This window comes from Tenuifilum sp., from assembly GCF_037481895.1.
Classification (GTDB): domain Bacteria; phylum Bacteroidota; class Bacteroidia; order Bacteroidales; family Tenuifilaceae; genus Tenuifilum; species Tenuifilum osseticum.
Map to the genome: position 1 here is coordinate 1 of NZ_JBBFKU010000020.1, position 57,671 is coordinate 57,671.

Sequence of the window (57,671 nt, forward strand, 5' to 3'; positions counted from 1 at the left end):
TATGGGACTGGAAAGGTTGTTCGTTGCTCGTGGAACTATTGCCTTGTTGAGTGTTAGCAAAACATCTCATTTGGCGGGTCAGAGATCCTTCGCTCCCCGCTAGGGCGGGACAGGCCGCTCAGGATGACAAGTGGAGTTGACAGTTGAAAGTTGTTAGTTGATGGTGAAAACACTAAACACTACCCCTCCTAAACTGCACACTGTACACTGCACACTATTGAATTGATCCTTCGCTACGCTTAGGATGACAAAAGGAGGGTCTGTTTCGTTAGCTAAACGACATTGAATCATTTTGCATAATTTTTTCCCGATTTAATACAATACCTTATATATATATACGTTTTGATGTTGAAACCATTCAACCAATTTGCCTATGGTAAATATCTACGCAGTGAAAAATAATAATGTTGATAGTAAATCCAGGAACCGTTCATCCCGAAAAGACGTTGAAGGATTTAATGTACAGGAGCAAAGTAACATTGAAAGGTATTTTACTGATTACGTTGGAAAACTCGAAAGGGCAACACCACCAGCACCCGAAAAACAATTCTATCAACTTTTAGCAAAAATTAAAGATTAAGGCCGAAAAAAAATCGGCCTTTTTTATTGACTTTTATATAATTCTGTAATATATTTGTAATATCATTTTAATATCACTTTAATAATATCAGTTATGGAAAAAGAATTTCATCCCAAATCGGGCTACCTGATGCTGGTGGCTTGGTTTATTCTGGTTGCAGCAACCATTAGCCTGTTGATTACAACAGAATCGCCATGGTATGCTCTTGGCTTTTTGCCAATAGTGCTGATTATGCCTGGGTTTATAGTGGTAAACCCAAACGAATCGGCAGTGCTGATACTTTTTGGGAAGTACATGGGCACCATAAAGCGTAACGGTTTTTTCTGGACAAACCCATTCTATCTGAAAAAACGAATATCGCTTAGGGCACGCAACTTTAACAGTGAGCCCATTAAGGTTAACGACAAAGTTGGTAACCCCATAATGATTGGATTGGTGCTTGTTTGGCGCGTAAAGGATACATACAAAGCCTCATTTGAGGTTGATGAGTATGAGCATTTTGTGGTAGTGCAGAGCGATGCTGCACTCCGTAAGCTGGCAGGAATGTTCCCCTACGACAACTTTGAACACGAGGAGGAAGAAATTACCCTACGAGCAGGCGGAGAGGTTGTTAACCATAAACTTGAGACCGAGCTAATTGAAAGGCTAAACATAGCGGGCATTCAGGTGATTGAGGCCAGAATTAACTATATAGCTTACGCATCGGAGATTGCAGGGGCAATGCTTCGCCGCCAGCAAGCAACGGCAGTAGTGGCAGCCCGAAGCAAAATTGTTGAGGGTGCTGTAGGAATGGTTCAAATGGCGCTTGACCAGCTATCGCAGAAACAAATTGTTGACCTTGACGAGGAGAAGAAAGCAGCAATGGTTAGCAACCTGATGGTTGTGCTATGCTCCGATGAATCGGCTAGGCCAGTTGTAAATGCGGGAACACTTCACCAGTAATAAACCATGGGCCAAAAGAAAACATTTGTGTTACGGATCGATCCCGAAAAGTTTGCTGCCCTAGAAAAATGGGCGGCAGACGAATTTCGTAGCACCAATGGGCAAATAGAATGGATTATTGACCAAGCACTAAGGAAAGCCGGAAGGCTTAAAAAATCAACCTTAAAAGAAAAGGGGAACCAAAGCAATGAAAACCAAGAAGGTTAGAGCCAAGCAACCATGCCCAAAATGTGGCTGTAAAGACTTTGAAATGGGCGAAGTTTTTATGGCTGGGAGTGTTGCCACTAAACTTTTTAACATTCAGAATCGAAAATTTACAACCTTTACCTGTGTAAGCTGCAAATACACGGAATTTTTTCAGGTTCCGATGAGTAAAGCACTTAATGTGCTCGACTTATTTGTGGGATAAGGTTATACGCCATTGATTAGGTTTGCGGTATGGCAGGCTACAACGCCTGCCGTTTCCGTTCGTAACCTTGATGTGCTTAGGCTTACACCCGTGAACCCACTATTAAGCGCAAGGTTTATTTCGGCTGGCGTGAAATCGCCTTCGGGGCCAATGAGGACAAGAACACTCCTACCCCTATGGATAACCTGCTGAAATGGAGTCAAATCCCAGCTATTACAATGCGCTATTGCTTTTAAATCGGCTTGGTGCGTATATTTAACGAAGTCCCTTAACGGTTGAATACTATTAATTATTGGCAGGTAGGCCTTTACCGATTGCTTCATGGCTGAAATCATAATTTTTTGCAACCTTTCAACCTTAATATCTTTACGCTCCGACCTCTCGCAAAGGAGAGGGGTAATGGTATCAACACCAATCTCGGTGGCCTTTTCCAAAAACCATTCAAACCTTTCTATGTTCTTAGTTGGGGCAATGGCGATATGCAGATTGAATGGCCTTTTACCGTACTCATGCTGAGTTGAAACAATTTGAACTAAGCATCGCTTGGGGTTTTCATCGGCAATCCTTGCTGTATGCAGATTTCCGCAACCATCGGTAAGGTAAAGTTGGTCGCCTTGCTGCATCCTTAGCACCCGAATACAATGTTTGGACTCATCCTCAGGTAACCTATACTCATCGCCTTCAATTTGTGGGGCATAAAATATCTGCATGGGATTAGAGATTCAAGATTTCAGATTTCAAATTTCAGATTTCAGATTCAAGATTCAAGATTCAAGATTTGAGATTAATGAACTCAATTGTTTTTGTCAAGTTAAACATAACAAAAAATCGTATAAAACCTTTAATAGTTAAATTGCCTTCTGCAAAGGGTATACAGATTGATAAAAAACATAAATAGAACAAGTGCTAGATTATTTAATCAGCGTTGATGCAAATTTACAATTTAGACCGAAGTTTTTAATTTTGAGTCGGCGATTTTCAGAATAAAAGATGAAAGCAATTGGCATCCTATCGGATACACACGGATTTTGGGACAAAGGGCTTACCGATTTTTTTGAAACATGCGATGAGATTTGGCATGCAGGTGATATTGGATCGCTTGAGCTGGCCGATAATTTGGCAAAGCTTAAACCCTTGCGTGCTGTTCATGGCAACATTGACGATTACAAAACCCGACTGGTTTATCCAGAAAAACAACTGTTTACAACAGAAAATGTTAACATACTGATTACCCATATTGCGGGTACACCAGGACATTATGATCAAAAAGTTCTGGAAATCCTTAAGGGAAACAAGGTAAACATCTTAGTATGTGGTCACAGCCACATACTGCGTGTTAAGTATGATAAGCAATGGGATATGCTATACATAAATCCGGGTGCGGCTGGAAACAGTGGCTTCCATCAGGTAAAAACAGCGATTAGACTAAAAATTGATGGTTCTAATATTTTTGATCTGGAGATTTGGGAAAAAAAGAGGGGCTTTTAATCTTCTTCTTTGCCTTCCTTATTTGGTTTGTCGTCATCGGAATCAACCGGAATATCGGACTTAATACCAAAGGCTAACTCCTTGTAGCGGAGCTGAGCTCTGTTTAGTTCACGTTTTGATCCAATCATATACCTATAGCCCATCATTCCTTTTGATGGTTTTACCCTGCGCTCACTCGATTTTTGGGAGGCAATAGGGTTATAAAATTCAGGATTGGTTGCACTGACAAACATTACCCCATTGGCATAGTAGAACGAGTAATACTCGTTGTCGCCAATATGGATGTAAAGGATTAACCTATCGTTAAAGCGTCCCTTGTAGTACTCAATGAACCCATTCACAAAACGGTTTACCTGGATATTACCAATAGTACCCACTCCAATTTTCCCAACTGACACAAAAGATTTATTCTGAGGATCCCACCTCAACTTTACATCGGAAAGTGTAATGGTACTCTCCAGGCTTTTGGGCATCTGTGTGAATGAACCAAAAAGCGAAAGCTGATTTAATGCCTCGGGCAACTCCTTAGGTGTGAGCCAATCGTAAAGCATTTTACGATAAAGCTTACGGCTTAAATCAACCTTATCGAGAGTAATGGCGCCACTTAGCTGAGCAGCCATGGCCTCAAGGGCCTTTTGGTTGAAATGAAAGTTCAACCTGATAATTGCATCGATTGTAGCCTCGTTTTTCTCCAGTTTATGTATTACACTACCGTAAACCTGCGAGGTAACATGGCCTAACTTTAGGGGTAACCTCACGTTACCTTCACCAAAAGCCCAGCAGTAGTCCTTTTGGAGGCTAACACTATTCCCAGAAGAATCGGGATTATCTAACTTGTATAGGGGTGCAATGGTAAACCGGCGGTTTTTATTGTTGAACTCCATGAATCCGGTTGCTGTTACCAGCGATGAATCCTCCCAGAATTTACGACTGCGCAAAAGACCACCATATAATTTTAAAGAATCCTCGGCAATGGCAGTTCCGCTTATTAAGCGATGGAGGTTCATGTTGCGAGGATCAGTACCAATTGGGATTAAAACCCGCTTGGGGTTGATTTGCGATTCAAATCGTACCCACTGGCCAATAGTTCCGGGGCAGTTGTAAATTGGTTTTGCCCCACCCTTAAAGAAAAGGAACTTTTCAGGAGCACTAAGGCTAACGCCTCCAATGTAAGCAAAGTTTGAACTTAACCTAAAACTATCGGGCTCTGTTAGGGTACCCTCGGCATAGGTATTCATATTGTTATCAGAGTAAACCTTTGGAAAGTAGATGGTTTGGATTGAATCGCGTTCATCAACGTAATCGTAGTATGCTGAACCACCGTAGCTTTTCCGTCCGTTAATCTTGATCTCAGCGTCATGCAATACATGGTAGGCCGTTGTATTGTTAGCCCTCACCTTTGCATTTGAGAACTTATACATACGGTTGGGAACATCTACCTCAACCCTTTTATTTTTTGGGAAAACCGTGGCATCGGCAGTTACAATATACTTAACACTATCGGCAACCAAATGTATTCTATCAGTATTATATACAGCCTTTGGTGCGAAGAAGTAAAGTGAATCCTCGGCCGGCTTGGTACTGAAAAACAGATTTCCACGGGGAATGCTGTCCCTGTCAATCATGTTACTAACCCTAAACTTTCCGGCCAAAACATCTTCCTGAGCCATTAATGTTTCAAAGTAAACCTTGTATCCTTTGAGATCCCACTTAAAACGATCGTGATAGCTGCTATACCTTAAAGCATCGAGCGAGGCATAAATGCTTTTGTCAACCCGGCTGAACTCGCCAAGCATGTTTGCAAAATTTATAGTAGCCTTAACCTTTGTGGTTTCAAGGGCAACGCTATCAGAATTAGTTTTATAAATAGTTAGCGTTGACTCGTTAGTGGCTAACGCATTAGAGGAGTACTCGAATAGCGATGAGGAGAGTTTACCATTTGGAACATTCAGCAAACCTGCTCCAGTAAGGCCTAAAGGTTGAAGCAGAAGGTTTCCACTAAAAGTTGCTAAGCTATCGTACATCACAAAGGGTTTTTCACCTTTGGATATAAACATTTTATCAGCCTTAGGTAGCCATTTGATGCTATGTTTATTGCCTTTGACATTTGGGAACTCAATGCCAGTTTCCCTTTTTGCAATGGAAAAGCCCGTTGACACCGTAACCATTGAATCGGGGAAAAGAAGCATTTTATCGGACTGTGTAGTTGAGGTAATATAATCAATACTACCATTTACAAAAAGCCCCTGATTGCTCAGGTCGATTTTATTGAAAACCCTCCCCTTACCTTTATAGACAGCCATGCCCTCGGAAGGAGTAGTAGTGATAAAACCAAGGGAGTTATCGGGACGTATACGGAGAGTTTCCTCAATGGGGGCGAGAATATTACCGGAGTACAGAATTCCTTTGAAATTCATGTCGGCCTTTTCAAAGTTGTCCATGTTTTGGTAAACAAAAGGCTGAATTTCAAAGTAAAAGGAATCACGTTTATAAATTCCCCCGTATATATAAGAAGCATCGTAGTAAACGTATGACTTGCTGGTACAGTTGAATATGGGGTACTGCGGGTTGTACTCCCTACCCGACTTATTGTAGGGTTTATCAATAAGTATATCGCCTGAGATTATGTGGAGTGCATTGGCAACTCCCTGCAATATCCTTCGACCGTAGTTATCGCGGTAATCGGTTTGGTAATCAATAATCAGCGAATCAACTTTATTCAACTCAACTTTAAACTGCGAATAGTCAAACCTGAATGCCTTACCGTAAAAGGTAAATAAACCAGCCCTAACGCTACCTCCAAACTCAAAATTCCTGTTTTTCTGGAAGGTAATACTTTTCTTGTATGGGGAAATAAATACGTTTTGCGAATCGCTTACAGAAATATAGTTTACCCCCTCAATGGCAAGATTTAAGTTATTTAAATCGAGGCGAGCATTGGGCTGTGTACCAGGAGTAGTGGATTGAAACCTGATGACATCAAAATCGGTTCGGCCAAAACGGGCCATTACATTATACTTTAGCTTATCGGTTATGGTAACCTCGTCGGTTTCAAAATTGTAAAGCACATACCCTAACTTGGCTAAGCGCATCATGGCTATTTTAACGTCCTCGGGAGCCCTGCGCACATGCACAGCCAAATCGGATGCCAAAAAAGTGTTACTTTTAATCCTACGAGTATAGTTCCAAACGGTAAGCACAGGATGGAACTCGCTGGCATCCATCATGCTATCGAACAGGTCTTGATTGAAAAAGTTCTCCGACTCAAACTCAGCCTTTGATATTGAAGCGCCCAAGCTGCTACCAAAGGTAATTTCATCCTTTTCAATATTCCATGTTAGATGGTTTGACCAAAGGTTGATTTTGTGGTACGAGCTGTAGAAAGGACTTTGAGTGGTTAGTTTATCGGTTGGATTTACCATTACAGTTCTTGTAGGATTATGGTATGCAAACGATAAACCGTTATGGTAAATCGAGTCTTTATCAATGTAAAAAACAACCTTGGCTTTATCCGAGCTTAAGTGCGACTGCTCAATTAAAACCATTCGCCCCTCGGCCACCATAAAGGGTTTTCCCTTTCGGTGAATTGTTACCTTAGCCAAACTACCATCGGGGCCAATTCCAACTAGTTTGGAACCGTTAATACGGAAATTACCTGAATAGTCAACATCCTTAAAGATATTCTTAACCTCAAACCATTTCTGGTAGGGGTTAAACTCAGGGTAATCAACTATTCCCGACTGGTATATTGGTGTAACCTTATCCACTATTCTGCCAAGAATAGGTTTCTTGAAGTACTCAGGATAATTTAGCAATACAGAATCGGCTGTATATTCACTTTGCCTTAACTCAATTCTGTACCTATTGAGTGCCACAAAAATTTTTGATTCGTCGAATTTTGAACGAATCCATGTAACCTTACCGTTTTTCCCCTCCCACGACTGCTTAATTATATCCAGATTACCCGATGTTCCTCTTATAAAAATACTATCGGTGCGGTTGTTCCTGCAAATCAGGTTGATATTCTGGAATCTAACCAGCAAATCATTATTTTTTAAGGTGAAGTTATACGAATTTGCAGGTAATACCTTCCATGTGTGGGAAGTATTTATGGAAATAAACGAACTATCAATAAGCGAACCAGAAAAACGAATCAATGTTCGGAGATTATCGGATTTAATAAATCCATCAGCCAATGCCATATTTAAGTAGCTGAACCATGTTTCGAACTGATTTTTTGCATACTGGTTGCGGTAAAAACATGCTATGAGCTTTACATAGCTTAATATATAAGACTTATCGTCGGGCAAAACTTCGAGAATCTGATTGGCCGTAACAATAATTGCCTCTTTTTTTGATATTTCGATAGTATCGGAAAGCCAAAATGCCGGGAATCCCTTTAAAAAAACCTCTTCCTGCTCCTTCACTTTATCGCTTACAAGCGAATTGAGTTCCGCCGGGAAAAGGGGTACCTGGCCGGAAAACTTCTTGTCCTGGCTAATGAACACTGCATACAGAAGGCTAAATGCGGTAAGCAGCAGCGCAATTATCAGTATTCTTCTATATGCATAAGGTTTATTAGCCATATAAAAGCCGATACATAATAAAAACTACTTATGGAAGGCAACCATAGCCCAATTATCCCTATAATTAACCTCACTAAACGATAGGCCTAACCTTTCGGCAGCATTCCTGAGCGTTTCAACATCATCCCTTAAAATGCCACTCATGAAAATACTTCCACCACTATTAAGGCTGTTAACGTATGCAGCCATATCGGCTAAAAGGATATTAAGGTTGATATTGGCAAGTATCAAATCAAATGATCTTCCTTTGAGCAGCTCTGCATCGCCCAAATAGGCAGTGATGCGTTTGCAGCTATTATTGTCAATGTTTTCCAGGGTGTTGCGGTAAGCCCATTCATCGTTATCGATAGCCACAACGTTTTGCGCACCGCGCATTTCGGCAAGAATGGCAAGCACACCGGTTCCACAACCCATGTCGAGAACGGTAAGCCCCTCAACCTGATGGTTGAGAAGCGCCTCAATCATCAAGTGTGTGGTTTGATGGTGACCCGTTCCAAACGACATCTTTGGGTCGATTAAAATCTCGTAATCGGTTTTTGGGGTATCGGTATGGAACGATGCCTTTACCAAACATCGGTTATCGACAATGATTGGCTCAAAATTCGACTCCCACACCTCGTTCCAATTCTTGTCGGCAATACTGTTCAGCTCATAATCAATTCTAACACCCTCAGGCAGCTCAATAAGGCCAATAAAATCGACCGGTAATTTTTTTAGAGTTGCAGTATTAATGTATGCCAGCAATTCGGGTTCATTTTCCATGAAGCTCTCAAAGCCCAACTCGGCAAGTTGGGCAATGAGAATTTCAGCTGTTTCGGCTGTGTATGGTTTGATCCTTATTTTGAGTTCGGTGTAACCCATCCTAGAACGATTTTGCAATAGCAATAAAGTCAGCTGCAACCAATGAGGCGCCCCCAATTAATCCGCCATCAACATCGGGTTTAGCAAAAATTTCAGCGGCATTGGACGGTTTACAGCTACCTCCGTAAAGGATGCTAATAGAGTCAGCAATTTGAGAGCCATACTTGCCAGCAAGCAGTTTACGGATGTAGGCATGCATTTCCTGTGCCTGTTCGGCAGTGGCAGTTCTACCAGTGCCAATTGCCCAAACGGGTTCGTAAGCAATAACAACCTGCTTAATGCTTTGCTCATCGAGCGCAAATAGCGATTCCTCAACCTGTTGCTTAACAACCTGAAAATGTTGATTGGCTTCGCGTTCATCCAGTTTTTCGCCACAGCAAAAAATGGGCATCAGATTACTTGAAAGGGCTTGCTGAATCTTATCGTAAAGCTGGGAATTGGTTTCACCAAAGTATTCGCGCCTCTCTGAATGTCCGATAATTACATACTCAACTCCCATAGCGCCAAGCATAGCAGCTGACACCTCGCCGGTGTAAGCACCCGATTGCCAACGTGCACAATTCTGGGCTCCCACTGCAACACGGGTTCCGCTGGCTAGTTTTGTTACCTCGTTCAGGTGAGTGAATGGTGGGATTACTACCAGCTCAACACCGCTTGAAACCTCAGCTGATTTTGCTATAACATCCTTGGCAAGAGCCAAACCTTCGGAAGGCAATGTATTCATCTTCCAGTTCCCAGCAACAATTTTTCTTCTCATCGCAATCGATTTAAATTAAGTATAATCATTCAAGCATTAATTAACCTTTCGCTATCAAATTTACAACAAAATTCCGATACATCAGCCGATTCTGACCCTTGGGTCAAGAATACCATAAAGTATATCGACCAATAGGTTTACAATGCTAAAAATTACAGCAACCGTAAGAACGCAGCCAATAACAAGGGGCACATCGTAACTATTAAGCGCGTTTACCATAACATAACCAAGTCCTTTCCAGCTAAAGATATACTCAACAAAAACAACACCAGCCATCATTGAGGCAAACCAACCCGAAATGGATGTTACAACAGGGTTCAGGGAATTACGGAGAGCATGTTTAAAAATCACCTTCCTATTCGGCAATCCCTTTGCTTTGGCTGTTCTGATATAGTCCTGGCTTAATGTTTCCAGCAAGGAACTGCGCATTAGCTGGGTGATTATGCCAAGTGGACGTAAGCCAAGAGTTAATGCAGGCAAAATAATGTTTTGCCATTTAAGATGAATTCCTTCCCCGAAATCATCAACCTCCCAAAGATTACCGGTAAGGTTTAGTCCTGTATACTTGCCAAGCACTATGGCAAAAAGCCAACCTATGAGTATGGCAGCAAAGAATGATGGCAAAGCCATACCTAGCGCAGAATTAACAAGCAGCAACCTATCCCAAACACTATCCTTGTAAACTGCGGCAGTTATTCCCATTGCAATTCCAACAATTGTTGCAAAGACTATTGCTACCAGCGCAAGATAGAATGTATTGGGCAGAGTTGAAATAACAACTGTGGAAACAGGTTGTCGACTTTGGTATGAACGACGAAGGTATGGCTGTTTTGCTACCAATACCCTATTCGATGCCATTTTCCCAAGCACTAAGGGTTTCCCATAAATAAGTGTGTCGAGGTAAATGGAACTTTTACTATTACTTGGATTATGCACCGATAGCGGCGAAATGTCGTTTAAATACTTTAAATACTGCTTCCAAACCGGTAGGTCGAGGCCTAAATCGGTACGTGCTGCCTTTACCGATAGCGAATCGGTTCGTTGGCCAAGAACCATGCGAGCGGGATCGCCAGGAATAAGGTTGAAAAGAATGAAAACCAAACTGGCAACGCCAAAAATCACCAGAAACGTGTAAAACAATTTTCGAACAAGGTATAGGAACATTTACTTCAAATGTTAATCGAACCTTTTAGCCTCTTCCCAAATCTCGTTCATCTCATCAAGGGTCATATCCTTAAGCGAGCGTCCCATCTGGATGGTTTGTTGCTCAAGATAGGCGAATCTTTTCATAAACTTTCGGTTTGTTCGTTCCAGCGCGGTTTCGGGGTCAACCCCATAAAGCCTAGCGGCATTCACCACGGAGAAAAGTAAATCGCCAAATTCTTTCTCAATGTCATCGGTGGAATTGGTTACCTCAACCTCATGCCTGAGCTCATTGAGTTCTTCCTGAACCTTATCCCAGACCTGGGAACGCTCATCCCAATCGAACCCAACGGCACGTACTTTTTCCTGAATTCGATTGGCTTTTATGAGCGCAGGTAAAGCCGTTGGAACCCCTGAAAGAACAGTTTTATTGCCATCCTTCTCCTTAATTTTAAGCTGCTCCCAGTTCTCAACAACCTGACTCGCATCGTTAACCTTAACATTGCCGTAAATATGAGGATGACGATATATAAGCTTGTCGCACAGCGAGTTTATAACATCAACAATATCAAACCTGTTATCCTCCTCTGCAATTTTCGAGTAGAAAACAATATGCAGCAGCAAATCGCCGAGCTCCTTTCGGATTAGATTGTAATCCTTTTCCAGAATTCCCTCGGAAAGTTCATAGGTTTCCTCAATGGTTAATGGGCGGATTGATTCAAATGTTTGTTCCCTATCCCAGGGACATTTGGCGCGCAAGTCGTCCATGATTCCGATTAATCTTTGAAAAGCCTCGCTTGCAAGTTGTTTTCTATCACCTTCATTCATCACCGTAAAATTTTATCGTCGTAAAAACGAACCATTATATTTGAGCCAACTGAGAGGTTGTACATTTGAGCGGCAAACCCTTCGCGGACTGCTATCTCAAGCAAACCCAAGGAGTTGAAAAGCGCAAGCAAATCGCCCTTTTCAACATCCTTGTATGAATTACTTAACTTGTTTATTCCATGCGAGAACCGATGAACATATATGGAGTACTTTCTGGACTTCCGAATTGCTTCGAAATCGTCGCGAGTGATGTTGGTTATTGCATTAAAGTAGGAATCAATATATATAACGCTTCCTGTAATCCCATCGTTTTCAGGGACGGGTAGGATTGGCGTAAACCGCTTAATACCCGATGCTTCAATGGCAAAATCGGTTTGGCCATTATCGGAAAGTAGTGCCTCCAAAGCCAGGGTTACCGAATCCATTGAACCAAAACTACGGGTGTCATCAACAGGAATTGCATGTACCACTTCGGGCAAAACATCAGCAATTAACGAAATGGTTCCGTTATCAGGTGTAATAAAGTAATGGCCCTGGTATTCAAAAAAAAGCATGCGCATGTTGTCCGAGGTATCGCTATTCACCATACAAATATGAATTGACCCTTTAGGGAAATGGCTAAAGGAATGCTTTATCAGAAATGCCGCATGCATGTAATTATATGTAGGTACTTTATGGCTCAACTCCACCACCTTCAAGTTGGGCGAAATGGAATAAAGCTTTCCGCAGAGCATCCCAAGGTAGTAATCCTGGTTGCCCCAATCGGTGGTAAGAGTTACAAAACGGGTATTGTTTGCTTCCATTTAAGAAACCAAAAATCAATACAAAAGTAAACCAGAAAATTAATAATTTCTGCATTTAGCCTGCTAAACTTACTAACCATTTAGCTGTTAGTATTTTTTGATATCTTACGGTTACAAACACAAAAATTTGGCTGGTTTTAGATTATCTTTGCATACATAACCCAACAGGTATTGATGGCAGCAGGCGAGAGAATTATCATTATTGAAGGGATTGACCCCTTGGTGCTATATGGGGTTAACAATACCCGCTTCGACTTAATAACCAAGCACTACCCAAAGCTAAAAATCATCGGAAGAGGGAACACTATTAAGGCTGTTGGCGATGAGCAGCTAATAGAGGACTTGGATCAGAAAGTTCATGCCATGATTGACTTTCACATCAAGTATGGGTACTTAAGTGAAACCAATATCAAAGATATCCTGCAAAACAACCCTGAATCAATTGAAAAGGCGGAAGAGGACATAACCGATGTGCTGGTTTACGGCAACCATGGTAAAATTGTAAAGGCTCGAACGGTAAATCAGCGCAAACTTGTGGAGATGTATGAAAGTAACGACCTGATTTTTGCCATTGGTCCGGCTGGATCGGGGAAAACATATACAGCCATTGCCCTTGCGGTAAGGGCACTACGCAACAAGGAGGTAAAACGCATAATATTGACCCGCCCAGCCGTTGAAGCTGGGGAGCGCTTGGGCTTTTTACCTGGCGATATGAAAGAAAAGCTTGACCCATACCTGCAACCCCTTTACGATGCCCTACACGATATGATTCCCCCAAAGAAACTCCAGGAATTTATGGAAGATGGTACTGTTCAGATTGCCCCACTTGCTTACATGCGCGGCCGTACGCTCGACAATGCCTTTGTAATACTTGACGAAGCTCAAAACACCACTCTTAGCCAACTAAAAATGTTTCTTACCCGTATGGGAAGCAACGCAAAGTTCATTGTAACAGGCGATATTACACAAATTGACCTACCAAACAAGGATGACTCAGGCTTGGTTAAAGCAATCAAACTCCTGGAGGGAATAAAAGATATTGCAATAATATACTTTGATACCCGCGACATTATTCGCCATAAGCTGGTAAAATACATAGTAAACGCATTTGAGGAGGCCAAGGGTAAAACCGATATTCAAACCGATGCGAAAAGTGATGATAATTAAACCAAATAAAACAAAAAAGATGAAAGCAATCACCCGCACCGATTTCAAGTTTCCTGGACAGGTTTCAGTGTACCATGGGAAAGTACGCGATGTGTACAACATCAACAACCAGTTTCTTGTGATGGTAGTAACTGACAGGATCTCGGCCTTTGATGTAATCCTTCCCAAAGGGATACCATACAAGGGTCAAGTCCTCAACCAGATTGCCAACAAGTTTCTTGACGCAACAGCCGATATTGTTCCTAACTGGAAAATAGCCTCGCCCGATCCTATGGTAACAGTTGGACACTTCTGCGAACCCTTCAAGGTTGAAATGGTGGTGCGCGGCTATCTGACAGGTCATGCTTGGCGTGAGTACAAATCCGGCAAGCGCTCACTTTGCGGCGTTCCCCTACCCGAAGGCATGAAGGAGCATCAAAAATTCCCGAAACCTATTATCACTCCCACCACCAAAGCCGAAGAGGGGCACGATGAGGACATTTCACGCGAAGAGATAATTGCGAAAGGCTTAGTGAGCGAAGCCGATTACAACCTTCTAGAAAAATATACCCTGGCACTGTTCGAACGGGGAACCCAGATTGCTGAGAAAATGGGTCTTATTTTGGTTGACACCAAGTATGAGTTTGGCAAAAAGGATGGGAAAATATACCTGATTGATGAAATCCATACGCCTGACTCGTCGCGGTACTTCTACCTTGATGGCTACAAGGAACGGTTTGAGAAAGGCGAGGAGCAACGTCAACTCTCAAAGGAATTTGTTCGTGAATGGCTCATGGCCAATGGTTTCCAAGGTAAGGAGGGGCAAACCGTACCCGAAATGACCCCTGAATTTATTGAGCAGGTATCAAACCGCTACATTGAGCTGTACGAGAAAATTACTGGCGACAGGTTCCAAAAGGCTCACAGCGACGAGGATATTCTGAATAGGATTGAGAAAAACGTTAAGGCTTTCTTACAAAACATGTAGTATTGAACAAGAATAAGAATGGCTACCAAAATGGTAGCCATTCTTGTATAGTAATTTTTGGTTTTGATTTTCTCGAAGAGCAGTTACAGTATAGGCCCAGCAGCAACCAATCGTTGACCCCACTCGTTATCAGTAAAGGTCTTAAAGTTTTCGATAAATTTTTGGGCAAGATTTCGGGCAGCTGCATCCCAATCCTCAGGATTCGACCAGTGGTTACGTGGGTTTAAAAGCTTGGAATCGACACCAGGCAATGCCTTAGGTATTTGAAGGTTAAAAATTGGAAGAATGTCGAACTCAGCGTTATCGAGGCTACCATCCAGAATTGCATTGATAATGGCACGGGTTGAGGGCAAATCAATTCTACGCCCAACACCATAAGCTCCACCAATCCAGCCGGTGTTTACAAGGTAAGCCTTAGAGTTGTGTTGCTGCATCTTTTTAACAAGCTCCCGAGCATAAACTGTAGGATGTAACATCAGAAAGGCCTGTCCAAAACAGCTACTAAAGGTTGGCTGTGGCTCAAGCACTCCCCTCTCAGTTCCTGCCAGCTTTGCAGTAAAGCCACTTAAAAAGTGGTACTGGGTTTGGTTAGGAGTTAGCTTTGAAACCGGGGGTAAAACACCAAACGCATCGGCGGTTAGGAATATTACATTCTTTGCATGTCCCGCACGCGAAATGGGTTTAACAATATTCTTAATATGGTAAATTGGGTATGATACTCGCGTATTCTCAGTTTTACGTTTTGAATGGAAATCGATATTGCCCTCGGCATCCACATCGAGGTTCTCAAGAAGAGCATCGCGCCGGATGGCTGCAAAGATATCGGGTTCTTTCTGTGGGTCTAGGTCGATGCACTTGGCGTAGCAACCTCCCTCAAAGTTAAAAACACCCGAATCGTCCCAGCCATGCTCATCGTCGCCTATAAGGGCTCGATTAGGGTCAGCCGAAAGGGTAGTTTTTCCTGTGCCTGACAGCCCAAAGAAAATTGCCACATCGCCTGCCTTGCCAACATTGGCGCTGCAATGCATCGATGCAATACCCTTAAGGGGTAGGTAAAAGTTCATTACGGAAAAGATACCCTTTTTCATCTCTCCACCATACCATGTGCCGCCAATCAGGGCCATTCGCTCAGTAAGATGAAAAGCCACAAATACCTCGCTGTTCAGGTTTTGTTCCTTCCAGTATGGATTGGTGGTTTTGGATGCAACAAGCACAACAAAGTCGGGGTTAAAGTTTTTGAGTTCCTCATCGGAAGGTCGAATAAACATATTTTTAACAAAATGTGCCTGCCAGGCAACCTCCATGATAAAGCGAACGCTCAGTCGGGTATCCTCATTAGCCCCAGCGTAAGCATCAACCACGTATAGCTTTTTGCCATTAAGCTGCTTAACGCTTACCTCCTTGAGCTTTTCCCATACTTCTTGTGATATGGGCTTATTATCGGAACCCTTTTTGCCAGGCTCAGCCCACCAAACGTCATTTTCGGTATTTGGCTCTCGAACCACATACTTATCTTTGGGTGAACGGCCTGTAAATATGCCAGTGTCAACATTCACTGCTCCAAGTTTGGTTACAATACCTCGCTCATAACCCTCAAGATTTGGGTCGGTTTCATGATCATAAAGTAAATCGTACGATGGATTATAGTACAACTCCCTAACGGAATTAATACCGTACTGCGATAAGTCAATCATTTCCACAATTTTTTAAGAATAAACAATTGAGAATTATAAGCAAATGTAAATATTTTAGTTTATGCAAACGATTTTTTCAGCATGTTTTGTATCATATTGTTACTTTTAAGGGGAATAATGTAGATAATCGTACACCCATTAAATCCCCATAAAGATTAATCGATATGCTTGCAATGCTTATCGGTAGTTTGGGGTTCTATATGTATAGTGGCATCAATGCCAAGCTCCAAGTGTATGGCATCTTCAATTAATGAAATAATTCTATGGGCCTGTTCTATGGTCATTTGATTGGGCAGCCTAACATGAAAGGTAAGCTCTTGATGCATTACATAGTTATGGATATGGAAGTGATGGGGCTCCATTCTATCATATCCCTGCCTTGAGACAATCTCCATTACTTTTTGAACAAGATCATCGGATGGTACCTCACCAAGAATTACCACTGCGCTATCGGTAATCACCTTAATACCTGAGTAAAGAATGAGCAGGGCAACAATGATACTCAAAACCCCGTCGATCCACCAAAAGTACTTGCCTACAAAAATACCCACAAGCACAATGACCGATGAAAGGGCATCGCTGCGGTGATGCCAACCATCGGCTGTAACTGAAATTGAGCCTGTGCGTTTACCTATGATGAAAGCTACCTGTGCTAGTCCTTCCTTTGCAACTATTGATACCACAGTTGCTACAATTGCCAGAGTTCCATAGCTGGTACTCACCCTATCCCTGATTTTTGCAATGCCTTCCATGGCAAAGTAAAAGGCCACAAAAGCAAGTAGTGCACCAATAAGCAAAGAAACCACTAACTCCGAACGTCCATGTCCAAAAGGATGATCCTTATCGGCAGGCTTTTGCGAATATTTAATGCCAAGCAGCAAAACAATTGAGCTGATTGAATCGGAAAGGGTATGCCAGGCATCGGCGATAAGCGCTAACGATCCTGTAACCACCCCAGCCCAGTACTTTAGTACAAAAAGCAAAGTGTTGATTAAGATAGAGAGCCAACCCTCAAAATTAACCAGGCGGGTATTTCCGGAATTAAACCGATAATTCATGATAAAATTTAATGTAAAGCCATTAATAGCAGCTGCATGTGATTGTAAAATCGGGGGCATACCTTACTATGAACTGATTTGAATTAAGCGTATACCCCTCTTTACTAGTATTGAGTTTGAAGTTAGTTTGAAGCGTTCTTAACCTGTAATTTGGCAGACAGGGAGTAAAACCAGGACCAAACTCCTTGAGTGCACTAATAAAGTAAAATGCTACATCGTAACCTAAAAACGAGAACTGTGTTGGCTCCGACCGGAATTGCACCCTGTATTTCTCAACAAAAGTTTTTACATCACTTTGAGTGTAGTCGACAAAAAATGGTGAGAATACATGAGTATTCAATGCAAAAAGGTAATCGGGCGGTAGGTTTTTAAGTTTACGCCAACGCGATGGGCCATATACCTCAGTGTTGAGGTTATAGTACGATTTTACAGCATATAAGCTCCCAAGTATCTCGGCTACAAATGGTTCATCGTCGGAGGGCACAATTACAATGTTTACGGTATCGCGTTTTAGCATCTTCAGCAACCTTTCCTGAACATCAACCGATTTGTAGGCAGCAGTTTTATGATTGTACCGAGAAATGGGAATAGCTGCGTTTGTGAAGTTTTGGGTTAGAAGTGAATCGAAATGCTTTAAGCTGGGCGAATACCAAATGGTTGAGTCATAAATCACCAGGTAGTTCTTACTGGGATCAACCTTCAAGTTCTTCACAAATATTTCCAGCTGGTTTTGAAGGGTTTGGCTAACCGAAATAATATTCTGCTTATCAGCCAACCCCTCTTTATTGCTGTAAATGGGCGATACAAAGTTGATATTATTTTTGGCGGCAAATTGAGCTATAGGCTTAACCTCATCGAACATGTAAGGTCCAACTACTAATTCAGATCGTGCAAAATCAGAACTATTCAGAATTTTAAAAACCTCCTGTGGTGAGCGCTTTGTGTCACGCACGTTTAGGTTTACCGAGATGCCCAACTTTTTAAGAGTATCTAGGGCTAACAGGAAACCTTCGTAGAATTCAAGCGAAACCTGTGTTATTTGAGTTAACTGCCCTGTGGGGTCCTGAACATCTTTTGGGTCAACATCATCAACTATGGCCTGAGTCTGGCTGCCGGATTGAGTAAAGGGAAGTAGTAGAGAAACATTAAACGGATGACCATCGTAGGTGTAGCTATTACTGCAGGGCGATGCTTTCTCCTGCCCATCGGTATCAACCTTGGCTTCAACAGCCTCAGGAACAGGTACCGATTTGGGTTTTGGTATCCGAAGGGTTGTTCCAAGTTTTAAACCATCCTTAATTAAATCGTAGTTATAATACTCAATCTCCTTGGGTGAAACACCGTATTTCCTAGAAATTGCGAATAACCCTTCGCGAGGCTGCACCTCGTGCAAAATAAACTCAACCGAATCAACGGCGGGTTGCTGCTCAATATCGCTTATCTGCTTTTTTGGAATGCGAAGGGTTTGACTTAGCTTTAACCCTTCCCTTGCTTCAGGGTTCAACCGTAGTATATCATCCATACTCACATTGTACATCCTTGAAATGCCAAAAAGGGTTTCCTTGCGTTTAACAATGTGGTAGATATAATCCTCGTCAGTTTGGGTTTCCTTCACTTTAGCCGGTATTTTTAGAGCTTGTCCCACCTTTAACCCTGCGTATATATCGGGGTTGTTTATCGCAATGTCGGACTGGCTTACGCCGTAAGCCTTACTGATAGAGTATAGCGTTTCACCCTGCTGGACTATATGAACAAAGTACGTTTTCCCGTCGACACGTACCTTGTCCTTTGATATTTTTACCTCTACTTCCTGCGAAAACAAAATGTAGGAAAACGATACCAGAGTTAGGAGTGCAAGTATTCTTTTAATCATTGCAAGTAGTTTTATGAAACTGTTATTCCGAAATGGGTCCGAATACAAAGTACAAAAATACACAAATCAATCAATTCAAACCCTATGCCTAATGCTGTTTTAAAACGAAGAAAGTAAAAATTGATACATAAAAAACATTAAGCTACGCATATTTTTGTTAAAATTGCAGTAAAATAGCCTAAATGGATTCAACTGATACACAATACATCTTTGCGATTGCTTTGCATAGGCACAGGGAATTGGGTTTGGTGGCAGGAGCTTATCTTATCAGTCCAATCAGCGATGATACCTATAAAATTGAAAAGAATGTTATTGTCGATTCAGCCGTTATTCATTCCGACAGGATTACAACCGACCAATCGGAAATAATACGCAGCATTCAGGAAATATCAGAAAAAAGCCTTTTGAAGCTATTTGGACGCGATGCGAAAACATTCAACGAACTTTTACAAAAAGTTCAAAGCGACGAAAACCTAAACAGCTACATCAGGAACTACATTGACCGAAGAATTTGTAAGGCCGTTGAAAAAGCTGCATCGGCCAATATCCCGATATACATCAGAGAGCGGAACGCCAATAACATTTACAAGGAAAAGCAATTAACCTACCATACCGATGTTGCATCGCCCATATTCAGGTTCGAACTTGATGAGCTTGGCATGAAGTATTCCCTGAAGATTCAACATCAAACTTCCATTTTAACTTTATTGCCCGGTGTGTTTGAATTGCTTACGGTTGAACCATGCTTAATTCGGGTTGCAAATGGCATATATAAGGTTGAAGGTATTGATGGCCGAAAGTTTGTACCCTACATGACCAAGCAATTTGTTACAATACCCCAACAATCGGTACAAAAGTATATGGAAACCTTTGTGCTGAAAGCTGTTAGAAGCAACCAGGTAGAAGCCGTGGGATTTGAAATCAACGAACAAAAAAACAGGCCTAAACCCATACTCACGCTCGATGAGCGCCTATCAGGCGGAGCCTGCCTTACCCTTAGCTTTCAGTATGGGAATAAGGTTATTTCGGCAAACACGCCTGCTGTTAATGAGGTAAAGCTATCGTTCCGCAATAACTCATACACGTTTACCCGGCTTACCCGCAACCCCGAGAAGGAAGAAAAAATCAAACAACAGCTTATTAAAACCTGGCGCCTAACAAAGGTGGGAGAAAACGAGTACTTTCCCGGCAAACCCGAAAATGGCGAGTTTGACCACTACCAGGTGATAGAATGGCTGAACACCAACTATAAGCTGTTACAGGACGAAGGTTTTGAGATTCATCAAAAGTTTAGGCAAACAAACTACTACCTAAGTGGCTTTGACCTTAATTTGAGGCTTACCGAAAGTATCGATTGGTTCGACCTTTACGGCATGGTTCGCATTGGCGAATTTGAAATCCCCTTTGTTTACTTCCGCAAGCATATAGTCAAGAACATTCGCGAGTTCACCCTTCCCAACGGTCAGGTTTTCATTTTACCCGATGAGTGGTTTGCCAAGTACAGAACCATCCTTATGCTTGGCAAGGAGGAAGGCGAAAGCATTAAGCTGTCCAAAACATCGGCAGCAATTATTGCCGGCAGTAGTCTAGAAACCCAGAGTATTTCAAGTTTCGCTGAAAAACTAAAAAATATTAACACCAAAGGGGTAACCCTACCCCATAGCCTTCAGGCAAAACTACGCGAATACCAAATCCTTGGTTTTGCCTGGCTAAAAACCTTGGTTGAAAATGGTTTGAATGGCTGCCTTGCCGACGACATGGGCCTTGGAAAAACATTACAAACCATTACACTTTTACTATCGGAACTTGAGGCCAACGATTTTAAAACCGGACAGGATCACTGTTCGCTGGTTGTTGCTCCCACGTCAATAATTTACAACTGGCAAAAGGAGTTCGAAAAGTTTGCGCCACAGGTTAAAGTTGGTATTTACCATGGAACCCAACGCGACAAGAGCCACAAAATATTTCAGCAAAACCATGTTGTGATAACTTCATACGGCACCATACGGAACGACATTGACCTTTTCAAGGACTTTGCATTCCGATACGTGGTGTTGGACGAGAGCCAAACCATTAAAAACCCTGCATCTAAAATATACAGATGCGTTCTGTTGCTTAAGACAAAGAAGAGTTTGTGCCTTAGCGGAACACCCATTGAGAATAACCTATTTGACCTATGGTCACAAATGAACTTCCTAAACCGCGGGATGCTCGGCGGCCTTAAGGTATTCCGTGAGGAATTTGCCATTCCCATTGAGCGCAAGAATGACGCCGAAAAGCAGAAACAGCTTAAAAAGCTCATTGAACCCCTGATAATGCGCCGCACCAAGGAGCAGGTTGCCAAGGAGTTACCACCCCTAACCGAGCAAATCATCTACTGTGAGATGACCGACGAGCAGGGCAAAGCCTATGAGGCGGAGAAATCAAAAGCCCGCAGGTTGATACTTGACTCCCTGGAACAGAGTAAACCGGAATCGTCAACCATCAATGTTCTTTCAGCGCTCACCCGTTTGCGTCAGCTGGCCAACCACCCGGCCATGCTCGATGAATACTCAAACCTGTCGTCGGGTAAATTTGAGGAGGTTACGCAAATGATTGAAAGTGTTATTGCTGAAAACCATAAGATACTCATATTCTCATCGTTTGTTAAACACCTGGCACAGGTTGAAACCTACTTACAAAACAACGGTATAGGTTACGAAATGCTAACCGGTTCAACAACCGATAGAAGCGATGTAGTGGAAGAGTTCCAGAACAATCCTGAAAAGAAAATCTTTTTGATTTCGCTTAAAGCCGGCGGTGTTGGACTAAACCTAACCGCTGCCGATTACATTTTTATTCTTGACCCATGGTGGAATCCTGCCGCCGAGATGCAGGCAGCATCGCGCGCACATCGAATTGGGCAAACCAGGAGTGTGTTTGTTTACCGTTTTATTACACGAAACACGGTAGAGGAGAAAATTGTAAAGCTGCAAGCCCACAAGGAAAACCTTGCCCACGAATTTGTCAACTCCAATAATCCGATGATACTCCTTAACAAGGAGCAGCTTATTAGCCTTGTTGAGTAGGGAAATGTCCCTATCCAAATTATTTAAATCAACCTGCATTGCGGTTAAAAAATATTAATCGTAATCTAAAGCATATATTATTATCAATTATTAATCAATCACTTACAAAATTTGAAATTTAAAAATCGATATAAATAGATATTCTTTCGCCATCAAAGTTTGTATCTTTGCAGCATGGAAACTATGCTCAAAATTGCCGTAATTCTTGCGGCATACCTTTTTGGCTCAATACCTACATCGGTTTGGGTAGGGAAAATTTTTTACGGGATCGATGTTAGGGAGCATGGCAGTGGTAATGCCGGTGCAACAAACACCATCAGGGTGCTTGGTCTGATTCCTGGAATATCGGTCTTTATAGTCGATGTTCTTAAAGGTTACCTAGCAGTTCGTCTGCTATATCTAACCGATTTCTATATCCCTAAAACTGGAATGTTTATCAACTTTCAGCTGTTTTTGGGAATTGCAGCATTGCTTGGCCATATATTTCCCATTTTTGCTCAGTTTCGTGGGGGAAAGGGTGTGGCAGTGCTATCGGGTGTGGTTTTTGCCCTTCACCCCTACGCCACTTTGATAGTATTTGGAATTTGGATAGTATCGGTGCTAATCACCCGATACGTTTCGTTAAGTTCCATGATTGCAGGCTTTTCGTTCCCACTGGTTCTGATTTTTGTTTACCGTACCACTAACCCATCGCTAATTACTTTTGCCTTTATACTGGCAATCCTAATGCTATTCACCCATCAAAAGAATATCGAGCGTCTGGTAAAAGGCGAAGAATCAAAGTTTTCATTAAAGAAAAAGGGTAAAACCAATCAGGTTAACCCCAAACAATAACTCAACAATTGTTGTTTTTATTAAACAAGCCCAACCACGCATGAATGTGGTATGAAATATTTTTATAATTTTGCAAGTCATTTTGAATTGATATTCTACTGTTATGATTAAAATAACTTTTCCTGATGGGAACGTGCGGGAATACCCCAAAGGTGTTACCGGACTTGAAATAGCCAAAAGCATTTCGGAGCGTTTAGCAGCCGATGTTTTATCGGTATCGGTTAATGGTGAAGTGTGGGACCTTACCCGTGGCATTGAAACCGATGCCACCGTTAAGCTACACAAGTGGGACGACCCAGAGGGAAAACATGCCTTTTGGCACTCATCGGCACACCTTATGGCCGAGGCCGTTGAAGCGCTTTACCCCGGCGTTAAGTTGGGAATAGGCCCAAGCATTGAGAATGGGTTTTACTACGATATCGATTTTAACGGACACACCATATCGGAAGAGGATTTACCTAAGATTGAGCAAAAAATGATGGAGTTTGCCCAGCAAAAGCAGCCCATCGTTCGCAGGGAGGTTTCAAAAGCCGAAGCGCTTAAGACCTACCAGGAAAAGGGCGATCCTTACAAGGTGGAACTTATATCGGATCTACAGGATGGGACCATATCGTTCTACACCCAGGGCGAATTTACTGATCTTTGCCGTGGTCCACACCTTCCGAATACAGGCTATATTAAAGCCATTAAGTTGCTCAGCATTGCAGGCGCATACTGGCGTGGCGATGAAAAAAATAAAATGCTTACCCGCATTTACGGTATCACATTCCCCCAAAAGAAACAACTCGACGAGTACCTGACCTTGCTTGAGGAAGCAAAAAAACGCGACCACCGTAAAATTGGTAAGGATTTAGAACTATTTATGTTCTCGCCCAGTGTTGGCCCTGGTTTACCATTATGGTTACCCAAGGGTGCTCAACTTCGCGAGCGCTTAGAGATGTTCCTTAAACGCGTTCAAAAGAAATACGGGTATGAACAGGTAATTACCCCGCACATTGGCCAAAAAGAGCTTTACGAAACATCGGGCCACTGGGCAAAATACGGGAAGGATAGTTTCCGTCCCATAACTACTCCACAGGAAGGTGAGGAATTCCTTCTTAAACCCATGAACTGCCCCCATCACTGTGAAATTTACAAATCCAAACCGCGCTCATACAAAGATCTCCCGCTTAGGCTGGCTGAGTTCGGAACAGTTTACCGTTACGAACAGAGCGGTGAATTGCACGGCCTAACCCGTGTTCGTGGATTTACCCAGGACGATGCACATATTTTCTGTAGGCCCGACCAGCTCAAGGAAGAGTTTGTAAAGGTTATCGATATTGTTCTATACATCTTTAAAACTCTCGATTTTAAAGATTACACCGCACAGATATCGCTACGCGACCCGAACAATAAAGAGAAATACATAGGCTCTGACGAGAATTGGGAAAAGGCTGAAAAGGCTATAGTTGAAGCGGCAGCAGAACGAGGCCTAAAAACCGTAACCGAACTTGGTGAGGCTGCATTCTATGGTCCAAAACTCGACTTCATGGTTCGCGATGCTATTGGCCGCAAGTGGCAGCTGGGCACCATCCAGGTTGACTACAACCTACCCGAGCGCTTCCAGCTGGAGTACATTGGCGCTGACGATAAGCGTTACCGCCCCATTATGATACACCGTGCACCCTTTGGGTCGATGGAACGCTTTGTTGCCGTACTTATTGAGCATACAGGCGGTAAATTCCCGCTATGGCTAACACCCGAACAGGTTGTAGTGCTACCCATTAGCGAAAAATTTAACGATTATGCAAAAAGTGTTTCAAAATTCCTAAATAATTACGATATTCGCAGCCTGGTTGACGACCGCAACGAGAAGATAGGTAAAAAGATAAGGGACAACGAGTTACGCCGAATCCCTTACCTTTTAATTGTTGGCGAAAAGGAACAGGAAGCCAACCTTGTTGCTGTTCGTGTTCAAGGCGAAGGCGATAAAGGCCAAATGAAACTTGAAGAGTTTGTAAACCATATAAAGGCTGAAATTGATAATCAGCTAAAGGAAATTTAGTATTAACTAAACGTTAGGAGGGCAAAACTATAGCAGCACCTAATATCAACAAAAAGTCGGATATCGACACTTACCCGATAAACGAAGAAATTCGGGCTAAGACCGTTCGACTGGTTGGCGAAAACATTGAGAATCCGGGCATTTACCCCATTAGCCAGGCACGTCAAATGGCCGAGGAGATGGAGTTAGACTTGGTAATGATTTCTGATAAGGCCGATCCTCCGGTTTGTAAAATACTGGACTATCAGAAGTTCCTTTACCAGCTCAAGAAGAAGCAAAAGGAAATTAAGGCTAACGCTCAAAAAATTGTGGTTAAGGAAATTAGGTTTGGGCCCAATACCGATGATCACGATTACAACTTCAAGTTGAAGCATGCCATCAATTTCCTTCAGGAAGGTGCTAAGGTGAAAGCCTACGTGTTCTTTAAGGGACGTTCCATTCTTTTCAAAGAGCAAGGCGAAATACTACTTTTGCGTTTTGCCCAAGACCTTGAGGAGTATGGCAAAGTGGAGCAGTTGCCCCAGCTTGAGGGGAAACGAATGATTATGATAGTATCCCCAAAAGGCACAAAAAAGAAATAACAAACCATTAGTAATCAAATAAATACAGTGTAGAATGCCAAAAACAAAGACTCATTCTGGTTCAAAAAAGCGTTTTGCTTTAACCGGAACAGGTAAGATTAAAAGAAAACACGCCTACAAGAGTCACATTTTGACTAAAAAGGAAACCAAGCAAAAGAGGAATTTAACTCACGTTGCTTTGGTTGACAAGGCCGATGAAGGGCATGTTAAGGCAATGCTTGGCTTGAAGTAGTTTTGTTTTCTTTTAGTTTGTGTGTTAGTTTACTTTAATGTTTAACAGAATGAATTAGCCACTAAGAGTTCAAAAACGTTGAACCGCTAATCATTCAAAAATCGTAAAAAAATGCCACGTTCAGTAAATGCAGTAGCATCGCGCAAGCGCAGAAAAAAAATTCTTAAACAGACGAAGGGAAATTTCCTTGCGCGTCGTAATGTTTGGACGGTTGCAAAGAACACCTTGGAAAAAGGTTTGACCTATGCTTACCGCGACCGTAAGAAGAAAAAGATTGAATTCCGTGCCCTATGGATTCAGCGTATTAACGCTGCGGTTCGTGAGTATGGTATGACCTACTCCGAATTCATGGGCAAAATCAACCAGAAAGGGATTGCTATTAACCGCAAGGTTTTGGCTGATTTGGCCATGAACCACCCTGAGGCTTTTAAAGCTATTGTTGATTCTGTAAAGTAATCAGTAAAACAGAATAAGGTTAAAGGGGCTAAATGCCCCTTTTTTTGTTAATTTTGATTAACTTGCTGCTGTTTATATCATTTCTCGTCATCTTTTAATAAATTGCAGGCAAAAATAAGGTGTTTAACAAAATGCTAAGAATTGCATTAATTGGCTACGGAAAAATGGGGCATGAGGTTGAGGCTATTGCCCTTGAGCGTGGGCATACCATTGTCCTGAGAATTGACAAGGATAACATCAATGACCTTAACACTGAAAACCTAAAAAAATCCGATGTTGCCATTGAATTCACCTCGCCGAGCACAGCCATGCAAAACATTCAAGCCTGTTTCAACGCTGGAATCCCTGTGGTGTCAGGAACAACCGGCTGGAACAACCAACTTGAAATCATGGTTAACAAGGCCCGCAATGGCGAGGGAACGTTGTTTTACGCATCAAACTATAGCATTGGTGTTAACATCTTTTTCAAGCTGAATAATTACATTGCTTCCATACTTGACAGGATAGGGATGTATCAACCATCAATAACCGAAATACACCACACCCAAAAGCTTGATGCTCCAAGCGGAACTGCCATAACCATTGCCAATACACTGTGCAACCAAATGAAGGCATACGAAGGCTGGAGCTTAATCCCCGATAGTGCAGAGAGAAAAATCCCAATTGAGGCAATTCGAGAGGGTCAAGTTCCCGGTACTCACATTGTGACCTTTACATCCGAACAGGATATTATCACTCTAAAGCACGAGGCTAAGAGTCGCAGAGGATTTGCACTTGGAGCGGTATTAGCCGCTGAGTTTCTCAGCTCCCGCAAGGGATTTTACAGCATGGATGATTTGCTTAAACTTGACTAAACCACAATACCATGTTTCAAAAAGTAAAAAATTTCCTAAAAAACAAGTATTTCCGATTTGCATTTGCAGCCATAATTTTCATACTCTGGGTAGTATGGATTGGTAACTACTGGCTGCTTCTGGGATTACCTATCATTTTCGACTTCTACATCACCCAAAAAGTAAACTGGACATTCTGGAAGAAGCGCGGGCAAAAAAAGACCGTTCTGATTGAATGGGTTGATGCCATAATATTTGCAGTTGTTGCGGCAACCCTAATCCGAATGTTTTTTATTGAGGCATACACCATACCAACATCATCGATGGAGAAATCGTTGCTGGTGGGCGACTACCTATTTGTGAGTAAGGTTGCCTACGGGCCTAAACTACCCAACACGCCAATTTCATTCCCATTTGTTCATCACACCCTGCCTTTGACAAAATACACCAAGTCGTTCATTGAGTGGCCCCGTTGGCCCTATAAGCGTATTGCCGGTTTTGGTCAGATAAAACGCAACGATGTGGTTGTATTCAACTTCCCCGAAGGCGATACGGTCTGCCTGCAGGATCAGAATTCAAGCTACTACACCTTGGCAAGAATTTATGGACGCGACTACATCCGTCAAAATTATGATATTATTTACCGCCCTGTTGATAAACGCGAGAACTACATCAAGCGTTGCGTTGGCATTCCCGGCGACACCATTCAGGTTATCCATGGTAGCCTTTTTGTTAATGGCAAAGAGCAGGCAAAGATTGGTAAAAGACAGTATAACTACCTGATAAGAACTAATGGCTCTACCATTAACCCAATACGGTTTGAGGAAATGGGTATTGCCCGTTCCGATATCAACTACAATGCCCAGGAATCGGTTTACATCCTTCCGTTAACCGAGGAAATGCTGGAACGTTTTAAAACCTTTAGCAATGTAACTGAAATAACCCGAAACGAGAATACTGACTCCACAGTTATGTGGAAGTTAATTTTCCCCCACGATCCCCGCTATAAATGGAACGAGGATAACTTTGGGCCCCTATGGATACCCAAAAAAGGTGCAACCGTTACCCTCACCACCGATAACCTGCCACTTTACCAACGCATTATTGATGTTTACGAGAACAACGACCTGAGGGTTGAAAATGGCACTATTTATATTAATGGCGAACCAGCAAGCTCTTATACATTTAAGATGGATTACTATTTCATGATGGGCGATAACCGACATAACTCGGCCGACAGCCGTTTTTGGGGATTTGTGCCCGAAGACCATGTGGTAGGAAAAGCTTCGTTTATTTGGCTATCGCTCGATAAGGATAAACGTTTTCCTGCCAATATTCGCTTTAAGCGTATGTTTACAACCATTAAATAGGCTAAACAATGGCTGCATAAAAACCTGTTGGAGGGGAATGGCACCCGCAACAGGTTTTTTAGTTCAATGAAAGGGTACAATGTCCAGTAAAACCATACTACTTAGCACAGCGTATTTACCGCCGGTTCATTATATGTCCGCCTTACTTAGTGCCGATAAAATTATTATTGAGGCACATGAAACTTACCTTAAACAAACCTACCGTAACCGATGCGTAATACTCAGCGCAAACGGCCCATTACCCCTTGTAATCCCAGTAATAAAACCAAAGGGCAACCATACCGGCATAACCGAAGTTATTATTGATTACTCTACCGGTTGGAACAGGAATCATTGGCGTGCCATCGAATCGGCTTACCGAACTTCGGCATATTTCGAGTTTATTGCCGATGTACTAAAGCCCTTTTACAGCAATCCTTTCAATACCCTGTGGGAGTTCAACAATGAACTCTTAAAGGCAATTTTGGACTTCCTTGAACTACCCGTTAATATCAATTTTACAAGTACCTTTCATAAAGTTGAACCCGAAGGAGTAATGGATTTACGTTACGCAATTAGCCCAAAGGCTAAAATGCCGGAAACCAGCTTGCACGCTATCCTACCATACTTTCAGGTTTTTGAACATCGCTTTGGATTTACTCCCAACCTCAGCATTATTGACTTGCTTTTTAACGAGGGGCTAATGGCAAGAGATATATTAAGGATAAAGGATAAAGGATAAAGGTTCAAAGTTCATGGTTCGAGGTTCATGGTTGAAGGTTTGAGGTTAAAGGATAAAAGACACGAATTAGATTTCTATATTGTTACACCGATTTACAAAGTTATGATGAAAGGGTTGGCAGAGATTTTCAAAACAAGGAGGCTTGGGAAGGAATGTATAATTTCAGAGAATTTGAAAAAGCATCATTAAAAAATGGTTTTGAAGTGATACCTTTGTAGGTTACATTTTTCCATTTTATCAATGCAAAAGTACGAAAAGGTAATATCGGTAAAAGGCGCAAGGGTTCATAATCTTAAGAATATCAATGTAGATATTCCCCGTAACAAGCTGGTAGTAATTACGGGTGTATCGGGTTCGGGAAAATCATCGTTAGCATTCGATACCATTTATGCCGAAGGGCAAAGGCGATACGTAGAGAGCCTATCGGCTTACGCCCGTCAATTCCTTGGTAGAATGAGCAAGCCTGAGGTTGACCTTATTAGCGGTATTCCGCCGGCCATTGCCATTGAGCAAAAAGTTAACACCCGAAATCCCCGCTCTACCGTAGGCACATCCACTGAGATTTACGATTACCTTAAGCTACTTTACGCCCGTATCGGAAAAACATACTCTCCCATTTCGGGCCGCGAGGTTAAACGTCACTCGGTTACCGATGTTGTAAACTTTATCAGTGCCCATCAGCAGGGAACACGCATGACCCTTTTAGCACCTATTGCCGTTAACGGCAACATCAAGCTGAAGCTTGAGGAGCTAAACCGCGAAGGGTTTACCCGAATTGATATTAACGGTAAAGTGATTAGGATTGATGATGCTCAAAATCGTGAACTTGTCGATTTGGCTGCTGCCAACACAAGGTTGATAATAGATAGATTTGCCGTTTCGGTAGATGAAGATTTTGTTAGCCGGATAGCCGATTCGGTTCAAACCGCTTACGCCGAGGGTAATGGTTTTTGCATTCTTTCTATCGAAACCGACGAAGGGATACGGGAGGAGCAATTCTCGAACCTATATGAACTCGATGGGATAAAATTCGAACAGCCCACCGAGCATCTTTTCAACTTCAACAACCCACTTGGTGCTTGCCCAAAATGCGAGGGTTACGGCAAGGTAATTGGCATAGACGAGGATTTGGTAGTCCCCAACAAAAGCCTTTCCATTTACGAGGATGCTATTGCGTGCTGGCGGGGGGAGTCAATGGGTTGGTATAAGGACAGAGTAATCGAGTATGCATCGGCGTATAACCTACCTATCCACACCCCATACTACAAATTAACTGAGGAGCAGAAAGCATTGCTTTGGAATGGCACAAGGCACTTCAAGGGTATTTACGATTTCTTCGCGGAGCTTGAGGAAAAACGATACAAAATACAATACCGAGTTCTACTCTCACGCTACATGGGCAAAACCACATGCCCGGTTTGTAAGGGCGGACGGCTTAGACCTGAAGCATCGTATGTAAAGGTGGCTGGTTACACCATTCAGGAGTTAGTTAACATCCAGATTGAAGAACTTTACGAGTTCTTTATGAACATCGAGCTGGATGAGCACGATGTCACAGTGGCAAAACGTTTGTTAACAGAGATTCGGAACCGTTTAGGATACATGGTTAATGTTGGGTTAGGTTATTTAACCCTTAACCGTTTGTCCGCTACCCTTTCCGGGGGTGAGTCGCAACGCATTAACCTTGCCACATCGCTTGGCAGCAGTTTAGTGGGGTCGCTCTATATACTTGATGAGCCTAGTATTGGCCTGCATCCCCGCGACACCCATCTACTTATCGATGTTCTTAAAAATCTGCGTGATCTGGGAAATACTGTGCTAGTGGTAGAGCACGATGAGGACATAATGCGCAATGCCGATTACATTATCGATATTGGCCCGCATGCAGGCCGACTTGGAGGTGAGGTGGTTTTTGCCGGAGAGCCAAGCCTAATCAACTCTGCATCCACTAGTCTTACCGCTAAATACCTGAACGGAACCGAAAAAATTGAAGTCCCGTTTAAGCGTCGCAAGTGGAATAGCTACATTGAAGTAAAAGGAGCTCGCGAGAATAACCTGAAGAATATTGATGTAAAGTTTCCGTTAAACACCCTCACAGTGGTTACAGGGGTGAGCGGTTCGGGCAAATCGAGCTTGGTTAAGGGAATACTATACCCTGCCCTACTCAAGGAAATTACTGGGAGTGGCGAGCGGGCTGGCCAGCACGACTGCATAGCTGGCGATATTCGTCTTATTTCCGGTGTGGAAATGGTTGACCAAAACCCCATAGGCAAATCATCGCGCAGCAACCCTGTTACCTACCTCAAAGCGTGGGACGAAATCCGCAAGCTGCTTTCAGAACAGCCCTATGCCAAAAGCAACGGTTACGGCCCATCGCATTTCTCCTTTAACATTGATGGTGGCCGTTGCGAAGAGTGCCAGGGCGAAGGGGTTATTCACGTGGAGATGCAGTTCATGGCCGACCTAACCCTAACCTGCGAGAGCTGCCACGGTAAACGTTTTAAGGACGACATCCTTGAGGTGAGGTATAGGAATGCCAATGTGTATGACTTACTGGAAATGACCGTTAACCAGGCCATAGAGTTCTTTGAGAAAGGCAAAGGAAGCCTTGAAAAGAAAATCATTGAAAAGCTAAAGCCTCTGCAGGATGTAGGCTTAGGCTACATCAAACTTGGGCAATCGTCGAGCACCCTTAGCGGTGGTGAGAGCCAAAGGGTTAAGCTAGCATCGTTCCTGCTCAAAGAGAATACCGATAAACCCATCCTTTTCATTTTTGACGAGCCTACCACTGGCCTACATTTTAACGATATTAAAAAGCTGTTAAGTGCCTTTGATGCCCTAATTGCAAAGGGACATAGCATTGTTCTGGTGGAACACAACCTTGAGGTTATTAAGTGCGCCGACTGGGTTATTGATTTAGGCCCAGAGGGTGGCGATAATGGTGGGCACTTAATTTTTTCAGGCACGCCAGAACAACTTGCCTTGATGGATAACTCCTACACGGGTAAGTTCCTCTCTGCTAAGCTTAACCATTAGGTATAGCAACAAAAAAGCCGCTTAAAGCGGCTTTTACTATTTATGTAAGTAATTGATTAGTCAGTTTTAAGACCAAACATAATAGCCACACACCCACTCTTCAACTCCTCATTTTTACCTGATGTAACCGGCACCTTAACAAGAATTATGAGCTGTTGGGTGTTTTCTACCTTAAAATCCCATGTGGTGGCAAAATTGTTTTTGGCATTTGTGTATAACACCTTACGGTCAACATCCATTACCATAAACTCAATCTTACTAAGAGTTTCAGAGCCGCAAACGGATATGCGATACTGCTGACCAGCATAGAAGGTCTTGAAAAGTTCAGCATCTTCACCCTCGGTTAGTATTGCTGCATTGTAGTTACCATCGTGAACATAGGGCGAAAGTTCAAGCCTACATATCTTTTTGGCAAAGTTCTTACACTGAGCATTGGACGACGAAGGGAGTGCAAGAAATAGAACAACTGCCGAAACAAGTATATAAATCGATGATCTCATACGAACCATTTTATGCTGTGTATTTTTTACGCAATTCAATCACTTTTGTTTTAAGCTTTTTAAAAGCTTCAGGGCTTACGGTTGTAACATTCTTGGATTTCAGTGTAGCAACCTTCGATTTTCCATCCTGTATAACTTTTACATCCGATACTGTGATTTTTACATCGTTGTATACCTTTTCAAGCTCAAGCATATCGGAATACAACTCCCTAACATCGGCATTACTATTGCTTTGCTCCAGAAGTTTAAGAACGGTTTGTAGCGATAGCTTCTGATCGATAATGCGATCGACCATTTCGTTATCAACCTTGTTGATATCCTCAACCAGCGAGGTGGCAATGTAAAGGCCCTCAATCCATCCACCAACAAGAATAATAGAACCTACAGCTACCCTATCGTCCTCCTCCAGGATGGAGTTGGTGTTGAGGAATGTTTCCGAAATTGTCTCTAGGATAACATCGCGGTTATTGATATTCTCCTCCAGCTTCTCAATTACGGAATTGTCAATTGCATTCAAAATACCTAAACCCTCTGCCATTTTCTTTGAAACAGTCATATACTTAATGGTGGCCTGGGTTTGGTCAAAAAGGCTTGCATAGCTCAAATCGGTGCTATAAATGCCCAGGTTAAGCGCCATGCTCTTGGTAGTATTGTATTTTGATGCGTTCTCAATAGGATTAAGCAACTCCTCATTGTATGTTGCCCCTGAGCGCTTAAGTATCATTGCAGTTTCCAGCGGCGATGGCAACGAGTAAAAAATCTGTTTAACCGATTCAATACTGCTAACCAAAGCGCTATCGGCGTCACCCTGCTCTTCGGATACCTGGAGCATCTGCTCCGATTCCCTATTGCATTTACACGAAATGGCAAGCACGGCCATAGCAGCCATAGCCGATAGGAGAAGTATTCTTTTCGATCCTTTATGCATAATGGAACCTTTGGGTTTAAATTTTCAACAATCGACAAGTAAATATACTATAATTTTATCAAAATCAATATCCAGTCTCAATTTTTTAGGTAAACAAATAATTTTAAAACCAAAGTAAAACCAAAAGCAATACCTTTGTAAAAAATTTTAAACCCTATGCAGCCCAACAAGGCAGAACAGTTCCAAAAGACTATTGAAGCGAGTTCCGACGAGGCAATTATTGGTTTGCTTACTGAATTGAGGGAAACCGGTGAGGACTATATGCTTCCAACAATACTCAGCTTGCTTTTCAGCACGCGTTCGGAAAAGTTGAAGAACGAGGTTGTAAACTTCCTGGTTGACCTAAAAAACAAGTCGAGTATTGATACAATAGTTGAGGCAATAAGGCAAAACAAGAGGTCGAAAGATATTCACCTGTTGGTTTCGGTTTGCTGGCAAAGCCGCCTGGACTTTACTCCTTACATCGATACTTTTATCGACATAATGGAGCACGGCAATTACCAGGCTTGCCTCGAGGCTTTTACCGTGATTGAGAACATGACCGAGAATTTGAGCGGAGAGCAACTTAACGAATTGAAAGCCAAAATCAAATCCGTCAAAGGGGATAATGCTGAAACTAAACCCCTAATTGAAGAACTGGTGAAATTACTGGATGAACTATAAAAAAGAACCGCCAGTTGGCGGTTCTTTCATTTTTATTCGTAGTTTGAAAAATACTTCATAAACTGGCTTCGCTCGTACTGAGTTGGGTCGGCAATGGAGCCAACATTAAGCTTACCACGGAAATCGGATATCGTTTTAAAGCCTTTCTGGTTCATCCATTCTGTAAGGGTATTGAGCATAACTTCTATATGCTTAGGCCCGTTTCGATAAATAGCAGAGCAAACTTGAACCGACTTGGCGCCTGCAAGTAACATCTTTACCAAGGCCTCGCCATCGTGAACACCTGTTGAAGCCGATATGTCAATTTCAGGAATCAAATGGCTGGCTATGGCTACCCACCTTAGGGTATATCGCAAATCCGATGGATTGCTGAAAATGTCGGCGGGCACTACCTTCATTGCATGAATGTCGATATCGGGCTCAAAGAACCGGTTAAAAAGTACAACCCCTTTGGCTCCCCGGTAGCGAAGGTGCTCAACCACATTTAAGGGATTGGTAAAGTGCGATCCTAACTTATATGCAACAGGGATAGTTATAACCTTTTGCAACTTCTCTGCAATGCTATTGTAAACCTGCTCATACTCCTCAGCCTTACGCTTAGGGTCGAGCGGCAAGTAGTAAATATTTACTTCAAGCGCATCGGCTCCAGCCTCCTGAATACGTGAGGCAAACGATAGCCATTGGTTATCGCTCAGGCAGTTTATGCTAGCAATTACTGGGATATCAACCGATTGCTTTGCATTTTTGATTAGGTTTATATACTCCTGAACATTGTTGGCCGATACGTAGTGCTTCAGGTAATCGGTTGCTTCGGTATAATCGGAATACTTTTCCAGGTGATTTACCTCATGGAGGATTTGCTCCTCAAATAACGACTTAAGCACTATAGCACCAGCACCAAATTCTTGGTATTTTTTAATGCGATCGACCGATGAGTTTAACCCGGAACTACTGACAATTAACGGTGAACGTAGCGATAGCCCCAAGTAGGATGTTTCTAGTTTAGCCATGGTTAAAGGTTTTTGAATACGATTGAAATTTACAAAAATTTAGTTTAGGTATAGCTTCGGTGTCCAAAAATATTACTTCCTATCCGTACCATGGTGCTGCCCTCCTCTATTGCAATGCGGTAATCGCTGGACATACCCATGGATAGCTCTTTAAACCAGGATTGATTCTGGAAGTAGGTTTGTTTAACCTCGTTGAATAGCTTCTTAAGAAACCTAAACTCCAATCGAACCTGTTCCATATTGTCAGTAAATGTTGCCATTCCCATAAGGCCGCATACCCTAACATTTTGTAACTGCTCAAACTCCGGGTTTTGAAGTAGTTCATGGAGTTCATCGGCCGATAGGCCGAACTTTGTCTCTTCCGATGCAATGTAAACCTGTAACAAGCAGTCAATAACCCTATTGCACTTTTGCGCTTCCTTATCAATTACAGAGAGCAACTTTAAGCTATCGACTGAATGAATAAGCGACACAAAGGGAGCAATGTATTTTACCTTATTGGTTTGTAGGTGCCCGATTAAATGCCACTCAATATCTTTTGGCATTTCATCATACTTTGAAATAAGTTCCTGCACCCTGTTTTCGCCAAAAATTTTATGCCCGGCATTATACGCCTCCATAATCACACTCACGGGGTGAGTTTTACTTACAGCAATCAGCTTAACATGCTGTGGTAATTCAGTCTTGATTTTTTCTAGTTGCTCAGGAATGCTCATGATAACAATGTGTTTAATGCAAAAATAAACACTTTTGGCTTAGCTCCACTACAGGCTACACCATTTTGAAAACGATTGTTGAACTATGGCGATAAAAAAAGACTCAGCAAATGCTGAGTCTTTTAAAAATTTCATTTTTATATTATTCCAAAGCGTGGATTACCAACCCGCTGCGAAGCTTAGGCTCAAACCAGGTGGTTTTGGGAGGCATGATATTACCTGTGTCGGCAATATCAATAAGTTGCTTCATGGAAACAGGGTAAAGTGCAAAAGCCACTTTCATCTCACCGCTATCCACCCTCTTTTTAAGCTCACCTAAACCACGGATGCCTCCAACAAAATCGATACGCTTTGAGGTTCTTAGATCCTTGATATCGAGGATAGGATCAAGCACAAGGTTCGACAGGATGGTAACATCCAGAACGCCAATGGGATCGTTATCGTTGTAGGTGCCAGGTTTAGCGGTTAGAGAGTACCACTTACCTTCCAGGTACATGCTGAAATTGTGTAGTTGCTGCGGCTTGTAAATCTCTGAGCCTTTTTCCTCAACCACAAAACCTTCGTTAAGTTTTTGAAGGAACTGTTCTGGAGTAAGACCATTCAAATCCTTAACTACGCGGTTATAGTCAATAATCTTAAGCTGATTATCGGGGAATATTACGGCAAGGAAGTAATTATACTCCTCATCGCCACGGTGGTTAGGATTGGCATTCTTTTTCTCAAGTCCCACACGAGCAGCAGCAGCAGTACGATGGTGACCATCGGCAACGTAAAGGGCAGGGATTGAAGCAAAGATCTCGGTGATACGCTTAATGGTTGCCTCATCGTCAATTACCCAGAAATGGTGGCCAAAACCATCGTCGGCAACAAAATCGTATTCCGGTTTTTTGCTTTTCACAACGTTTGTTACAATCTCGTCCATCTCCTTGTGAGCGGGGTAAGCAAAGAAAACGGGCTCAATGTTGGCATTTTGGATGCGGATGTGAATCATTCTATCCTCTTCCTTGTCTGGACGAGTTAACTCGTGCTTTTTGATACGTCCCTCCATGTAATCCTCAAAATGGCAGGCAGCTACCAGGCCATACTGAGTTCTACCATCCATGGTTTGGGCATACACGTAGTACATATCCTTGGTGTCCTGAACCAACCAGCCACGTTCCTTCCATTTGCGGAAGTTCTCCACCGCCTTATCGTAAGCCTGTTGGGTGTGCTCATCGATTATAGGATCAAAATCGATTTCGGGTTTAGTGATATGCAACAACGATTTTTCCCCTGCTTCAGCTTTTGCTTCCTGTGAGTTAAGCACGTCGTACGGACGTGCAGCCACCTCCTTTGCAATCTCCCTTGGTGGACGAATACCCTTAAATGCTTTAATTTTTACCATAATTTAAACGTTAAATGTTAAACGTGAGACGTTAAACGGTTTTCAAATATCGAATTAATCCTAAAATAACTTGCTTTAATTTGTTCATCTTTTTTAAAAGTTCATCGATTCCATTAACAAAGCCCAATTTTGAAGCAATTATTATTTGCGTTTCCAATTCAGCCAATGAGCCAAGAGAGACATAAAGGAAATGTATGGTTTCCTTTGAACTACCCCTAGCGCATCCCTCAGCGATATTAGATGGGATCGAGATAGCTGAACGTCTTATCTGTTGGACCAACCCAAAAATTTCCTCTTTTGGAAAACTCTGAGTTAAGGAATATATCTCAACTGATAAATCAACGGCAACTTTCCAAGCATCTAATTCCTTATGGTCCATCCCTTAATTAATTCGGATAACGTTTAACGTTTAACGCCTAACGTACCAACTACTTATTTACCTGAAAAGTTTTATCGCCATTCTTGATGAATGCCACAATTTGACGGGCAGCAGCTAAGCCTGCGTTAATGTTTGCCTCGGCGGTTTCAGCACCCATCTTCTTGGGTGTGGCAAATACCCTGCCCGGGAACTTCTCAACCAGCTCAGCATGGCAGTCAGCCATAATATCAGTGGCATACTTTAAATCGGTGCGCTCGGCAAGAACCTTTTTAAGGCCCTCCTCGTCTATCACCTCCTTACGGGCAGTATTAACAAGGGTTGCACCCTTGGGCATTTTGCTCAGTAAGTCGTAACCAATTGATTTTTTTGTTTTATCGTTGGCCGGAATATGCAGCGAAACGTAGTCGCACGAGGAGTAAAGCATCTCGATGCTATCAACCACCTTAATACCGTCTTTTTCCATTACTGCCTTATCAACAAAAGGATCAAAGGCATAAACCTCCATACCAAATCCCTTTCCGTACTTGGCAACCAGTTTGCCCACGTTGCCATAGGCGTGAATACCTAATTTTTTACCAGCAATCTCAGTGCCTGTTCCGGGCTGGAAGAGGTTACGGGCCATATAGATCATCATGCCAATAGCCAGCTCAGCAACTGCATTTGAGTTTTGACCAGGAGTATTCATTGCCACAACTCCCTTAGCAGTGCAAGCAGGTAAATCGAGGTTGTCGTAACCGGCACCGGCTCGAACCACTATCTTCAGGTTCTTACCTGCATCAACAACTTCCTTGGTAACCTTATCGCTGCGCACGATAAGTGCATCAACATCGGCTACAGCCTTAACCAAATCGTTAGGATCGGTGTACTTTTCAAGCAAAACCAATTCAAACCCGGCATCCTCAACAATTTTTCGTATTCCTTCCACAGCAACCTTTGCAAAAGGTTTCTCAGTGGCCACTAGTACTTTTGTCATAGATTTTAAGTTTTGAGTTACTTTATTGGTTCATTGGTCAGAAATCAGAATTAGGATATCAAACTCATGAATCTCCTTAATTCTTTAGGTTACTTCGGTTTCGCGTCGACTTTATAAATGAATCAAGCATTTTGCTTTCTTCTTAATAAGTTATACACAGAGCTATACCTATCCAACCAAAACCCATCGATAAAAACCGAAATATCCTAGCATTTTGCGATAGAGCCCTATAGATACCTGGGTACCTTTTGCTCCAAAATCCATTTTTCACAATTCCTTCCAGCAAAGTTTGACGAAGGCTCATGGAAAATGGCTTATTAATTTGAAAAATACTTAAATAGAGAAAATGATGAAACCTTAACTCTAAAAAAAATGGGCTGAACAGGAATGAACCCATTCAACCCATCTGAATTTAATTAGGCATTTTGCTTCTCAAATTCCTTCATGCAGTCAACCAGAGCCTGAACACTTTCAATGGGCAAAGCGTTGTAGGTTGAAGCGCGGAAGCCGCCCACAGAGCGGTGACCTTTAATACCAACCATTCCAGCCTTCTTTGCAAAGTCCATGAAAGCATCCTCTTTATCCTTATACTCAGGTTTCATAACAAAGCAAATGTTCATGATAGAACGCGAATCCTTTTCGGCAGTTCCAACAAACATTTTGCTATTGTCAATAGCATCGTAGAGTAGTTGAGCCTTCTTCTTGTTTAGCTCGTTGATTTTTTCAACGCCTCCAATTCCCTTAAGCCATTTAAGGGTTTCGCGCATGGTGTATATTGCACCGCAAGGAGGTGTGTTAAACATTGAACCTTCCTTAATATGGGTGCGGTAGTCGAGCATTGTAGGAATCTTGCGCTCAACTTTGCCCAGGATATCCTCACGGATAATAACAAAGGTAACGCCGGCAGGGCCTACATTCTTTTGAGCGCCACCGTAAATCAACCCATACTTTTTAACATCAACCGGACGGCTCATGATATCGGAACTCATATCGGCAACCAGGGTTACCGGCGAATCCATATCATGCTTAATCTCAGTTCCGTATATGGTGTTGTTGGTGGTAATGTGGAAGTAATCCACATCGGTTGGAATGGTAAACCCTTTTGGAATATAGGTGTAATTCTTATCGGATGAGGAAGCAACGGTAACAACCTCACCAAAAAGCTTGGCCTCTTTCAGAGCCTTGTTAGCCCATACCCCGGTATCAAGGTAAGCAGCTTTGCTTTGGAGTAAGTTGTATGGAACCATGCAGAACTGCAAGCTTGCACCGCCTCCCAGGAAGAGAATATGGTAGTTTTCTGGAATGTGAAGCAATTCACGCCAGAGTGCTTTGGTTTCCTCCATAATTGCCTCAAACTCCTTTGAACGGTGCGAGATGGTCAGGATTGACATGCCAATACCATCGAGGTCGAGAACTGCTTTGGCAGTGTTTTCAAGTGCTACTTCGGGCAGGATACAGGGACCTGCATTGAAATTATGTTTTTTCATGGCGTTAAATGGTTTAAGTTTTCAACTGTTATTGCAAGAATAGGTCAAATTTCAAAGATTTTTTTCAAATTTCCTAAATAAATGTTATCAAACAGGAAGTTTGAACTGTTTTTTAACAATCGTTTGCAATGCTAAATTAAAGGCACTAACTTATCCTCTTTGAGAACTGGAATTGTATCGGTAACATCGGAGGTAAAGCAGTAACCAATAACATCGTCCAAGCCTAACTTTTTAAGGCGATGTCGCTGAGCAACTTTTTCAACGTAGCTGGTTAAATCTACTTTAGCCACATTCCAAAGATCCATAGCAGCGTTGGTTGAATCGCATATGGTCTCGAAACGGCCAGTGGTTAAAAGCCTTTGTGCCAATGCTCCTGCAAAAATGGCATCCTCAAGACAGAACTTGCCTTTCCAACCGGCACACATGATAAGTATATCGCTTGAGCGGGCGTTAAGATAACTTTCAACGGCAGAGATATTTAAAAAAGAGGCTATAACCACCTCCTGGGCATCACGTCCTAAAGTTATTGCATTTGTGCCGTTGGTTGTGCTATATACAATAGTTTTCCCGTTAACAGTTTCAGGGGTAAAGTAAAATGGAGAGTTTCCAAAATCGGCAAAGTCGAGCTTTTGGCCATTGCGTTCAGCAACCACAAGATAGCCATTGCGTTTATATTCATGAGCCTCCTCAATGCTTCGCACAGGAATTATCTCCTTAACCCCATTGTGAAACATGGTGCAAATTACTGAGGTTGCCCTTAGGATATCAACCACCACAACTATTTTACCGTCTTTATCAAAGTGCTGAAAGATGGTAGGCGAAAATGCAACTTCAATCCTTGGCATGGTATAGTTTGATTTAAAAAAAGGGGGCTGTGCCCCCTTTTTCGGTTTATACTTTTGCTAAGTGAAAGGGAGGCTTAACAATTTTAGCCTTTAATTTCTTATCGCGGATACCAATATAAATCTCATTGCCATCGTTCCAGTGGCCTTTCTTGATATACCCCATGCCAATACCCTGCTTACTCATAGGCGACATGGTTCCTGAGGTAACCTCGCCAATTTCGTTACCTTGAGCATCGTAAATCAAGTAGTGCTGGCGAGGTATTCCGCGATCAATCATCACAAAGCCCTTCAGGCGGCGATCGGTTCCTTCGTTTTTATGCTTTTCCCATACATCGCGGCTAATGAAGTTCTTGTCGGGGACAAACTTGGTTATCCAGCCTAAGCCTGCCTCAATGGCCGAAGTAGAATCGTTAATATCGTTTCCATACAAGCAGAAACCGGCTTCCAGACGGAGCGTATCGCGGGCGCCTAATCCAATTGGCTTAATGCCATACTCAGCGCCTGCCTCAAAAACTGCCTTCCATAGCTTATCGGCATCCTCGTTGGCGCAGTATATTTCGCATCCACCAGCGCCGGTGTAACCTGTAGTAGAGAATATTACCTCCTTAATCCCTGCAAATGGGATTTTCTTAAAGGTGTAGTATTCCATATCAACCACATTCTCTGTAGTTAACTTTTGCATGGCCTTTAAGGCTAAAGGCCCCTGAATGGCAAGCTGCGCAAATTCGTCGGAAGCATTATATAGCTCCTTACCGGGAGTTAAACCAAACTTTTTACCCTGTTCGCAAAGCCAGTTCCAGTCCTTTTCAATATTAGCAGCATTCACCACTAAAAGGTAGGTTTCAGCATTAACCCTGTAAACTAAAAGGTCGTCAACTATTCCGCCCTTGTCATTCGGGAAACAGCTATACTGAACTTTACCGTCGAATAATGCTGAAACATCGTTACTGGTAACGGTTTGAAGAAAATCAAGCGCTTTAGGGCCTTTAACCCAAATTTCGCCCATGTGCGAAACATCAAAAACACCAACTTTCTCACGAACAGTTATGTGCTCGTCGTTAATACCAGAATACTCGATGGGCATATTATAGCCTGCAAATGGTGCCATACGGGCTCCAAGCTCTATATGGTACTTTGTAAATGGTGTATTTTTCATTGGTTTTATGTATTTATTTACAGTACCGCAAATCTATGATTTTTATTTGTTTCTTGTTATTTAAACCGATTTCGATGTAAACTTTTATGCTTATGTTTTTCAACATATCATATTTTTTTAGTAAATTTGAAAGTAGTAGTATTCTCAATCTTTTTAAAAGATGGCTACCGATCAGGCAACCCACCATGTAAACCTCGATTTTCTGAAAGAGATTTCGGAAGGGAGTACCGATTTGATGCGCGATTTGATTAACCTTTTCATTACCCAGGTACCTACCTTCTCTGAGCAAATGGAAATCTACCTTAAAAATCAGGATTACTGCACCCTGGCAAAACTAGCCCATAAAATTAAGAACTCGGTAGCCATGATGGGAATTGATGAGCTTACTTCCGATATGAAAAAACTTGAAAACATTTGCACCAGCAAACCCAACGATGACACTGTAAAGGTTTACGTGGAAAGGTTTAAAAAAATATCAGGCGAGGCTTCTGTTGAACTACAACATATTCTTGAATCGTTATAAGTATAAACTTTAAAAACTTACATATATGATTGATGTTGAAAAAATTAACGATGTAATGGTGATCTCGTTCAGCGAAAATAGCAAGCTGAATGTAACCGTTACACAAAAGATTAAAACTGAAGTTATAAAAGTGATTACTCCAAATGCAAAGGTAGCATTAAACCTAAGCGGTGTTAGCTATATCGATAGCACAGGTTTTGGCATGTTGCTATCAATACTCCGTCATTGTAAAAATTCAAACGCCACCTTAAAGCTATGCAACATCAGCCCTGAAGTAATGGAACTCATCAAGCTGTTACAACTTCAAACAGTATTCGATATTAGGGAAAGCGTTGACGATTGTATTAAGAGTTTTTAATCGCAAGCATCATACTTTAAAAGCCACGATAAAACTCGTGGCTTTTTTACTTGTAAACCATTTGAAAACCAAATAGTCAAAGGGAAGTAACCAACCTAAATCAAAATAGTATGAAACGTGCAATCACATTGCTTTTATCCTTTACTATTGGGATATTGTTTTCACATGCACAGGTAATAACATCGCCGGAAGAGCATTTCGGTTTCACGCCCGGAGCCGATCGTATGCTTTTCAAGTACGATCAAGTTGTTGATTACCTTAGAAAGGTTGAAACCCAAAGCCCAATGGTTAAGCTAACACCAATTGGTCAAACAGCTATGGGAAAAACTCTTTATGCGGTATTTGTAAGCAGTAAAGAGAATATCGCTAACCTTGATAGGCTTAAGGAGATTAACAAACAGTTAGCCATTAACTATTCCCTAAACAATGCTGAAAGGGAACAAATGGTAGATGAAGGCAGGGTTTTTGTGATGGCTACCCTCTCCATGCATTCCACTGAGGTTGGACCAACCCAGGCTCTTCCAACAATAATTTACAGGTTGATAACCGACAACGCGTTTAGCAATGTTCTTAATAAAGTTGTTTACATGGCAGTTGTTTGCCACAACCCCGACGGGATGGACATGGTTGTTGATTACTATAACCAATTCAAAGGATCAAAATACGAGGGTGGCCCAATGCCATTTCTTTACCAAAAGTATGTTGGACACGACAACAACCGCGATTTTATTACCCTAACTCAGCCAGAAACAAAAGCCATATCCAGGCTAACCAGTCAGGAATGGTTTCCTCAAGTTATGGTTGAGAAGCACCAGATGGGACTAACGGGTCCCCGGTACTTTGTACCGCCCTACCACGACCCAATTGCCCAAAATGTTGATGCAGAACTTTACGCTTGGTCGAACCTTTTTGGGCAAAACATGCTAAACGACCTTACCTCCAAGGGTTTGCAGGGCGTTAGCCAACAAAATCTTTTTGACAACTACTGGCCTGGCTCAACTGAAACCTGTTTGTGGAAAAATGTAATAAGCATGTTAACCGAGGCAGCCAGTGCCAAAGTTGCCACTCCCGTATACATTGAACCAACTGAGTTAACCGGCACCTCGAAAGGGTTGGCTGAGTATAAAAAAGGTGTAAACATGCTTTTACCATGGCCTGGCGGCTGGTGGCATTTATCGGACATTGTTGCGCTTGAAGTTGAGTCAACCATCTCAATGCTACAAACTGCCAGCAAGTACAAGGAACGAATTCTAATGTTCCGAAACGATATCTGCAAAAAACAGGTAAGTCTGGGCAAAACAATCGCTCCCTACCATTATATACTTCCAGCCAATCAGCAGGATCCAAGCGAGCTTGTTTCGTTAGTAAACTTGCTCAAAGAGCACGGCGTAAATGTTTACCGGTTAAAGCAAAATATCACTATACAGAATCAAAATTTCCTATCTGGCGATATTGTAGTTCCACTTGCACAGCCCTTCCGGATGTTTATCAAAGAGGTGATGGAACCCCAGGAGTTCCCTGAACGGCGGTTAGAGAAGGGCGGAAAAGTGTTGGAACCATACGATATTACCAGTTGGTCGTTACCATTGCATAAGGGTTTAACCTGTTTTACCATAAATAACAACGCTATTGACAACAGCATTATTGAACCCATACAATCAAGCTTCACGCTAAACCAAAAAACGTTACCCGAAAAAGGCTTTGCTTTGCTTCCTTCAACAGTAAACCAGTCCTACAAATTGGCAGTTAAATGCCTAAAGAGTGGCGTTCAGGTGGAGCGAACTAACGAACATACTGTGCTCGGTGGCATTGAATTACCAGCAGGAAGTTTCTGCATTTCCCTGAATGAAAAAACCAGACAAATACTTAACGATGCGAATTTTAGTATAATGACTTCAGATGTCAAACCCAACAATACCAGCATCAGCAAGATACGTCGGATAGGTTTACTTGAATCGCAGATTCAAAGCATGGATGCAGGTTGGACTAAGTTTATCCTCGACACTTACGAAATTCCATACACTGTTATAAATCCTTCGCAGGTTGCTGAGGGCAACCTACTGTCGAAATTCGACCTGATTATTATTCCAAACACCAACGCAACCCTGCTCAAGGATGGCAAATACAAAAGGAATGGGCAGGTTGTTCCTTCGGTTTACCCCGAAATTTATACCAAGGGAATGGGACAGAAAGGGATTGAAGCCTTAACCGAATTCATTCAAAATGGAGGAACCGTTTTAGCTTGGGAGCAGGCAACTGAACTGTTTGAGGGAACGTTATCCCTCAAACAGGGTAATGTTTCCGAGGAGTTTATGTTACCCTTTAAGAATAACGCAAAGGAGGTTCAAAAGCAAGGCTTTTCCTGTCCCGGCTCTTTAGTCAGATTAAAGTTAAAACCTGTTTACCCATTCACTTTTGGTCTTGCTGACGAGTTGGGAATTTTCATACGCGATAGTTACTTGTTTGAAACCCAAGTTCCTTCGCTCGACATGGATCGAAGAGTAATTGGATACTTTGAAGGGAAGAGTAAACTCCTAAGCGGTTACCTTAAAGGCGAGGAGTTAATGGATGGCATGTCCGCAGCAATATGGCTCAGGAAAGGGAAAGGACAAGTAATTTTGCTTGGTTTTAGCCCAATATTCAGGGCATCGGTTCCATCAAACTATAAAATTCTTTTCAACACAATCTTGTAAAATAGCCAAGGGGTTGCAAAATGCAACCCCTTGTTTTTTATAGTTTTTTCTGGAAAATCCTATAGCGTTTGTAAACAATACCGCCCATTTTTTCCATTTCGGCACGCATCTTACGGTTTGTTTCAAGCTCAAGGTGGCTATCAATAATAGTCATACCTGCTTTCTGAGCCTCGTGGAGCATTTCTGCCCCCATCCAGGTATCAAATCCTAAATTCCTATACTGCGGATGAATGGCGCCAAGCAAAAGACTTAGCGTTTTTGAGGTTCGCATTGCTCTTAGGATATGAATAAACCCTAATGGAAAAAGGTATCCCTTACTCCTTTGAATACCGGGACATATATCGGGAATACCAAGTATGAAAGCCAAAGGTTGATTGTCGGCATTAACTATAACCTTCAAAAAGCGTGGATCGATAAATGAAAGGTATTTTGCAGCAAGCTCCTCCATTTCATCGGAATCCATGGGGTTAAAACCATAGATATCAACAAAGGTTTCGTTAACCAGTGAAAGAACGGGTTTAATGAATGGTTTGATATCGCTTCTTTTGGAAAAGATAAGCATTCTAAAGCCGTTGGCTCGGGATTTAACCCGTTGAAGTATGCGAAGGTAAAAGTCGGGTAGTTCATGGGGAACAGGAACCTTGTATACCACCAAATCAATGTCCTTCTCAAACCCATATCGGTAAACAAATTCAACAAGGTAGGGGTAGTTACAGTTTGATGCCAGAACAATTGGTTCATGGAAACCCTCAACTAGTAAACCCTGAGGGTCTTTATCGGAAAAACCCATGGGACCAATTAACCTATCCATACCTTTTTCCTTTGCCCACTTCTCAACCTCTCCCAAAAGTGCCTGCGCAACATCGTAATCCTGAAATGTTTCCAGATTGAAAAAGCGGGCTGTTTTTTCGTTATGGATTTGGTTATAGCGCCTGTTAATTATCCCCATTATTCGTCCAACAGGCCTACCATCATTTAAAGCGAGGTATAGCACGGTATCGGAATACGACATGGCTCTGTTTTTCCTGGGATTGTAAAAATCCCACTCATCGGAGTAAATGGGAGGTACCCAATTCTTATGCCCATTATGGATTATTGCAGGTAAGTGAATGAATTTTCGGAGATCCTTTTTGTTCTCTACCTTGACTATTTGAATGCTCATTTAAGTAATTTTATGATACAACCCACAACTTTAAATATTATTTGAGTGATAAACAAAAAAATCCGCAGTGAAATTTCTCACTACGGACTTTGCTTAGTCAATCCGTAGTATTACCCAAACATCAAAAAATATGTAAGTATTCCAGCAAAGTACCCAAGTAATGCTAGTAAGCTGATGTGTTTCAAATACCACATAAAATCGATTTTTTCAAGTCCCATTACAGCCACACCAGCAGCAGAACCTATAATTAGAATACTACCACCAGTACCAGCACAATAAGCCAAAAGACTCCAAAAATCACCATCAACCGCATAGGCTGAACTTATTGCGCTTGCAGTGTTTACCAAATCCGGCGAAACCGCAGGATGCATGCCCATGGCAGCAGCTACAAGTGGAACATTATCTACAACCGATGAAAGAAGACCTATAAGAATGTTTGGTGGATAGGGACTTGTAAATGATCTATCGAGCCATTGCGAGAGCAGGGTTAAATGCCCGGCTGTTTGTAAGGCGTCAACAGCCATAAGGATACCCAAAAAGAACAGTATGGTAGGAACATCTACATTCTTTATAACACGAGCCACTGTGCGTTTCTCCTTTTCATCAAGGTTATGCTTACGGTGATACATCACCTCCGTGAATATCCAAAGAACCGATAAACCTAAAAGCATTCCCATGAATGGAGGCAAATGGGTTAACACCTTAAATACTGGTGTGAACAGCAAAGCACCAACACCCAGAATAAAGATTAAGTGGCGCTCCCGACGGGTTGCAGGAGTTACTGAGTGAACCTTTTCTGAGCTAGAATTGAGGCTCTGGGCAAAATCGCCTTTAAGTGTAAATGAAAGTGCTACAAGTGGGACTATTAAGCTAACTAAACTAGGAAGGAAAAGCTTTGGAACAATACCCGCCGTTGTTACATTACCCTTTATCCAAAGCATTATGGTTGTTACATCGCCAATAGGCGACCAAGCCCCACCTGCGTTTGCAGCAAGTATAACCATTCCAGCGTACAACCATCTATCGTGCTTGCCATCAATAAGCTTGCGAAGCAAGGCCACCATAACAATTGAGGTTGTAAGATTATCCAGAACTGCCGAGAGGAAAAAGGTAACAAACGATATTATCCACAAGAGCTTAACCTTATTGCGGGTCTTAATCCTATTGGTTATTATTTTAAATCCGCCATGCTGGTCAACAATCTCAACAATAGTCATTGCTCCCATTAGGAAGAATAGAATCTCAGAAATCTCTCCCAAAAACCCAATGATCTGATTATCTGCAACATAATTAACATACTGCTCCCATTTTGGCAACGATGCCAAATCGGGATGACCGTTAATAAACTCCCCAAACCTTCCACCAATATCGGTACCTAAAATTCCTCCAGCATCGAGTATTAGTAAAACCCATAAGGCAACACCAAGAAAAAGTGCCGATGCCGTTTTGTTTACCTTGATATTGTGCTCAAGTGCAATGGCTGCATAGCCTAGAACAAAAAGAACTACCATTAACAAAAACATAGCATTATACTTTTTAAATTTGGGTGCAAATGAATAAAAGAAATTTCATATTGAAAAATATAGATACTTTTATTTACTTGTTAATCGATTAACAGATTGTAACGTTTCACATAAAGTTTTTAATATGAAACTATTAATAAATTCAGTAAGAAACTTTTTCTTACCACTCCTTTTGATTTTTACAATTAATTGCTACCCCCAGGGGAGCGAAGAGCGTATGCAATGGTTTGCCGATGCAAAATTTGGAATCTTCATACACTGGGGCATATACTCGTTGGGAAATACATCTGAATCCTGGGCTTTTTACAACAAACAGGTATCGCATGCCGACTATATGGCACAAATAAACCTTTTTAGCTCCGAACGTTACAATCCAGCCAAATGGGCAAGGCTAGTTAAGCAGTCGGGAGCAAGGTACGTTGTTATCACAGCTAAGCATCACGATGGAGTTGCATTGTGGGATACCAAACTCAGCAACCTCTCCATGGCAAGGCAATCGCCAGCAGCCCGCGATGTTCTATCGCCATTTATTAAAGCTTTACGGGAACAAGGATTGAAGGTTGGAATTTACTTCTCATTAATTGATTGGACACACCCCGATTACCCCGGATTTACAAGAGACTCAAACCGTTACAATGTAGTCGATGACACCTTAAGGTGGCAACAATACCTAAACTTTTGCCACGGGCAAATTGAAGAGCTTATGCAGCTCTACTCCCCTGATTTAATCTGGTTCGATGGCGACTGGGAGCACTCGGCCAAGGAGTGGCAAGCCGAAAAAATTAGAGAAATTATTCATAGGCATAACCCAAATGCCATTATTAATGGCCGATTACAGGGTTATGGCGATTACGATACGCCAGAGCAAAACTTTCCGGTAACAAGGCCTAACCTGAAATACTGGGAACTTTGCATGACCATGAATAGCTCCTGGGGATACCGGGTAAACGATACAATCTATAAAACTCCCTTTGAAATAATAAGCATCCTTACCGATGCTATCAGCATGGGTGGAAACCTGTTGCTCGATATCACCCCAAAAGCCGATGGCTCAATCCCGGAAGAACAGGTTAAAACCCTTAACACCATTGGGAACTGGATTGGTAAACATTCCGATGCAATTTATGGCACACTACCGGGTTTGCCTATGGGGCACGTCTATGGCGCTACTACCCTCTCAAAGGATTCAACATCGCTATTTCTATTCCTCCCGGCCAAAACCTATGGCCAAATCATGCTGAAAGGAATTAACAGCCCAATAAAAAAGGCTACAGTTTTGGGAACAAACCATGAACTACTCCATAAAGTTGTTGGAAAAATTTCATGGAGTCCGGTTCCAGGGCTCATCTTCATTGATGTTCCCAAGGAACTAACTGACAGCTTAATGACCGTGGTTAGGATTGATTTTGATGAGCCAATAAAGCTTTACCGTGGAAAAGGTGGTTTAAACTAAAAGGAAAGCCGCTCAAAACAAGCGGCCTTCATCCAACCTAAGCCAGAATAAACTATTCAACCATATCAAAAGAATCATCGGAATCGACCTTTTTCTCAGGTCTCATCCTATAGTTGTTAATTCTGTATGAGAATCCTACAAACACTACCCTGCTGTCGCGCCAGCTTTCGTTATACGAGTAAAAGTTTGTATCCCATGAGCTATACTTCATTTTTTGGGTATTGAAAATATCGCTCACCCTAACTGTGATAGTTCCTTTTTTATTTAGCACATTGATGCGTGCACCTAAATCAACCCAGTACATCTCCTTGGTTTCACCCTGCGCACCACCTGCCATATGGAAACCTCGGCCTGAACCGCCTACAGTAATTGAGGGTGCACGGTAGTTTCCGGTCAACTGAATATCAACATTCTTTCCAATGGTAAAAAACGAAGCCAGCTTAGCGTTCCAGGAACTACCCTCGTTAGCTCCGCTAACCACATCGCCAAACAGCTTAGAGTAGTAGTAGCTATAGCTGGCGTTAATTCTCCACCATTTAGCAATGTTTTGTGTTACAACTGCCTCGGCACCAATATTCTCATAGTGCGACAGGTTAATGAAGGTAGTGAGCGTTGGCTGAGTTGCCACGGTATCAATAACAGTCATTCGCCTGGAGAAGCCATTTCGGGTATCGCGGTAGTAAACCGATGTGGTAATCTTTGTCTTTGGGAAGTTGAGGTTGTGGCTTAAATCAATTGAACTGGTAAACTCAGGCTCAAGGTAGGGGTTTCCCTTCGACCAGTTAAAATTATCGGAAGTATTTAGAAAGGGATTTAATACCATTACGTTTGGTCTGTTTACCCTGCGGCTGTATGATAGCTGAAGGCTGTTGATGGGGTTTGGTTCCCAACGGATATGTGCACTAGGAAACAGGTTCAACCTATTTACATCGGCAACCTCATTGGTTGTTCTCTGGTCTGACTTTGAGTGTTGGTCCTCAACACGCAAACCTAACTGGTAACTAAACTTTCCGTTAGCAAAGGTGTTTGAATAAATTCCATATGCGGAATAAATCTCCTCATTGTAAACAAAGTGATTGGAGCGGTTAGCGTCAAAATCCCATGTACTACCTAATGAATTGAAGATTTTATACACGTAGTCGGCATCGCTTCGTCTTATTTGTGCTTTTATTCCTGTCTCTATCCTTCCTCCATTCCCAAATGGTGAAACATAGTCGGTTTGAAAAGTAAAGGTGTTCATCCATCCGTCGGTTTCGGCGCGTTCAAGAGCAGTAGTGGGTACGGTATTAAAAATCTCCTGCTGGTTGATATTATTTAGGTTGTTGTTAGTATTACGCGAAAAGAACGCATCGGCGGTCCACTCCTTACCAGGAGTATCATATGTTCGCTTGAAGTTGAGCGAGTACTCATGCCCAAGGCCATCGTTGGAGTTTAGTGAAATCCTTGTATTCTGTAAGGTGTTACTATTGAAGTTAGAGTAGCTATTCGATAATACATTATTATCCATGTCGAACGAACGAAAATTTAAGTTTCCGGTGAACGAAAGGGTTGTCCTGGAGTCAATAAAATAGTCGGCACCACCACGTATGTTGTGAAAAAACATGTTCGATTGTCCCTCGGAATTTTGCGAAAGGAATGAGGAGTCGGCACCATTGTTAAAAAGGGTTACCCTATCGCCAATGGAAAACCTATCCATTTGCCCCCTGCGAAAACTATAATTGGCAAACACGTTTACCTTATCCTGACGCCAATTCATGTTTACGGTTGCGTTATACTTATTCCCGGTTCCAGCATTTAAGCTTACCATTCCATTATAACCAGGTTCCTTACGTTTTTTAAGCACTATATTGATAATACCGGTTATTCCATCGGGATCGTACTTGGCCGAGGGGTTAGTAATAACCTCAACCCTATCAATCATTTGAGCAGGTAATTCTTCCATGCTGTTTAACATGGATGGACGGCCATCAATGAGAATGTTGACGTTAGAGCTGCCCCTTAAACTTACATTACCATCGGTATCGACCTCAACCGATGGGATATTCTGTAGTACATCGGCTGCAGTTCCTCCCTCAACCGCTATATCCTTATCAACATTGAAAACCTTTTTATCAAGGTTATGGAGCAGCATTTTCTTTTCGCCGGTAACAACAACCGCTTCGATATTCTCACTGGCTGCCAGTATTGAGAAAGTTCCCAAATCGACCTTTGGGCTACGTGGCGAAACCATAATTCCGCTTATCCTTCTGCTCTGGTAGCCTATAAATTTTACGTCAACATAGTACCGGCCGGGCATCAGCTTTTCAATCATAAAACTACCCGATGCATCGGTAAGGGTTCCGGTTACAAGTGACGAATCCTTCTGTTTATAGAGCGCAATGTTAGCAAACTCCACACCATTTCTATCTAGTGAGTCGATAACCTTTCCGGTAATCACCCCGTTAAAGTTGCTCATGTCAAAACTCTGTCCACTACGGCCCTGCATTCTATCCTGAGCCATGGAGGTTACTGTAACTGTTGCAATAACCCAAAGCAGTAAAATCTTTTTCATCATAGTTATTCCTAAAATTCAACATTAATTAAACACCGATATGACACACTGGTTTAATTAAACTTGCGTTAAGAAATACAAAAAAAGTTAGGGGCTTACAAAAAATGTAAACCCCTAAACATAACCAACCTAAACTAATACCTGAAATCAGGCATTATGCTTTTTATTGCTCTTCGTACTCCTTAATGATATCCTTTACGCCATCGGGTGAAACACGGCCATACACCTTTTCACCAATCAGCACTACCGGAGCAAGTCCACAAGCACCAACACAGCGCAGGCAGTTTAATGAAAACTTGCCATCGGGTGTGGTTTCACCCACCTTAACGTTAAGTATCCGTTTGAATTCATCGAGCACCTTTTCGGCACCACGAACGTAGCATGCTGTACCTGTACAAATGCTAATCGGGTGCTTACCCTTAGGTATCATGGTGAAGAACGAGTAGAACGTTACAACGCCATACACCTTAGCAACCGAAATGTTTAACTCGGCAGCAACTACTTCCTGAACCTCAGCGGGTAGGTAACCAAAGGTTTCCTGGGTCTTGTGTAATACATTTATCAGTTCGCCCGGGTCGTTGTTAAACGACTTGCATATTTCCTTAATCTTGGCTACCTGTTCGGGTTTAAGCTCAAGCTTTATATGTGACATTTGTGTTTCCTCCCTATTTAATGTAGATATCCTTTTTCTTGCTGAAATAATGAGTATGTAGCAGGTGGTGTGCCTTTTCGCTCATGGGCTTGCCCAGGAACTCCTCATATAGTTTTACTATGTAGGGGTTCTCATGCGATTTGCGAATTGGTTTACCAGCATCCTCACGGTAAATAGCCTCCATACGAGCTTTGATAATGGCAGAGTTACCGTGGTGCAATGGTTGACCGCCACCACCAATACATCCACCGGGGCAGGCCATTACCTCAATGGCATGGTAATTTGCCTTACCCGAGCGTACATCTTCCAGTAACTTGCGGGCGTTACCCAATCCATGGGCAATTCCAATGTTTATTGGCAATCCATTGAAATCGATGGTTGCTGAACGGATACCCTCCATACCACGGAGTTCTGTAAAATCGATCCTTGGCAGTGGTTTGCCAGTATAAACCTCATATGCTGTACGAACAGCAGCCTCAATTACACCACCTGTTGCTCCAAATATTACACCAGCACCTGTTGACTCTCCTAACGGACGGTCAAAATCATCATCGGGCAACTCCTCAAAGTTGATATTAAACTCCTTGATAAGGTGTGCTAACTCACGGGTTGATATTGAGAAGTCAACATCCTGATTGCCATCAACCTTAAACTCATCGCGTTGGCACTCATACTTCTTAGCCAAGCAGGGCATTACCGATACAACCACTAATTCTTCGCGTTTTTTGCCCAACTTCTCAGCAAAGTATGATTTGGCAATTGCACCAAACATCTGCTGTGGCGACTTGGCGCTCGATGGTACATCGAGCATATCGGTAAAGTTGTGTTCAAAGAAGTTAACCCAACCCGGGCAGCAGCTGGTAAGAATGGGTAACTTCACATTCTTGTCACCGTTCAGGAATCGGGTTAACCTGTCGAGCAGCTCGGTACCTTCCTCCATAATGGTTAGGTCGGCTGCAAAATCGGTATCGAAAACGTAATCAAAACCAATCTGGCGTAAAGCGGCAACCATCTTACCAGTAACTAAGGTTCCGGGCTTCATACCAAACTCCTCACCTAGAGCCGCACGAACTGCAGGTGCAGTTTGTACAAGTACGGTCTTTGTAGGATCGGCAATAGCACGAATAACCTTTGTGGTATGGTCAACCTCGGTTAATGCACCGGTGGGGCACACAGCCACGCACTGACCACAGTAGGTACAGGGCGATTTTTCCAAATCCTGCTCAAAAGCTGGTGCAACAACAGCCATAAAACCACGGTTTACAGCACTAAGTGCACCAACGGTTTGTACCTCATTACACATGGTCTCGCAGCGGCGGCACATGATACACTTATCAACATCACGGATGATAGATGGAGAAAAGTCCTTTTTGTATGTTGACATCTCAGCGTATTCCTGACCGGGGATCTCGCGAATTCCGAGTTTAATGGCCATATCCTGCAAGTCGCAACGACCGCTCTTAGGACAGGTTAAACAATCCTTTGGATGGTCGGAAAGGATTAACTCCATTACAGTGCGACGTGCGTTAATAACACGGGTGGTATGGGTTTTAACAACCATACCCTCAGCGCACTCAGTTGCACAGCTGGGAGCAAGGTTTCTGCGTCCTTCAACCTCAACCACGCAAATACGGCATCCGGCAGGCTTGTTTTCAACTCCCAAATCGTGGAGTTCCATGTAGCAAAGAACGGGAATATCAATACCCAACTTCCTGGCTGCCTTGTAAATTGTAGTACCCTTGGGTACTTCAACCTGTTTGTTATCTATTGTAAGTTTTACTGTTTCCATTGTTATCACCCTAATTATTTAATGCTGATAGCATCGAATTTACACTTCTCCATACATGCACCACACTTGATACAGATTGACTGGTTAATCTCGTGTGGTTTTTTGCGTTCGCCACTGATTGCATTTACAGGACAGTTGCGGGCACAAGCCGTACATCCCACGCAAGCCTCTGAATCAATAACATACTGCATGAGCGATTTACACTGACCCGATGGACATTTCTTATCAACCACGTGAGCCACATACTCATCGTAGAAGTTATCCAGGGTTGATAGAACGGGGTTTGGTGAAGTTTGTCCTAAACCGCAAAGCGAGGTATCCTTAATTACTTGCGATAAGTTGCGTAAACGCTCTAGGTCCTCCATTGTACCCTCGCCCTTGGTAATGCGTTCCAGTAGTTCGTACAGACGCTTGTTACCAATACGGCAGGGAGAACATTTTCCGCAGCTTTCCTCAACGGTGAAATCGAGGTAGAACTTGGCAACCGATACCATACAGTCGTCCTCGTCCATAACAATCATACCGCCCGAACCCATCATTGAGCCTGCAGCAATCAGGTTGTCGAAATCAATTGGGGTATCGAGGTGTTTCTCGGTTAAGCAACCGCCCGAAGGACCACCGGTTTGAACAGCCTTAAATTTCTTTCCATTCTTGATACCACCACCAATCTCAAAAATTACCTCGCGCAGGGTGATACCCATTGGAACCTCAATAAGTCCTACGTTGTTGATTTTACCTGCAAGCGCAAACACCTTAGTACCCTTGCTCTTTTCGGTACCAATTGACGAGTACCAGTCGGCACCCTTCAAAATAATGGGTGGTACGTTTGCAAAGGTTTCAACGTTATTCACGTTGGTTGGCTTGCCCATGTAACCACTTTGTGCAGGGAATGGGGGTTTGTTGCTTGGTTCACCACGTAAGCCCTCCATGGAGTGAATAAGGGCAGTTTCCTCACCACAAACAAAAGCGCCGGCTCCGTAGCGTAATTCGATATCGAAGCTAAAACTGGTTCCAAAGATTTCGCTTCCCAGCAACCCATACTCACGAGCCTGATCGATGGCAACCTTTAGGCGTTTAATTGCAAGTGGGTATTCAGCACGTATGTAGATCAAACCCTTTGTGGCGCCAATGCAGTAACCGCAAATGGCCATGGCCTCCAGCACTGAGTGTGGATCGCCTTCAAGAATTGAGCGGTCCATGAAAGCACCGGGGTCGCCCTCGTCGGCATTACATACTACATACTTTTGGTCAGCATGGTTTTTGCTGGCAATTTCCCACTTTAAACCGGTTGGGAATCCCCCGCCTCCACGACCACGTAAGCCAGATTTTTTGATAATATCAATGGTTTGCTGTGGGGTATATTCAGTGAGCACTTTACCTAATGCTTGATAACCCTCACGAGCAATATATTCATCAATATTTTCAGGATTAATGAAACCGCAGTTGCGAAGCGCAATACGCATTTGCTTGCGGTAAAAACCCATATGCTTTGAATCCTCAATGGTAGCCTTCTTAGTGGGATCAACATAGAGCAAACGCTCCACCTTACGACCCTTTACTACATGCTCCTTTACAATTTCGGTAGCATCCTCAGGCTTAACCTGTGTATAAAATGTATTATCGGGCAATACTTTTACAATTGGACCTTTCTCACAAAAACCAAAGCAACCGGTCATAATAACCTGAACTTCGTCCTGTAGGTTATTGGCTGCCAGCTCTAGTTTTAGTTTCTCTGCTATTGCATCGCTTGAGGAAGCTTTACAACCTGTGCCTCCACAAATTAGCAGGTGCATTTTATACTTTGACATTACTATTACCTCCCAGTTGGTTATTTGTTATCAATTGACTCGTAGTTAACGGGAATAATTCCATCAACCAGTTCACCGTTCTTAATGTATTTCTCAATAATCTCATCGGCTTTTTTGGTGTCAACATAGCCGAAAACAACAGGGTCGGCATTGGGTAATTTTACCTCAATGGTAGGTTCGGCATAGCAGTAACCCATGCAACCGGTTTGTGTTACAACAGCGTTTATTCCACGCTTTTCCAGTTCCTCAAGCAGAAAATCCATTACATTTTTTGCTCCCGAAGCAATACCGCAGGTAGCCATAGCTACCTTAATCTGAACAAGGTTCTCTGCAGCTTCGCCCTTTTCCCTAAGGTCGATTTTGGCTTGCAGGGTCTCCTTCATCTTTTTCAGATCGGCAAGCGACTTTACTTTTGTCATAACTTGTTCTCCTTGTGTGTATTTGGTTGGTTTCGTAATATTAACCTAATAATTTTCTGCAAAATTAAATTCAATTGTTAAGCAATTAACAATTGAAAATATGTTTTTCAGCTTAAATTCGTTATTTGTAATTCGTCTAAATTCGAATAGATATACTCCTTAACCAGCGGGTAAACCGATGGCTCGTTCAACGGAACCCCATCAAGCGCTTGGCGTAACTCCGATGTAGATACCGCAAATTCTGTTGTATCAACAACCACGCTTAACTTGAACTCAATATCAGGGTAGGAACAAATGAGCAGCGCAATGGTGCCGCCCAAATCGCCTAAGGGTAAACAATCGATGTGTGACTTAATGAAACGGGCTTT

Annotated in this window: 50 protein-coding genes (1 of these 50 running past the window's edge); 22 read left to right on the forward strand and 28 right to left on the reverse strand. The window is 42.5% G+C overall.

What is annotated here, in order from left to right; all coding sequences use genetic code 11:
• Nucleotides 1–373: 373 nt before the first annotated feature.
• The 4 genes from WHS63_RS07485 (at nucleotide 374) to WHS63_RS07500 (ending at nucleotide 1,931) form a co-directional block, all read left to right on the forward strand.
• Entirely contained in the window at nucleotides 374–580 is a 207-nt protein-coding gene (locus WHS63_RS07485) for a hypothetical protein (RefSeq protein ID WP_445204565.1), read from the forward strand.
• A 93-nt stretch (nucleotides 581–673) separates the two neighbouring features.
• Entirely contained in the window at nucleotides 674–1,522 is an 849-nt protein-coding gene (locus WHS63_RS07490; protein WP_445199980.1) for an SPFH domain-containing protein, read from the forward strand.
• 6 nt (nucleotides 1,523–1,528) lie between these two features.
• Entirely contained in the window at nucleotides 1,529–1,729 is a 201-nt protein-coding gene (locus WHS63_RS07495; protein ID WP_445199979.1) for an Arc family DNA-binding protein, read from the forward strand.
• Nucleotides 1,710–1,931, forward strand: coding sequence for a zinc ribbon domain-containing protein (locus WHS63_RS07500; RefSeq protein ID WP_445203304.1), 222 nt, complete (start codon nucleotides 1,710–1,712; stop codon nucleotides 1,929–1,931). Before WHS63_RS07495 ends, WHS63_RS07500 begins: the two co-directional genes overlap by 20 nt.
• Nucleotides 1,932–1,933: 2 nt before the next feature.
• Here the strand turns inward: WHS63_RS07500 and WHS63_RS07505 are convergent, their stop codons facing one another.
• A complete protein-coding gene (locus WHS63_RS07505) occupies nucleotides 1,934–2,641 on the reverse strand; it encodes a 16S rRNA (uracil(1498)-N(3))-methyltransferase (RefSeq protein WP_445204566.1) in 708 nt (235 codons plus the stop codon).
• A 280-nt stretch (nucleotides 2,642–2,921) separates the two neighbouring features.
• Here WHS63_RS07505 and WHS63_RS07510 point away from each other — a divergent pair, with 280 nt between their 5' ends.
• Nucleotides 2,922–3,419, forward strand: a complete 498-nt coding sequence (locus tag WHS63_RS07510; protein WP_445204567.1) for a metallophosphoesterase family protein — start codon at nucleotides 2,922–2,924, stop codon at nucleotides 3,417–3,419.
• Here WHS63_RS07510 and WHS63_RS07515 read toward each other — a convergent pair.
• From WHS63_RS07515 to WHS63_RS07540, 6 genes are all read right to left on the reverse strand, one after another.
• Nucleotides 3,416–8,005: a hypothetical protein gene (locus tag WHS63_RS07515; RefSeq protein WP_445204568.1), complete on the reverse strand. Its 4,590-nt coding sequence runs from the start codon at nucleotides 8,003–8,005 to the stop codon at nucleotides 3,416–3,418. The two genes, WHS63_RS07510 and WHS63_RS07515, sit on opposite strands and share 4 nt — an antisense overlap.
• Before the next feature lie 24 nt (nucleotides 8,006–8,029).
• On the reverse strand, nucleotides 8,030–8,866 hold the full coding sequence (prmA, locus tag WHS63_RS07520; RefSeq protein ID WP_445204569.1) for a 50S ribosomal protein L11 methyltransferase: 837 nt from the start codon (nucleotides 8,864–8,866) through the stop codon (nucleotides 8,030–8,032).
• Between the two features lies 1 nt (nucleotide 8,867).
• On the reverse strand, nucleotides 8,868–9,623 hold the full coding sequence (gene tpiA / locus WHS63_RS07525) for a triose-phosphate isomerase (protein ID WP_445199121.1): 756 nt from the start codon (nucleotides 9,621–9,623) through the stop codon (nucleotides 8,868–8,870).
• A gap of 81 nt (nucleotides 9,624–9,704) precedes the next feature.
• The gene (locus WHS63_RS07530) at nucleotides 9,705–10,787 is read right to left on the reverse strand and encodes an ABC transporter permease (RefSeq protein ID WP_445204570.1); all 1,083 of its coding nucleotides are present in this window, start codon (nucleotides 10,785–10,787) and stop codon (nucleotides 9,705–9,707) included.
• A gap of 12 nt (nucleotides 10,788–10,799) precedes the next feature.
• Nucleotides 10,800–11,594 (reverse strand): nucleoside triphosphate pyrophosphohydrolase, encoded by a 795-nt coding sequence (gene mazG, locus WHS63_RS07535; RefSeq protein WP_445204571.1) that lies wholly within the window; start codon nucleotides 11,592–11,594, stop codon nucleotides 10,800–10,802.
• Nucleotides 11,594–12,397, reverse strand: coding sequence for an SAM hydrolase/SAM-dependent halogenase family protein (locus WHS63_RS07540; RefSeq protein ID WP_445204572.1), 804 nt, complete (start codon nucleotides 12,395–12,397; stop codon nucleotides 11,594–11,596). The genes mazG and WHS63_RS07540 overlap by 1 nt, the downstream gene beginning before the upstream one ends.
• A 174-nt stretch (nucleotides 12,398–12,571) precedes the next feature.
• On the opposite strand from WHS63_RS07540, the gene WHS63_RS07545 reads away from it, so the two are divergent.
• Together WHS63_RS07545 and WHS63_RS07550 are read left to right on the forward strand one after the other, a co-directional pair.
• Nucleotides 12,572–13,564, forward strand: coding sequence for a PhoH family protein (locus WHS63_RS07545; protein WP_445204573.1), 993 nt, complete (start codon nucleotides 12,572–12,574; stop codon nucleotides 13,562–13,564).
• Nucleotides 13,565–13,583: 19 nt separating this feature from the next.
• Entirely contained in the window at nucleotides 13,584–14,531 is a 948-nt protein-coding gene (locus tag WHS63_RS07550) for a phosphoribosylaminoimidazolesuccinocarboxamide synthase (RefSeq protein WP_445204574.1), read from the forward strand.
• Nucleotides 14,532–14,614: 83 nt separating this feature from the next.
• Here the strand turns inward: WHS63_RS07550 and pckA are convergent, their stop codons facing one another.
• The 3 genes from pckA to WHS63_RS07565 form a co-directional block, all read right to left on the reverse strand.
• Nucleotides 14,615–16,231, reverse strand: a complete 1,617-nt coding sequence (gene pckA / locus WHS63_RS07555) for a phosphoenolpyruvate carboxykinase (ATP) (protein WP_445204575.1) — start codon at nucleotides 16,229–16,231, stop codon at nucleotides 14,615–14,617.
• Between the two features lie 149 nt (nucleotides 16,232–16,380).
• The gene (locus WHS63_RS07560) at nucleotides 16,381–17,283 is read right to left on the reverse strand and encodes a cation diffusion facilitator family transporter (protein WP_445204576.1); all 903 of its coding nucleotides are present in this window, start codon (nucleotides 17,281–17,283) and stop codon (nucleotides 16,381–16,383) included.
• A gap of 22 nt (nucleotides 17,284–17,305) precedes the next feature.
• Complete coding sequence (locus WHS63_RS07565) at nucleotides 17,306–19,156, reverse strand: amino acid ABC transporter substrate-binding protein (RefSeq protein ID WP_445204577.1); 1,851 nt, start codon at nucleotides 19,154–19,156, stop codon at nucleotides 17,306–17,308.
• 182 nt (nucleotides 19,157–19,338) lie between these two features.
• Between WHS63_RS07565 and WHS63_RS07570 the strand changes: the two genes are divergently transcribed.
• The 10 genes from WHS63_RS07570 (at nucleotide 19,339) to uvrA (ending at nucleotide 32,331) form a co-directional block, all read left to right on the forward strand.
• On the forward strand, nucleotides 19,339–22,224 hold the full coding sequence (locus WHS63_RS07570; RefSeq protein ID WP_445204578.1) for a DEAD/DEAH box helicase: 2,886 nt from the start codon (nucleotides 19,339–19,341) through the stop codon (nucleotides 22,222–22,224).
• A gap of 183 nt (nucleotides 22,225–22,407) precedes the next feature.
• The gene (plsY, locus tag WHS63_RS07575; protein ID WP_445204579.1) at nucleotides 22,408–23,058 is read left to right on the forward strand and encodes a glycerol-3-phosphate 1-O-acyltransferase PlsY; all 651 of its coding nucleotides are present in this window, start codon (nucleotides 22,408–22,410) and stop codon (nucleotides 23,056–23,058) included.
• A 103-nt stretch (nucleotides 23,059–23,161) separates the two neighbouring features.
• Nucleotides 23,162–25,102 (forward strand): threonine--tRNA ligase, encoded by a 1,941-nt coding sequence (gene thrS, locus WHS63_RS07580; protein ID WP_445204580.1) that lies wholly within the window; start codon nucleotides 23,162–23,164, stop codon nucleotides 25,100–25,102.
• A 44-nt stretch (nucleotides 25,103–25,146) separates the two neighbouring features.
• Nucleotides 25,147–25,683, forward strand: coding sequence for a translation initiation factor IF-3 (gene infC / locus WHS63_RS07585; RefSeq protein ID WP_445200346.1), 537 nt, complete (start codon nucleotides 25,147–25,149; stop codon nucleotides 25,681–25,683).
• Between the two features lie 34 nt (nucleotides 25,684–25,717).
• Nucleotides 25,718–25,915, forward strand: a complete 198-nt coding sequence (gene rpmI, locus WHS63_RS07590) for a 50S ribosomal protein L35 (RefSeq protein ID WP_321586054.1) — start codon at nucleotides 25,718–25,720, stop codon at nucleotides 25,913–25,915.
• A 111-nt stretch (nucleotides 25,916–26,026) separates the two neighbouring features.
• Nucleotides 26,027–26,371 carry a 50S ribosomal protein L20 gene (rplT, locus tag WHS63_RS07595; RefSeq protein ID WP_369490124.1) on the forward strand — a complete coding sequence of 115 codons (345 nt, stop codon included), beginning with the start codon at nucleotides 26,027–26,029 and terminating at the stop codon, nucleotides 26,369–26,371.
• Nucleotides 26,372–26,502: 131 nt separating this feature from the next.
• The gene (gene dapB / locus WHS63_RS07600) at nucleotides 26,503–27,225 is read left to right on the forward strand and encodes a 4-hydroxy-tetrahydrodipicolinate reductase (RefSeq protein WP_445204581.1); all 723 of its coding nucleotides are present in this window, start codon (nucleotides 26,503–26,505) and stop codon (nucleotides 27,223–27,225) included.
• Between the two features lie 11 nt (nucleotides 27,226–27,236).
• Nucleotides 27,237–28,574, forward strand: coding sequence for a signal peptidase I (lepB, locus tag WHS63_RS07605; RefSeq protein ID WP_445204582.1), 1,338 nt, complete (start codon nucleotides 27,237–27,239; stop codon nucleotides 28,572–28,574).
• A gap of 79 nt (nucleotides 28,575–28,653) precedes the next feature.
• Nucleotides 28,654–29,295 carry a WbqC family protein gene (locus WHS63_RS07610; RefSeq protein WP_445204583.1) on the forward strand — a complete coding sequence of 214 codons (642 nt, stop codon included), beginning with the start codon at nucleotides 28,654–28,656 and terminating at the stop codon, nucleotides 29,293–29,295.
• A 240-nt stretch (nucleotides 29,296–29,535) separates the two neighbouring features.
• Nucleotides 29,536–32,331, forward strand: a complete 2,796-nt coding sequence (gene uvrA / locus WHS63_RS07615) for an excinuclease ABC subunit UvrA (RefSeq protein ID WP_445204584.1) — start codon at nucleotides 29,536–29,538, stop codon at nucleotides 32,329–32,331.
• A gap of 56 nt (nucleotides 32,332–32,387) precedes the next feature.
• On the opposite strand, the gene WHS63_RS07620 is transcribed toward uvrA, so the two are convergent.
• Complete coding sequence (locus WHS63_RS07620; protein WP_445204585.1) at nucleotides 32,388–32,831, reverse strand: hypothetical protein; 444 nt, start codon at nucleotides 32,829–32,831, stop codon at nucleotides 32,388–32,390.
• Nucleotides 32,832–32,841: 10 nt separating this feature from the next.
• Complete coding sequence (locus tag WHS63_RS07625) at nucleotides 32,842–33,759, reverse strand: hypothetical protein (RefSeq protein ID WP_445204586.1); 918 nt, start codon at nucleotides 33,757–33,759, stop codon at nucleotides 32,842–32,844.
• A gap of 156 nt (nucleotides 33,760–33,915) precedes the next feature.
• Here WHS63_RS07625 and WHS63_RS07630 point away from each other — a divergent pair, with 156 nt between their 5' ends.
• Nucleotides 33,916–34,422: a hypothetical protein gene (locus tag WHS63_RS07630; protein ID WP_445204587.1), complete on the forward strand. Its 507-nt coding sequence runs from the start codon at nucleotides 33,916–33,918 to the stop codon at nucleotides 34,420–34,422.
• A 32-nt stretch (nucleotides 34,423–34,454) separates the two neighbouring features.
• Here the strand turns inward: WHS63_RS07630 and WHS63_RS07635 are convergent, their stop codons facing one another.
• The 8 genes from WHS63_RS07635 to gcvT all read right to left on the reverse strand — a co-directional run bounded on the left by WHS63_RS07635 (nucleotide 34,455) and on the right by gcvT (nucleotide 42,372).
• Nucleotides 34,455–35,432 carry a dihydroorotate dehydrogenase-like protein gene (locus WHS63_RS07635; protein ID WP_369490116.1) on the reverse strand — a complete coding sequence of 326 codons (978 nt, stop codon included), beginning with the start codon at nucleotides 35,430–35,432 and terminating at the stop codon, nucleotides 34,455–34,457.
• Nucleotides 35,433–35,476: 44 nt separating this feature from the next.
• Entirely contained in the window at nucleotides 35,477–36,148 is a 672-nt protein-coding gene (locus tag WHS63_RS07640) for a YggS family pyridoxal phosphate-dependent enzyme (protein ID WP_445204588.1), read from the reverse strand.
• A 142-nt stretch (nucleotides 36,149–36,290) separates the two neighbouring features.
• Nucleotides 36,291–37,532: a DUF1015 domain-containing protein gene (locus WHS63_RS07645; RefSeq protein ID WP_445204589.1), complete on the reverse strand. Its 1,242-nt coding sequence runs from the start codon at nucleotides 37,530–37,532 to the stop codon at nucleotides 36,291–36,293.
• Between the two features lie 31 nt (nucleotides 37,533–37,563).
• Nucleotides 37,564–37,911, reverse strand: coding sequence for a four helix bundle protein (locus WHS63_RS07650; protein WP_445204590.1), 348 nt, complete (start codon nucleotides 37,909–37,911; stop codon nucleotides 37,564–37,566).
• A gap of 49 nt (nucleotides 37,912–37,960) precedes the next feature.
• Nucleotides 37,961–38,884 (reverse strand): 3-phosphoglycerate dehydrogenase, encoded by a 924-nt coding sequence (locus tag WHS63_RS07655; RefSeq protein WP_445203253.1) that lies wholly within the window; start codon nucleotides 38,882–38,884, stop codon nucleotides 37,961–37,963.
• 416 nt (nucleotides 38,885–39,300) lie between these two features.
• Entirely contained in the window at nucleotides 39,301–40,371 is a 1,071-nt protein-coding gene (gene serC / locus WHS63_RS07660) for a 3-phosphoserine/phosphohydroxythreonine transaminase (RefSeq protein ID WP_445200331.1), read from the reverse strand.
• 131 nt (nucleotides 40,372–40,502) lie between these two features.
• Complete coding sequence (locus tag WHS63_RS07665) at nucleotides 40,503–41,216, reverse strand: 2-phosphosulfolactate phosphatase (protein WP_445204591.1); 714 nt, start codon at nucleotides 41,214–41,216, stop codon at nucleotides 40,503–40,505.
• 46 nt (nucleotides 41,217–41,262) lie between these two features.
• Complete coding sequence (gcvT, locus tag WHS63_RS07670; protein ID WP_445204592.1) at nucleotides 41,263–42,372, reverse strand: glycine cleavage system aminomethyltransferase GcvT; 1,110 nt, start codon at nucleotides 42,370–42,372, stop codon at nucleotides 41,263–41,265.
• A 160-nt stretch (nucleotides 42,373–42,532) separates the two neighbouring features.
• Between gcvT and WHS63_RS07675 the strand changes: the two genes are divergently transcribed.
• The 3 genes from WHS63_RS07675 to WHS63_RS07685 all read left to right on the forward strand — a co-directional run bounded on the left by WHS63_RS07675 (nucleotide 42,533) and on the right by WHS63_RS07685 (nucleotide 45,946).
• Nucleotides 42,533–42,895: an Hpt domain-containing protein gene (locus WHS63_RS07675; protein WP_369490108.1), complete on the forward strand. Its 363-nt coding sequence runs from the start codon at nucleotides 42,533–42,535 to the stop codon at nucleotides 42,893–42,895.
• Nucleotides 42,896–42,920: 25 nt separating this feature from the next.
• Nucleotides 42,921–43,253 (forward strand): STAS domain-containing protein, encoded by a 333-nt coding sequence (locus tag WHS63_RS07680; RefSeq protein WP_445204593.1) that lies wholly within the window; start codon nucleotides 42,921–42,923, stop codon nucleotides 43,251–43,253.
• Nucleotides 43,254–43,363: 110 nt separating this feature from the next.
• A complete protein-coding gene (locus WHS63_RS07685) occupies nucleotides 43,364–45,946 on the forward strand; it encodes a M14 family metallopeptidase (protein WP_445204594.1) in 2,583 nt (860 codons plus the stop codon).
• A 37-nt stretch (nucleotides 45,947–45,983) separates the two neighbouring features.
• Here WHS63_RS07685 and WHS63_RS07690 read toward each other — a convergent pair whose 3' ends face one another.
• Both WHS63_RS07690 and nhaD read right to left on the reverse strand, forming a co-directional pair.
• Entirely contained in the window at nucleotides 45,984–47,108 is a 1,125-nt protein-coding gene (locus tag WHS63_RS07690; protein ID WP_445204595.1) for a GNAT family N-acetyltransferase, read from the reverse strand.
• 110 nt (nucleotides 47,109–47,218) lie between these two features.
• Complete coding sequence (nhaD, locus tag WHS63_RS07695) at nucleotides 47,219–48,631, reverse strand: sodium:proton antiporter NhaD (RefSeq protein WP_445204596.1); 1,413 nt, start codon at nucleotides 48,629–48,631, stop codon at nucleotides 47,219–47,221.
• Between the two features lie 124 nt (nucleotides 48,632–48,755).
• Between nhaD and WHS63_RS07700 the strand changes: the two genes are divergently transcribed.
• Nucleotides 48,756–50,084 (forward strand): alpha-L-fucosidase, encoded by a 1,329-nt coding sequence (locus WHS63_RS07700; RefSeq protein WP_445204597.1) that lies wholly within the window; start codon nucleotides 48,756–48,758, stop codon nucleotides 50,082–50,084.
• A 52-nt stretch (nucleotides 50,085–50,136) separates the two neighbouring features.
• Here WHS63_RS07700 and WHS63_RS07705 read toward each other — a convergent pair whose 3' ends face one another.
• From WHS63_RS07705 to WHS63_RS07730, 6 genes are all read right to left on the reverse strand, one after another.
• Nucleotides 50,137–52,638, reverse strand: a complete 2,502-nt coding sequence (locus WHS63_RS07705; protein ID WP_445204598.1) for a TonB-dependent receptor domain-containing protein — start codon at nucleotides 52,636–52,638, stop codon at nucleotides 50,137–50,139.
• 160 nt (nucleotides 52,639–52,798) lie between these two features.
• Nucleotides 52,799–53,287, reverse strand: a complete 489-nt coding sequence (gene nuoE / locus WHS63_RS07710; protein WP_369490101.1) for an NADH-quinone oxidoreductase subunit NuoE — start codon at nucleotides 53,285–53,287, stop codon at nucleotides 52,799–52,801.
• A 13-nt stretch (nucleotides 53,288–53,300) separates the two neighbouring features.
• Nucleotides 53,301–55,076 carry an NADH-dependent [FeFe] hydrogenase, group A6 gene (locus tag WHS63_RS07715; protein ID WP_445204599.1) on the reverse strand — a complete coding sequence of 592 codons (1,776 nt, stop codon included), beginning with the start codon at nucleotides 55,074–55,076 and terminating at the stop codon, nucleotides 53,301–53,303.
• Between the two features lie 14 nt (nucleotides 55,077–55,090).
• Nucleotides 55,091–56,884, reverse strand: coding sequence for an NADH-ubiquinone oxidoreductase-F iron-sulfur binding region domain-containing protein (locus tag WHS63_RS07720; RefSeq protein WP_445204600.1), 1,794 nt, complete (start codon nucleotides 56,882–56,884; stop codon nucleotides 55,091–55,093).
• A 20-nt stretch (nucleotides 56,885–56,904) separates the two neighbouring features.
• Nucleotides 56,905–57,303: a (2Fe-2S) ferredoxin domain-containing protein gene (locus WHS63_RS07725; protein WP_369490098.1), complete on the reverse strand. Its 399-nt coding sequence runs from the start codon at nucleotides 57,301–57,303 to the stop codon at nucleotides 56,905–56,907.
• A gap of 107 nt (nucleotides 57,304–57,410) precedes the next feature.
• Nucleotides 57,411–57,671 carry the end of an ATP-binding protein gene (locus WHS63_RS07730; RefSeq protein WP_445204601.1) on the reverse strand. Its footprint extends 294 nt past the window's final position, so only the last 261 of its 555 coding nucleotides appear in the window; its start codon lies beyond the right edge, outside the window; the stop codon is at nucleotides 57,411–57,413.

What these genes read in the sequence shown, in the direction of transcription:
- WHS63_RS07485 (WP_445204565.1), top strand. Translation starts at nt 374, where the DNA reads ATGGTAAATATCTACGCAGTGAAAAATAATAATGTTGATAGTAAATCC.
- WHS63_RS07490 (WP_445199980.1), top strand. Translation starts at nt 674, where the DNA reads ATGGAAAAAGAATTTCATCCCAAATCGGGCTACCTGATGCTGGTGGCT.
- WHS63_RS07495 (WP_445199979.1), top strand. Translation starts at nt 1,529, where the DNA reads ATGGGCCAAAAGAAAACATTTGTGTTACGGATCGATCCCGAAAAGTTT.
- WHS63_RS07500 (WP_445203304.1), top strand. Translation starts at nt 1,710, where the DNA reads ATGAAAACCAAGAAGGTTAGAGCCAAGCAACCATGCCCAAAATGTGGC.
- WHS63_RS07505 (WP_445204566.1), bottom strand. Translation starts at nt 2,641, where the DNA reads ATGCAGATATTTTATGCCCCACAAATTGAAGGCGATGAGTATAGGTTA.
- WHS63_RS07510 (WP_445204567.1), top strand. Translation starts at nt 2,922, where the DNA reads ATGAAAGCAATTGGCATCCTATCGGATACACACGGATTTTGGGACAAA.
- WHS63_RS07515 (WP_445204568.1), bottom strand. Translation starts at nt 8,005, where the DNA reads ATGGCTAATAAACCTTATGCATATAGAAGAATACTGATAATTGCGCTG.
- prmA (WP_445204569.1), bottom strand. Translation starts at nt 8,866, where the DNA reads ATGGGTTACACCGAACTCAAAATAAGGATCAAACCATACACAGCCGAA.
- tpiA (WP_445199121.1), bottom strand. Translation starts at nt 9,623, where the DNA reads ATGAGAAGAAAAATTGTTGCTGGGAACTGGAAGATGAATACATTGCCT.
- WHS63_RS07530 (WP_445204570.1), bottom strand. Translation starts at nt 10,787, where the DNA reads ATGTTCCTATACCTTGTTCGAAAATTGTTTTACACGTTTCTGGTGATT.
- mazG (WP_445204571.1), bottom strand. Translation starts at nt 11,594, where the DNA reads ATGAATGAAGGTGATAGAAAACAACTTGCAAGCGAGGCTTTTCAAAGA.
- WHS63_RS07540 (WP_445204572.1), bottom strand. Translation starts at nt 12,397, where the DNA reads ATGGAAGCAAACAATACCCGTTTTGTAACTCTTACCACCGATTGGGGC.
- WHS63_RS07545 (WP_445204573.1), top strand. Translation starts at nt 12,572, where the DNA reads ATGGCAGCAGGCGAGAGAATTATCATTATTGAAGGGATTGACCCCTTG.
- WHS63_RS07550 (WP_445204574.1), top strand. Translation starts at nt 13,584, where the DNA reads ATGAAAGCAATCACCCGCACCGATTTCAAGTTTCCTGGACAGGTTTCA.
- WHS63_RS07560 (WP_445204576.1), bottom strand. Translation starts at nt 17,283, where the DNA reads ATGAATTATCGGTTTAATTCCGGAAATACCCGCCTGGTTAATTTTGAG.
- WHS63_RS07565 (WP_445204577.1), bottom strand. Translation starts at nt 19,156, where the DNA reads ATGATTAAAAGAATACTTGCACTCCTAACTCTGGTATCGTTTTCCTAC.
- WHS63_RS07570 (WP_445204578.1), top strand. Translation starts at nt 19,339, where the DNA reads ATGGATTCAACTGATACACAATACATCTTTGCGATTGCTTTGCATAGG.
- plsY (WP_445204579.1), top strand. Translation starts at nt 22,408, where the DNA reads ATGCTCAAAATTGCCGTAATTCTTGCGGCATACCTTTTTGGCTCAATA.
- thrS (WP_445204580.1), top strand. Translation starts at nt 23,162, where the DNA reads ATGATTAAAATAACTTTTCCTGATGGGAACGTGCGGGAATACCCCAAA.
- rpmI (WP_321586054.1), top strand. Translation starts at nt 25,718, where the DNA reads ATGCCAAAAACAAAGACTCATTCTGGTTCAAAAAAGCGTTTTGCTTTA.
- rplT (WP_369490124.1), top strand. Translation starts at nt 26,027, where the DNA reads ATGCCACGTTCAGTAAATGCAGTAGCATCGCGCAAGCGCAGAAAAAAA.
- dapB (WP_445204581.1), top strand. Translation starts at nt 26,503, where the DNA reads ATGCTAAGAATTGCATTAATTGGCTACGGAAAAATGGGGCATGAGGTT.
- lepB (WP_445204582.1), top strand. Translation starts at nt 27,237, where the DNA reads ATGTTTCAAAAAGTAAAAAATTTCCTAAAAAACAAGTATTTCCGATTT.
- WHS63_RS07610 (WP_445204583.1), top strand. Translation starts at nt 28,654, where the DNA reads ATGTCCAGTAAAACCATACTACTTAGCACAGCGTATTTACCGCCGGTT.
- uvrA (WP_445204584.1), top strand. Translation starts at nt 29,536, where the DNA reads ATGCAAAAGTACGAAAAGGTAATATCGGTAAAAGGCGCAAGGGTTCAT.
- WHS63_RS07620 (WP_445204585.1), bottom strand. Translation starts at nt 32,831, where the DNA reads ATGAGATCATCGATTTATATACTTGTTTCGGCAGTTGTTCTATTTCTT.
- WHS63_RS07625 (WP_445204586.1), bottom strand. Translation starts at nt 33,759, where the DNA reads ATGCATAAAGGATCGAAAAGAATACTTCTCCTATCGGCTATGGCTGCT.
- WHS63_RS07630 (WP_445204587.1), top strand. Translation starts at nt 33,916, where the DNA reads ATGCAGCCCAACAAGGCAGAACAGTTCCAAAAGACTATTGAAGCGAGT.
- WHS63_RS07635 (WP_369490116.1), bottom strand. Translation starts at nt 35,432, where the DNA reads ATGGCTAAACTAGAAACATCCTACTTGGGGCTATCGCTACGTTCACCG.
- WHS63_RS07640 (WP_445204588.1), bottom strand. Translation starts at nt 36,148, where the DNA reads ATGAGCATTCCTGAGCAACTAGAAAAAATCAAGACTGAATTACCACAG.
- WHS63_RS07645 (WP_445204589.1), bottom strand. Translation starts at nt 37,532, where the DNA reads ATGGTAAAAATTAAAGCATTTAAGGGTATTCGTCCACCAAGGGAGATT.
- WHS63_RS07650 (WP_445204590.1), bottom strand. Translation starts at nt 37,911, where the DNA reads ATGGACCATAAGGAATTAGATGCTTGGAAAGTTGCCGTTGATTTATCA.
- WHS63_RS07655 (WP_445203253.1), bottom strand. Translation starts at nt 38,884, where the DNA reads ATGACAAAAGTACTAGTGGCCACTGAGAAACCTTTTGCAAAGGTTGCT.
- serC (WP_445200331.1), bottom strand. Translation starts at nt 40,371, where the DNA reads ATGAAAAAACATAATTTCAATGCAGGTCCCTGTATCCTGCCCGAAGTA.
- WHS63_RS07665 (WP_445204591.1), bottom strand. Translation starts at nt 41,216, where the DNA reads ATGCCAAGGATTGAAGTTGCATTTTCGCCTACCATCTTTCAGCACTTT.
- gcvT (WP_445204592.1), bottom strand. Translation starts at nt 42,372, where the DNA reads ATGAAAAATACACCATTTACAAAGTACCATATAGAGCTTGGAGCCCGT.
- WHS63_RS07675 (WP_369490108.1), top strand. Translation starts at nt 42,533, where the DNA reads ATGGCTACCGATCAGGCAACCCACCATGTAAACCTCGATTTTCTGAAA.
- WHS63_RS07680 (WP_445204593.1), top strand. Translation starts at nt 42,921, where the DNA reads ATGATTGATGTTGAAAAAATTAACGATGTAATGGTGATCTCGTTCAGC.
- WHS63_RS07685 (WP_445204594.1), top strand. Translation starts at nt 43,364, where the DNA reads ATGAAACGTGCAATCACATTGCTTTTATCCTTTACTATTGGGATATTG.
- WHS63_RS07690 (WP_445204595.1), bottom strand. Translation starts at nt 47,108, where the DNA reads ATGAGCATTCAAATAGTCAAGGTAGAGAACAAAAAGGATCTCCGAAAA.
- nhaD (WP_445204596.1), bottom strand. Translation starts at nt 48,631, where the DNA reads ATGTTTTTGTTAATGGTAGTTCTTTTTGTTCTAGGCTATGCAGCCATT.
- WHS63_RS07700 (WP_445204597.1), top strand. Translation starts at nt 48,756, where the DNA reads ATGAAACTATTAATAAATTCAGTAAGAAACTTTTTCTTACCACTCCTT.
- WHS63_RS07705 (WP_445204598.1), bottom strand. Translation starts at nt 52,638, where the DNA reads ATGATGAAAAAGATTTTACTGCTTTGGGTTATTGCAACAGTTACAGTA.
- nuoE (WP_369490101.1), bottom strand. Translation starts at nt 53,287, where the DNA reads ATGTCACATATAAAGCTTGAGCTTAAACCCGAACAGGTAGCCAAGATT.
- WHS63_RS07715 (WP_445204599.1), bottom strand. Translation starts at nt 55,076, where the DNA reads ATGGAAACAGTAAAACTTACAATAGATAACAAACAGGTTGAAGTACCC.
- WHS63_RS07720 (WP_445204600.1), bottom strand. Translation starts at nt 56,884, where the DNA reads ATGTCAAAGTATAAAATGCACCTGCTAATTTGTGGAGGCACAGGTTGT.
- WHS63_RS07725 (WP_369490098.1), bottom strand. Translation starts at nt 57,303, where the DNA reads ATGACAAAAGTAAAGTCGCTTGCCGATCTGAAAAAGATGAAGGAGACC.